Genomic DNA, 56,969 nt, shown 5'->3' with positions numbered 1-56,969 from the left:
TCGTCACACCTGAGCAGGTGCTGCCCCAGGCGCAGGTCTTGGCGAAGCAGATCGCGGAAGGGCCGACCTTTGCCAACACCATGACCAAGCGGATGCTGGCGATGGAATGGGCCATGTCGGTGGAGGAGGCGATCGAGGCGGAGGCCGTTGCCCAGGCGCTGTGCATGACCACGGCCGATTTCGAGCGCGCCTTCGAGGCGTTCGCTAACAAGGTCAAGCCGGTCTTCAGGGGCGACTAGGCCGGCCTCCATGCCTGAAGCCAGGCGCCAGCAACGGGGGCTTGCGCGAAATTATTTTAGGCTTAAAATAGTTTCATGGCCGGGTGAATTGGCGAGGCTCCCATGAAAGTCGCGATTATCGGTGGCGGACCTGCGGGTCTCTATGCTGCGATCCTGCTCAAGAAGCAGCGCCCGGGCGCCGAGATCGCGGTGTACGAGCGCAACCGGGCCGACGACACGTTCGGCTTCGGTGTGGTGTTCTCGGATGCCACGCTGGACAATTTCGAAAAGCACGATCTGCCGAGCTATCGCCGCATCACCCAGGAGTTCGCGTACTGGGACGATATCGCCGTGCATTTCCGCGGCACCGTGCACCGGGTCGGCGGCAACGGCTTCTGCGGCTGCTCCCGACGCAAGCTGCTTTTGATCCTGCAGGAGCGGGCGCGCGAGCTCGGGGTCGTCCTGCACTTCGAGGTGGACATCGAGGACGAAGCTCGCTTCGCCGATGCCGACCTGGTGCTGATCGCCGACGGCATCAACAGCCGCTTCCGCGAGAAATATGTCGATCATTTCGAGCCGGAAGTCGATCTGCGTACCAACAAGTTCGCCTGGATGGGCTCGACCAGGCCGCTCGATGCCTTCACATTCATCTTCCAGGAGACCGAGTGGGGCCCGTTCATCGCCCACGCCTATCAGTATGAGGCCGGACACTCGACCTGGATCTTCGAGACCGATCCTGAGACGTTCGAGCGGGCCGGCCTGACAGGATTGGACGAGACGCAGTCCGCCGCGCGGATGGCCGAGATCTTTGGCTGGTTCCTCGATGGGCATAAGCTGCTCACCAATCGCTCGATGTGGCGCAATTTTCCGATGATCCGCAGCAAGCGCTGGGTCAAGGACAACATGGTGCTGCTTGGCGATGCCAAGGCGAGCGCGCATTTCTCGATCGGCTCCGGCACCAAGCTCGCGATGGAAGATGCCATCGCCTTGGCCGAGGCGATGGAGAAAGCTCCGCACATCCAGGCCGCGCTTGACATTTACGAGCACGGCCGCCGCGAGGAGGTCGAGAAGACGCAGCACGCCGCTGACGTGTCGCTGGTCTGGTTCGAGCACGTCGACCGCTTCTGGGATTTCGACCCCGTGCAGTTTGCCTTCGGCGTGATGACGCGCTCCAAGGCGATCACCTACGACAATCTCAGGCTTCGCGCGCCCGATTTCGTGGCTGAGGTCGAGAAGTCGTTTGCCAGACGGGTTCGCGACAGCGGCTTTGACGTCGACACCAAAAAGCCGGCGGTGCCGTTGTTCCAGCCGTTCCGGCTGCGCGAGATGGAGATCGCCAATCGCGCCGTAATGTCGCCGATGTGCATGTACTCGGCGAAGGAGGGCGTGCCCACTGATTTCCACCTCGTCCACTACGGCTCGCGTGCGATCGGTGGCGCCGGCCTGATCTTCACGGAGATGACCTGCGTCAGCCGCGATGCCCGCATCACGCCCGGCTGCGCCGGATTGTGGAACGACGAGCAGGAAGCCGGCTGGCGGCGTATCGTGGATTTCGTCCACGCTAATTCGGCTGCAAAGATCTGCCTGCAACTCGGCCACGCCGGCCGCAAGGGCGCGACCAAGCTGATGTGGGACGGGATGGACCGTCCCCTGGAGGAGGGCGGCTGGGACGTGGTCTCGGCATCGCCGCTGCCCTATTTTCCCGATAGCCAGGTGCCGCGCGAACTCGACCGCGCCGGCATGAAGGCGGTGAGGGACACCTTCATTGCGGCGGCCGAGCGCGGCGAGCGATGCGGCTTCGACATGCTCGAGCTGCATTGCGCCCACGGCTATTTGCTCGCGAGCTTCATCTCGCCGCTGACGAACACACGCACGGACGAATATGGCGGCTCGCTGGAAAACCGCCTGCGTTTCCCGCTCGAGATCTTCGAGGCGCTCCGCGCGGTCTGGCCATCGCACAAGCCGATGTCGGTGCGCATCTCCGCGACGGACTGGGCCGATGGGGGCATCACCGGTGACGACGCCGTCGCCATCGCGCGCGCGTTCGCGGAGGCCGGCGTCGATCTCGTCGACGTCTCGACGGGGCAGACCGTGCGCGATGCGCAGCCGGTCTACGGCCGCATGTTCCAGACGCCGTTCTCGGATCAGGTCCGCAACGAGGCGCGGGTGGCGACGATGTGCGTCGGCAACATCACGACGGCGGACCAGGCCAATACGATCCTGGCTGCCGGCCGGGCGGACCTCGTCGCCCTTGGTCGGCCGCATCTGGTCGATCCGTTCTTCACCATGAAGGCGGCGGCCTGGTACGGGGCAGAGAACGCGTTCTGCCCGCCGCAATACCTGCCCGGAAAAGATCAGATTTTCCGCAACAGCGTCCGCGATCGGCAGGACCTCGAGGAGCTGCGAATTAAGGCTAAGCCCAAGACCCGGGCCGAGCTCAAGGCGGAGGCGACAAAGCCGCTTGCGGCGGAGTGACCGCCCGTGCGACGTTAACCCGTTGCCTGTGTTTCGAGTGGAGTAAGGGCGATGAAGGCGATTATCGTCGGGGGCGGTATCGGTGGTCTTACCACGGCATTGATGTTCCGCTCGCGCGGCCTGGACTGCGAGATTTTCGAGCAGGCCGACACCATCCGCGAGCTTGGGGTCGGCATCAACACGCTGCCGCATGCCATGCGCGAGCTCGCCGGTCTCGGCCTCCTTCAGAAGCTCGACGACGTCGCGATCCGCACCGACCAGCTCTATTATCTCAACCGCCATGGTCAGGAGGTGTGGCGCGAAGCCCGCGGGATCGATGCCGGCCACGACGTGCCGCAATTCTCGATCCACCGCGGCCGCCTTCAGGGCGTCATCCACCGCGCCGTCGAGGAGCGGCTTGGGGTTGATGCCATCCACACCGGCTGCCGGCTGGGAGCCTTCACCCAGGACGAGGGCGGTGTCACCGCTTACTTCTTCGATCGCGCCGGGGCACATGTCCACACCGCGCGCGGCGACATCCTGATCGGCGCCGACGGCATTCATTCCCGCGTTCGCGAGACGCTGTTCCCGAATGAAGGCCCGCCGTGCTGGAACGGCCTGATGCTGTGGCGCGGCGCGCGCGACTGGCCGCTGTTCCTGACCGGTAAATCGATGATCGTGGCTGGCGGCCTCAATGCCAAGGTGGTGATCTATCCGATCGCGGAAGGATCGAGCCCGGCGAGCCGCCTGACCAATTGGGCCGTGCTGGTGAAGGTCGGGGAGGGTAACGCCCCGCCGCCGCGCAAGGAGGACTGGTCACGACCGGGCCGCCGCGAGGAGCTGATGCCGCACGTCGCGCGCTTCTCGGTGCCTTACATCGACGTGAAGAGCCTGATCGCGGCGACGCCCGAATTCTACGAATATCCGACCTGCGACCGCGATCCCCTCCCTTACTGGTCATCAGGACGCGTCACGCTGCTGGGCGATGCCGCGCACCCCATGTATCCGGTCGGCTCCAATGGCGCCTCGCAGGCGATCCTCGATGCGCGCTGCCTTGCCGACGCGCTGGTGCGCGCGGAGCATCCGCGCCAGGCGCTGCTCGAATACGAGAAGAAGCGCCTGCCCATGACGGCCGAGATCGTTCGCTCCAACCGGCGCGGTGGCCCCGAGGGCGTCATCGACGCCGTCGAGCAGCTCGCCCCCGATGGATTCGACAATGTCGATAACGTGCTGAGCTATTCCCAGCGCGAGGCCATCGTGCGCGGTTATGCCACCAAGGCCGGTTTCGCCGCCGTGCCTGGGCTTGCGGCGGTGCGCGCCTGAAACCTGCCGCTAACCGCCGGGCGGCGGCGGCAGGAAGTGGATGTTGAACTCGGCCGCCATCGCCACCACGTCCTCCGGCTTCTGCTCCTTCATGTTGTGAAGGCCCCAGAACAGGTCGAACAGCTTGCGGCTCGGGGAGACCCAGAACAGCACCTTGGCGGTCTGCTCCGACTTGTTGAAGATGCCGTGCGGCACGCCCATGCCGAGCCGGATCAGATCGCCGGCGGTGGCCTGCGCCTCGGAATTGCCGAGCACGAAGTCGAGCTTGCCCTCGAGCATGTAGAGATACTCATCCTGGTCGGGATGGATGTGGGGCGGGACGAACGTGCCCGGCGGCAGCGTCGCATGCCAGGAGAAGCTGTTTTCTGCGTAGCTCTTCGGCACGTAGGTCTGGCCGAGAATATTCCAGGATATGCCCTGGATGCCCTCATTGGCCCGCGTAATGCCGGTGATTTCGCTCTTCATTGCAGCACTCCTCCCTTAACGCGACGCGCGGCTATTGTTCGAGCATGATTTATTCGGAAAACCGCTACGCACTTTTCCGGACCATGCTTTAGTTCGCCGCCTTGCAGTCCTTGGCATAACGGTCGCCGTAATTCTCGAAGACCTTCTGCACGATCTCGGTCTGGAACTTGCCGTCCGGACGTTTGGCGACCTTGGTCAGATAGAAGTTCTGGATCGGATAGCCGTTGGTGTTGAACTTGAAGGCGCCGCGCAGCGAGGTGAAATCGGCCTTCTTCAGCGCCGCCCGAACGGCATCCTTGTTCGACAGATCGCCCTTCACGGCCTTGACCGCGCTGTCGATCAGCATCGCGGCGTCATAGGCCTGGAAGGCGTAGGTGCCGGGTACGACGTTATAGGTGGCCTCGTAGGACGCGACGAATTTCTTGTTCTGGGGATTGTCGAGATTGGGCGCCCAGTTCGCGCCGCCGAACATGCCGACCGCCGCGTCTTGCTGCGCCGGCAAGGTCGATTCATCCACCGTGAACGCCGAGAGCACCGGAATGCTGTCGGCAAGGCCGGCCTGCCGGTATTGCTTGACGAGATTGACGCCGAGGCCGCCGGGCATGAACGTGAAGAGCGCATCGGGCTTCTGCGAGGAGATCTTGGACAGCTCCGGCTGGAAATCCAGCGTGTTCAGCGGCATGTAGGACTCCTCGACGATCTCGCCCTTGTAGTCGAGCTTGAAGCCCGCCACCGAATCCTTGCCGGCCTGATAGTTCGGCACCATCAGGTACATGCGCTTGTAGCCGCGATCCTGCGCGACCTTGCCGAGGATCTCGTGCACCTGGTCGTTCTGGTACGAGGTCACATAGAAGAACGGGCTGCAATCCTTGCCGGCGAACGTCGACGGGCCGGCATTGGGGCTGATCAGGAAGGTTTTCGATTCCGTGATGGGCCGGTGGATCGCCTGCAGGATGTTGGAGAAGATCGGGCCGATCACGAAGTCGACCTTGTCGCGCTCGAGCAGGCCCTTGACCTTGGTCACCGCCGCATCCGGCTTCAGCTCGTCATCCGCAACGATCACCTCGACATCGCGGCCGCCCATCTTGCCGCCGAGATCCTTCACCGCGAGCGCAAAGCCGTCGCGAACCTGTTGACCAAGCGCAGCGGCGGGTCCCGACAGGGTCACCACCACGCCCAGCTTGATCTTCTCCTGCGCCACGGCTGGATCGAGGGCGGTGCCGGCCAGCAAGGCTGCGGCCAAGGTCAATTGCGTCTTCATGATCTGTCCCCGTGACATCAAGGCTTGCGCTGCAAGCCGCGTACTTCAATCCAAGCTTATGCCGATGACGGCTGCCGCGGCAAGCAGCGCTCAAACTATCGCCATCCTGCGAGCAGCGGCGCATGCAAGCGGCGCGCCAATTATTTGAAGCCTAAAGAAGTTGAGCTGCGGTCGATTGTTGCAGCTTTGGACTTGCGGCCGGCTTCGATTTACTTGAAGCTCAAAATGTTGGGGAATCCGTGCCGGCGCCAATGCCCGCCGAGAGTGACTGCACCGAGATGCTCGATTCCGAGACCAAGGCCGTCGAAACGCCGGAAGACCATGCCGACGAGCTGCGGCTGTGGTTGCGCCTTTTGACCTGCACGACGCTGATCGAGGGCGAGGTCCGCGGCCGGCTGCGGCAGCGGTTCGACGTCACGCTGCCCCGGTTCGACCTGATGGCGCAGCTCGACAAGGCGCCCGACGGTATGACGCTGTCCGATGTCTCCAAGCGCATGATGGTGTCGAACGGTAACGTCACCGGACTCGTCGAGCGCCTTGTGGAGTCCGGTCATCTCGACCGCCGCACGTCCGAAACGGACCGCCGTGTCCAGGTGATCCGTCTCACAAAACTCGGTCGCGCCGAGTTCCGCCGCATGGCTGCGGAACATGAGACCTGGATCGCCGATCTGTTCGCCGAGCTCTCGCCGAAGGACGTCCGCGAATTGATGCGGCTGCTCGCCAAGACCAAGGCGTCGGCGCAGAAATCGGCCGCGCGCCGCCGGCCGTAAGCGCAGGCCGGCCGCCCAATCCCTTTTGCCGCAGGAAAAAGCACGGGATGCCCAAAATCCGCTATTGCGCCGAATTGTTTTAAGCCTAAAATGTTTTCCAGATCGTGCTGCCGGGTGCAATCCATGCTGAAAGGAGCGTGCGATGGCCAACGCCGCCAAGGTTCAAGTGACGGGCTCGCATGACGGCAACGCCGCCACGGCCCATGTCGATACGTTTGCGCAGCAGCATCTGCCGCCGCGCGAGCTCTGGCCCGAATTCATCTTCACGCGACCGGAGCTGAACTATCCGCCACGATTGAACTGCGTCAGCTACTTCCTCGACCGCTGGGTCGAGCAGGGCCATGGTGATGCCCCCTGCGTCATCAGCCCCGCCGTCAGCTACACCTATCGCGAGCTGCAGGCGCTCGTGAACCGTATCGCCAATGTGCTGGTCGGCAAGCTCGGTCTCGTCCCCGGCGGGCGGGTGCTGCTGCGCTCCGCCAACAACCCGATGATGGTTGCGACCTATCTCGCGGTGATCAAGGCCGGCGGCATAGTCGTGGCGACGATGCCTTTGCTCCGTGCCAAGGAGCTGTCCTATCCGATCCAGAAGGCGGAGATTGCGCTGGCGCTGTGCGACGGCAAGCTCGCCGAGGAAATGGAGAAGGCGAGGGCTGCGGCGCCCGCTCTCAGACGTATCGTTTATTGGGGCAACGGCGCCCCGGACTCGCTCGAAGCGCTCATCGCCGACACGAGCGCGGAGTTCAGGGCCGTCGATACCGCCTCCGACGATATCTGCCTGATCGCCTTTACCTCCGGCACGACAGGCGATCCCAAGGGCACCATGCATTTCCACCGCGACATGCTCGCGGTCTGCGACGGCTATGCGCGCAACATCTTGCGGGCCGAGCAGACGGATCGCTTCGTCGGCTCGGCGCCGCTCGCGTTCACCTTCGGCTTCGGCGGCGTGCTGTTTCCGATGCACATCGGCGCCTCTTTCGTGGTGCTGGAGAAGACGACGCCCGACGACATCCTGACGGCGATCGAGCAGTACAAGATCACGGTCTGTTTCACCGCGCCCACGGCGTATCGCGCCATGATCGGCAAGCTCGCCGGGCGCGACATTTCCTCGCTGCGCAAATGCGTCTCGGCCGGCGAGACTCTGCCCAAGCCGACCTTCGACGCCTGGCTCAAGGCCACTGGCATCAAGCTGATGGACGGGATCGGCTCGACCGAGCTGCTGCACATCTTCATCAGCGCGACCGAGAATGAGATCCGTCCCGGTGCCACCGGAAAGCCCGTGCCTGGCTACGAGGCCAAGATCGTCGATGATGATGGCCATGACGTGCCGCCGGGCACGATGGGCAAGCTTGCGGTGCGCGGGCCGACCGGTTGCCGCTATCTCGCCGACGAGCGGCAGCGCAAGTACGTCCAGAACGGCTGGAACATCACCGGCGACACCTATCTGATGGATAGCGACGGCTATTTCTGGTACCAGTCCCGCTCCGACGACATGATCGTGTCGTCCGGCTACAACATCGCAGGCACCGACGTCGAGGCGGCCCTGCTCACGCATCCGGCGGTCGCCGAGTGCGGTGTGGTCGGCGCCCCGGACGAGGCGCGCGGCATGATCGTGAAGGCCTATGTCGTCGCTGCACCCGGCGTAACGCCGGATGCTCAGCTCGTGGCCGAGTTGCAGGAGCATGTCAAACGCGAGATCGCGCCATATAAGTATCCTCGGGCGATCGAGTTCGTGACGCAACTGCCGAAGACCGAGACTGGAAAAGTGAAGCGCTTTGCCCTGCGGCAACTGGCGCAAGCTGCCGTGACGTCCTCAGGCGTCGCGGCGGAATGAGAAAAGGATGACGAATTGTCCGTGACGACGCCGAAAGGCCCGCAGCTCGCGGTGCTGCCGACAGCCGCCGAGGATGGCACCCGTTCGCGGGTGCAGGTGCTCCAGCCGTCGGGATGGCCGATGCCGAAGGGCTATGCCAACGGCATGGCCGCCGAAGGGCGCATCGTCGTCACCGGCGGGGTGATCGGCTGGGACGCTGAGGAGCGTCTCGCCGACGGCTTTGTTGCGCAGGTGCGCCAGACCTTGAGCAACATCGCGGCGATCCTGGCCGAAGCCGGCGCGCGGCCCGAGCACCTCGTGCGCCTGACCTGGTACGTCGTCGACATGGACGAGTACCTGGCCAATCTGAAGGAACTGGGCAGGGTCTATCGCGACGTCTTCGGAGCCCACTATCCTGCGATGGCGCTGGTTCAGGTGGTCCGCCTCGTGGAGAAGGCGGCGCGCGTCGAAATCGAAGCCACCGCCGTCGTTCCACGCTGAATCGCGCAGGCTCAGCTCGCCTTGTCAACTGGCCTTGTCAACTGGCCTTGGCGAGCTCGTCGTCCTCGGGCGAGTTCAGATAGATGCCCGACATGGTGTCGACCCAGCACAGATGGTCGTGCACCTTCTTCACGCCTTCGACGTTCTCGGCGGCGACGATCGCCGCCTGCCGTGTGCGCTCTTCGCTGATGACGCCGCTGAGGTGAACGATGCCGTCACGGACGATGACGTTCAGCCCGAACGGGCACCAGTCGTTCTTCTCCATGGTCTCGATGATACGGCTGCGAATGTGATCGTCGTCCGCCGTCGGATCCGGCACCTCGCGGGCGAGCCCCGCCACGGCCTGCAGCAGGTTGGCTCGCGATACGATGCCGACGACCTTGTCGCCGCGCACCACGGGCAGCCGCTTCACGTTGTTGCGTTCCATGAGGTCGACGATCTCGGCGAGCGCCATATCCTCCGTGATGGTGATGGGCGTGTCGGTCATCACTTCCGAGACCTTGCGGCCGTGCTCGTGGACGAAATCGCTGGCGGATTTGCCCGGCCCCAGGATGAACCGCAGCCAGCGTCCGCGCTTGCGCCCGGTGCCGATTTCGCTGCGGCGGATGAAATCCCCTTCGGAGACGACGCCGACCAGCTTGCCGGTCTCGTCGACCACCGTGAGGCCGCTGACATGCCGCTTCAGCATGATATTCGCCGCCTCGACGATGCTGGTGTCGGGGGTAACCGAGATGACCGACCGGGTCATGATCTGGTGGGCGCGCATGGAAGACTCCGCTGGCTTGTCAAATTTCGATGCGCGAAAACTAGCCCGGACGCCGGGCTGCGGCTTGACTCAGGTCAATGGGACGAACCCGTCCGCATCGATGAAGCAATTGTGATCCGCCCGCCGGTTTGATGCAGCTCAACGCTGTTGCGAAGACTGGCCATATCCTTCCGCCGACATCAAACCGCAGCCCTTGGGATCATTGAGCCATGAGCGTCGTGAAGATTTATCCACGGGCCGATGAGCCGGCGGTGCAGGCCCTCCCGCTCAGTCCCGCCGCTGCTCCCGGAGCTTCGACGGTGAGCGCCGAAAAGCTCGCGGAAAAGACGATTGCCGCCGATTCTCTGCCAGAATCCGAGCCATATCCATTCGATCGCGCGTTTCACGCCATGCTGGCACGGTTCACCGGCGGTATTTCGCCGCTGGCCTTGTCGCTTGCCTGGCTCGACTGGAGTTCGCATCTCGCTGCGGCGCCGCAACGCCAGATGGAGATTTCCCGAACCGTCCTGCGCGACACCGGGCGGCTGGCGGAAGCCGCCGCGCACGCGGCGTCGCCGGAGCAAAGGCCGTGGTCCGTGATCCGGCCGCAGGCGCGGGATCGCCGTTTCAGTGGACCACAATGGGAGACTGCGCCGTTCAATCTGCTGGCGCAGGGGTTCTTGCTCGCAGAACGCTGGTGGCGCGATGCCGCGACGGGCGTGCGTGGCGTGTCGCACGCCAATGAGGCCATCGTCGAGTTCTCGATGTGCCAGATGCTCGACATGCTGGCCCCCTCGAATTTCGCGGCGACCAATCCGAAGGTGCTGGAGAAGGCGTTCCAGAGCGGCGGCGAGAATTTCGTCTTTGGCTGGCAGAACTGGTGCAGCGATCTGATGCGCCTGCTCTCCAACTCGAAGCTGGCGGAGGACGGGCGGTTCGTGGTCGGCAAGACCGTGGCGGTTTCACCGGGCAAGGTCGTCTACCGCAACGAGCTGATCGAGCTGATCCAGTACCACCCGACCACCGCACAGGTGAGGCCCGAGCCGATCCTGATCGTGCCGGCCTGGATCATGAAGTACTACATTCTCGATCTCTCGCCGCAGAACTCGCTGGTCAAATATCTGACCGGTCAAGGGTTCACCGTATTCGCGATCTCCTGGCGCAATCCGGATGCGAGGGATAGGGATCTCGCCTTTGACGACTATCGCAAGCTGGGCGTCATGGCGGCGCTGGACATGATCGGCCTGATCATGCCGGGTCGAAAGACGCATGCGCTCGGCTATTGTCTGGGCGGTACGCTGCTGTCGATCGCCGCGGCGGCGATGGAACGCGACGGCGACAACCGCCTCGGCACCGTCACGCTCCTTGCGGCCCAGACCGATTTCACCGAGGCCGGGGAGCTGACGCTCTTCATCAACGAGAGCCAGGTCGCCTTTCTCGAAGACGTGATGTGGCAGCGAGGTTATCTCGACACGACGCAGATGGCCGGCGCCTTTCAGCTGCTGCGTTCCAACGAGCTGATCTGGTCGCGTCTGTCACACGACTATCTGATGGGCGAGAGCGCGCCGCCGAGCGACCTGATGGCCTGGAACGCCGACGCAACCCGGCTGCCCTATCGGATGCATTCGGAATATCTGCGCAAGCTGTTTCTCGACAACGATCTGGCCGGCGGACGCTATCAGGTCGACGGCAGGAGCGTTTCGCTGTCCGATATTCACGCGCCGATGTTCGTGGTCGGCACGCTCGCCGATCACGTGGCGCCGTGGCGATCCGTCTACAAGATCCACTATCAGGTCGATGCCGACGTGACGTTCCTGTTGACCAGCGGCGGCCACAATGCCGGTGTCGTTGCACCTCCAGAGGAGCCCGGCCACAGCTATCAGGTGCTGACCAAGCCTGCCGATGCGCCCTATGTTGGTCCGGACGAATGGCTGAAGCTGGCTCCGCACGTCGAGGGCTCGTGGTGGCCGGAATGGGCCAATTGGCTAGCGGCGCGTTCCGGCGTGCCCTGCGGTCCGCCGCAAACCGGAGTTGGAGACGCTCCGGGACTGCCCGATGCGCCGGGGGACTACGTCCACACCTAAGCCTCCGGCTCGGACCTTGGCGCGAGATCCGAGGAGCGGAAGGGTTTGGCCTTGTCCAGTTTGCGGTAGGCGGCTGACGCCTTCCGCAACAGCTTCTTCTCCCGCTTGCGGTTGAGGAAGCGAGCGCCGGCTTCTTGGCCGGCGCCATCCAATGACGCCGCCAGCGCTTGTCCCCGCGCATCGTCGTTCAATTGTCCGAGTGACCGTTGCGCCTGGCGCAATTTCTTGAGGATGGATTTCTGTTTCGTCAGTGATTCATCGGCGAACAGGTCCTGGAGCGACTCGATCGAATAGGTCATCCGCTTGTTGAGAAGCCGCAGCTTGTGGCGTTTCTCGACGTCGAGCTTGCGGAGCTTTCGCGCCTTCTTGAGCAGCGTCGTTTCCCACTCCGCCAGCCGCTGCGCTGCATGGTCAGCGAGCGTGCAGCGGCGCAACCGGATGGCCTCCTTGCTGCGCCGGGTCGACCAGGGGCCGCTCTCGATCCAGGCCGAGGTCTGCTCGACAAGGCGGCGATACCGCGGGGATTGCAGTGCACGCGCCAGCTCGCGGTGGCTCTCGGTGCGTTTTTCGTCCCAGTGCTGAAGCTCGGCGATCACGGCGAGCTCGTCGCCGCTCTCGGCGACGACCCGCTCGATCGCCACATCGAGGTCCCGCACCATGCCGAGCTGGCTGTTCAGCCATTTCAGCTCGGTCCAGATAGTCGGCCGCAGAGCGTCGTCGATCATCGGCGAGAAGAAGCGGATGGCGGTGCGCAGATGCGTCAGTGCGATCCGGATCTGATGCAGCGCGTCGGGATCGCCGCGGCAGGTGCCGTCATGTTGGGCGAGGACGGCAGCGAGGTGACGGCGCGCGATGATCCGGAACGCCGTGTCGCAGGCCATGCCTGGACTAAGGCGGCCGGGCAGGGCATTGCGACGTGCCGCCGGCGCGACGCGAGCGGCCGTCGAGGTCGTGCTAGGTCGCGCCATCTTTGCCCGCGCCAATCAGATTGCCTTGTTTGCCTTCGATCGCGTTCCGGCAGTTCTGGAGCGTCTGCTCTTGCGTCCCGGATGCATCGATGGTCGCCCAACCGACATGGCCGATATTATAGTGCTCCTGCAGCGCGGCAACCTCTTGCGTGGCGTCGGATGCGTCTCCCCGGCGGCTTCCGATCCGCGTCTGCCGGGTGGCAAGATCTGCAACCAGAAACAGGCCGTCCATCGACACGTTGCACTCGCGCGCCAGTGCGGCGATCGCGTTTCGTTCGTCCTCGCGGGCAAATACGCCGTCAATGATCGCCGAATGGCCTTGCGCCAGCACCCGCCGGGCGAGCTGAGCCAGCGTGTCGTAGACGCGGGCTGCATGCTCCGGCGTGTAGGCGGAGGGCGGCAGGCGGTGGGTGTCCTCGACCCCGAACATCTGCTTGCGGACGATGTCGCTGCGCAGCAACACGGCTCCGGGCGGCGGTGCGATGCTGGGCGCCAGCGCTTGCGCCAGAACGGTCTTGCCGGTGCCTGACAATCCGCCGACGGCAATCAGGCGCGGAGCGGCAGGATGGATCAGCATCCTGGCGAGGTCAAAATAGCGCCGTGCCTGCTCGAGAATGCCGGGGTCGTCGGAATGCGGCGGCCTCAGCCGTGTCAGGGCCACCTGGGCGCGGATCGCCGCCCTGACGGACATGAACAGCGGCAGGGCCGAGAGCGCGTCGAAATTATCGGCGGGCGTCGCGGCGAGATAGCGGTTCAGGACGATGTTGGCCGCGCGTGGCTGATCGTGGTGCAACAGGTCCATCAGCGTGAATGCGAGATCGTAGAGCACGTCGACGGTCGCCATCTGCGCATCGAACTCGATGGCGTCGAACAGCACGGGACGGTCATCGATCAGGACGATGTTTGCGAGATGCAGATCGCCATGACAGCGGCGCACGAAACCTTTCCGGCCGCGCTCCGCGAGCAGGGGGCGGAGGCGCAAATAGGCCTCGTGCGAGGCTCGGCTGAGCTTGTGGATGTCTCCCGCGTCGAGATGGCCGCCGGCCCGCAGGCCGTGACCGTTGCCGTCGATCAGGGCGGGGATGGAGGAGACCCATGCTATGGCATCCGCGCTTGTGGCTGCGCCATGGGAAGCCACGACCGCATCGGCGGCAGCCGAGGCGAGCTTTGCATCCAGCGGCCCGGCCTTTGCCAGATGATCCAGCGTTCTGCTTTCGTCGAAGCGCGACATGTCCACCGCATACTCGATCGGCCGGCCGGCGCCGCCGACTTGCACCGATCCATCCGGCTCTTCCGTGATCGCCACGACGCGATGATAGATCTGCGGCGCCAGCGGCCGGTTGATCCTGATCTCCTCCTCGCACGCCGCCTTGCGCTTATCGAGTGTCGAATAATCGAGAAAGGGATATCGGACGGCGCGCTTGATCTTCAACGCGCGCCTCCCGTCGAGGAACACCGAGGCGCCATGCGTGTCGATCCGCGTCACGCCGGGATGGTCGGTCAGCGTCCGGAAGATCCGCTCCTGGGCTGCCATGTCGTCCTTCATGGAAACGGACATCCGGAGCACCATCAGGGCGTCAGCACGGCCGCGCCGAGAATCTGGCCAGCCCGCAGCATGGTCAGAACTTCGTTGGCCTGCTCGAGTGGAAATGCCGTCGTTTCGGTGCGAATTTCGTCGAAGCGCGACATGTCCACCGCATACTCGATCGGCCGGCCGGCGCCGCCGACTTGCACCGATCCATCCGGCTCTTCCGTGATCGCCACGACGCGATGATAGATCTGCGGCGCCAGCGGCCGGTTGATCCTGATCTCCTCCTCGCACGCCGCCTTGCGCTTATCGAGTGTCGAATAATCGAGAAAGGGATATCGGACGGCGCGCTTGATCTTCAACGCGCGCCTCCCGTCGAGGAACACCGAGGCGCCATGCGTGTCGATCCGCGTCACGCCGGGATGGTCGGTCAGCGTCCGGAAGATCCGCTCCTGGGCTGCCATGTCGTCCTTCATGGAAACGGACATCCGGAGCACCATCAGGGCGTCAGCACGGCCGCGCCGAGAATCTGGCCAGCCCGCAGCATGGTCAGAACTTCGTTGGCCTGCTCGAGTGGAAATGCCGTCGTTTCGGTGCGAACGCCAGCTTGCGGCGCGATCTTGAGGAAATCGAGGCCATCCTGTCGGGTGAGATTGGCGACCGACACCAGCTGCCGTTCCTGCCAGAGCAGATCATAGGGAAAGCTTGGAATGTCGGTCATGTGGATGCCCGCGCATACGACGCGCCCGCCTTTGCGGACCGCGCGTAGCGCAGCCGGGACGAGCTCGCCTGATGGTGCGTAGATGATGGCGGCGTCGAGCGGCTCGTCTGGCACCTCGTCAGATGCTCCCGCCCAGACCGCGCCGAGACGACGTGCAAGATCTTGCGCAGCGGCGTCGCCGCGTCGCGTGAATGCATGGACGGATCGTCCCTGCCAGCGCGCGACCTGCGCAATGATGTGGCCGGCCGCGCCGAAACCATAGAGGCCGAGCCGTTCGGCAGGGCCGGCCAGCACCAGCGAGCGCCAGCCGATCAGCCCCGCGCATAGCAGAGGCGCGATCTCCTCGTCGTTGCCGTCCTCACCAAGGGGAAAGGCGTAGCGTGCGTCGGCGATGGTGTGGGTCGCATAGCCGCCATCGCGCGTATATCCGGTGAATAGCGGGGCGTCACACAGGTTTTCCGTGCCATCCCGGCAGAAGCGACAATGTCCGCAGGTAAAGCCGAGCCAGGGAATGCCGACCCGATCACCGGGCACATGGGTTGCGACATTCGGGCCCACGAGATCGACCCGACCGACGATCTCATGACCAGGCACGATCGGATAGCGAATCTCGGGCAATTCGGCGTCGACGAGGTGAAGATCGGTCCGGCAGACCCCGCAGGCGCTGATCTTCACCCGGAGCTGCCCCTCGCCGGGGATCGGGTCGGGCCGCTCCTCCATCTGGAGCCGCGTTCGTGCGGCCGGCAACACCATCGCACGCATGAGCTTCTCCAGGGCGAACCGCTCCGACCGAATTATCCATAGAATAGCAGTGCGGCCAGTCCTTGACGCCGGTCAACGCTATACGGGCCGGACTGAGTTCCCTTGGGTTGACGAGGATCAAGGGTCTCGACCAAAGCCGGCCTATTGTGGCGGCCAAGGAGAATCCCGATGCCCATCAAGGACGTCTTTCTGCCGCTTGTCGGCCAGCCGCGCGGGCCGGCCCTGGCTGCGATCGAGAAATGCGTGGCCGTTGCTGCCGATCTCGGCGCCAGGATCACCGCGCTCGCGCTCGAGGAAGAGGTTTACGAGCGGCCGAAGGTGATGCTGCCCTACGATCGCGAGTCTGCGGAGCCCGGCAGTTTGCGCGAAATGAGCGACGTGCAGCAGCTCCTGAACGCATTCACCAATGCGACATCACGCGCCGACATTCGCGCCCAGAGCCGAACCGGTAAGGTGCCGGCGGACCAGATCCCGGCCATCCTTGCCGAACACGCTCGTTTCAGCGATCTGACGCTGCTCCCCGTGAAGCCGCATGACAGTCGAACGGAGAGCATCGTTGATGCCTTGCTGTTCGGATCCGGCCGGCCGCTCTTGCTCTGTCCGGAACATCTCGCAGGAGAGCTGCGCCCAAAATTCGAGAAGGTTATGATCGCCTGGGATCACTCCGCGCGTGCGGCACGTGCGGTCGGCGACGCGTTGCCGGTCCTGCAGGCGGCGGCCTCTGTTCGCGTGGTGACCGTGGCGGATGAGAAGACCGACGCGATCGTGCAATCCGGAACCGCTCTGGTCGATCATCTGAGGGAACACGGTGTCCATGCCTCGTTCGAAGCGGCGAAGAGCCGCGGCAGCTCGATCGGCAAGGTCTTGGGAAATTGGGCGAATTCCCACGGCATGGACGCCATCGTGATGGGCGCCTATCATCATTCGCGCCTGAACGAGATCGTCTGGGGCGGTGTGACAACGACCGTCATTGGCGAGCCACCATGCTGGGTTATGATCTCGCACTAGGCTCGCCATTCGTCCAGCCTGATCGTCAACAATCGGAACCGTCGCCGACCGGGCGCATTTGCTTTCATGTCAACTTATCGTCTGAATAATCTTCTGGCGCCGCGTTCAGTTGCGCTCGTCGGCGCGAGCGCCCGTCCGGTCTCGGTGGGACGCGCCGTTCTCGAGAACATTCGCAAGGCCGAATTCAAGGGGCGATTTGGCCTCGTCAATCCACGTCATGCCGAAATCGGCGGCATCGCCGCGGTGAAGAGCATGGACGCTTTGGACTTCGTGCCCGAGCTCGTGGTCATCACCGCGCCTGCGCGTGAGATTCCAGGTATCATCGACCAAGCCGGGCGTCGCGGATCGGCGGGCGCCTTGATCGTCTCGGCCGGGCTCGGCCACGGACCGGAATCTCTGCACGAGGCTGCCAGCACCGCAGCCCGCAAATACGGCATGCGGCTGATCGGACCGAACTGTCTCGGCATCATGATGCCCGGCGTCAGCCTGAATGCCAGCTTTGCCGCGCATATGCCGGGGGCGGGCAGCCTCGCGCTGATCTCGCAATCGGGTGCGATCGCTGCCGGCATGGTCGATTGGGCCGCGCAACGCGGCGTCGGCTTCTCCGGCATCGTCTCGATCGGTGATCAGATCGACGTCGATATTGCCGATCTGCTCGACTATTTCGCGATGGACCACAAGACGCGCGCGATCCTGCTTTACATCGAGTCGATCAAGGACGCGCGCAAGTTCATGTCGGCGGCGCGCGCCGCCGCGCGCGTGAAGCCAGTCGTCGTGGTGAAGTCCGGCCGCATGGCGCAGGGCGCGAAGGCAGCTGCCACGCATACCGGCGCGCTCGCCGGCGCTGACGCGGTCTACGACGCGGCGTTCCGCCGCGCGGGCGTCCTGCGAGTCTCCGACCTGCGTGAGCTGTTCGATTGTGCCGAGACACTCGGGCGCGTCGAATCGCCGATCGGAAAGCGCCTCGCCATCCTGACCAATGGCGGCGGCATCGGCGTGCTCGCCGTCGATCGACTGGTCGAACTTGGTGGAATTCCGGCGACCATCTCGGCGGAGACGCATAAGAAGCTGGATGCTGCGTTGCCGCCGACCTGGTCCGGGGCAAATCCCGTCGACATCGTCGGCGACGCCGACGCCGCGCGCTATGCGACGGCGCTGGAGCTGCTGCTGGCTGATCGCGACAATGACGCGGTTCTGGTTCTCAATGTGCAAACTGCGATCGCCTCGGCGGCCGAGATCGCTGCGACCGTGACGGAGCTCGTCGGCAAATATCGGAAGGAGCACCGCAACTGGGCGAAGCCCGTATTGGCGGCCTGGGTCGGCGCCGATCAACACATCATTCAGGCGCTTTCCAGCGCCGGTGTGCCGAACTATCCGACCGAGGACGACGCCGTGCGCGGCTTCATGCATCTGGTCCGGCACCGGGAAGTGGTGGAGGAGCTGAGTCAGGTTCCACCCGCGATGCCCGACACATTCGTTCCGGACGCTCAAGGGGCGCGGCGGATCGTCACCGCCGCGATCGCGGACGGCCGCCAATGGCTCGAGCCGGTCGAGATCAAGCATCTGCTCGAAGCCTATGACATCGCGATGGTGCCGACTTATGCCGCAGCCGATGTCGAGCAGGCGGTAACCTATGCCAAGGAAATCTTCGCACAGGGCGGCACTGTCGTGTTGAAGATCATGTCGCGGGACATCGTCCACAAATCCGATGTCGGCGGTGTCGTGCTCAATCTGACAACGCCGGAGGCCGTGCGTGCGGCCACCTCCGATATTCTCGCCCGGGCGAGAAGGCTGCGGCCCGAGGCCCGCATCGGCGGCGTCATCGTCCAGGCCATGATCGTCAAGGCGAAGGCGCGCGAGCTGATCCTGGGCCTCGCGGACGATCCCACTTTCGGCACGGTCGTGGTGTTCGGTCGTGGCGGCACGGCGGTCGAGATCATCAACGACAAGGCGCTCGCGCTGCCGCCGCTGGATTTGCAGCTCGCCCGCGATTTGATCGACCGCACGCGCGTGTCGCGGCTGCTGAAGGCCTATCGTGATGTGCCAGCGGTGAAGCAAGACGCGGTCGCCATGGTGCTGGTCAAGCTGGCGCAGATGGCCGCCGATATTCCCGAGATCCGGGAATTCGACATCAATCCGTTGCTGGCGGACGAAACCGGCGTGACTGCGGTGGATGCCCGCGTCGCGGTCGGCCCGCCGCAACGGAAGTTCGTCGGCTCCGGCCCGGCCAATTTCGCCGTTCGCGCCTATCCGTCACAATGGGAGCGCCGCCTCAAGCTCAAGGACGACTGGCGCATCTTCGTGCGGCCCATGCGCCCGGAGGATGAGCCGACCATCCACGAATTCCTGCGCCACGTCACGCCGCACGACCTTCGCCTGCGGTTCTTCGCGCCGATGAAGGAGTTTACCCACGAGTTCATCGCGCGCCTGACCCAGCTCGACTATGCGCGCGCAATGGCCTTCATTGCATTCGACGAGGCCACCGGCGAGATGGTCGGCGTGGTCCGGCTCCATTCGGATTCGATCTACGAGAGTGGTGAATATGCGATCCTGCTGCGGTCCGACCTGAAGGGCAGGGGGCTCGGCTGGGCCCTGATGCAGCTCATCATCGACTATGCCAGGTCGGAAGGGCTGAAGGTCATTTCGGGCGACGTGCTCCAGGAGAACACCGTGATGCTCGAAATGTGCCGAAACCTCGGTTTCGAGGTCACGCCGGACCCGGCCGAACCCGACATCTGCGACGTCAAGTTGAAGCTCTGAGCGCACCCCTCAGGAGCGCGCTTCGGCCGAACCTGTGGCGGCGGATGTCTTGGCTGATGTCTTGGCCGACGTTCCGGCCGTCGACCGCAAATTCTTCACGATGATCGCGATCAGCGGCACCAGCACCGGCACGATCGTGCTGAGCGGATGATGCACCGCGCCCGACACCTGGGCCTGGAGTGCGCGCGCCTCGAGCTGAAGGGCTTCGATGGAGGCGTCGTGGATTTCGCCGGCGAGCTCAATGTCCCGGCCGGACGGAGCGCGGCCGGCGATGACGAAGATGGCAGCCGCGATGGCGAAATTGGCGGCACCGAGGATGGCTGCCGCGGCAATCGCACTCCAGATCTGGACCAGCGCGAAATAGGCCGACAGCTCCAGCATCAGAAGCCCGAACGCCGCAATCAGTGCCGCGAAGGCGCGCAGGCCGAGGCCGATCAGCAGATGACGCAGCCTGATGTCCGCGATGATCCTGTCGGTGCGCCACAGCACGCGCAGATGTTTGACCACGTTCTCGGTGTTCACCTAGTGTCTCCTCAGCATGAAGCCGACGACCACGCCGAGCGCGAAGGCGGAGGCGAGCGATGCGATAGGACGGTCCGCAATGAGGCCCCGAAGCTGCTCCTGCTCTTCCTCGACGGTCTCGCCGAGTTCGGTGAGCGCAGCCCTGATCTGATCGGCGAGCGCCTCGGCGCGATCTTTCGAGCTCTCGAACATCTCCTCGCCGGCGGTGCTCAGCAAGCGCGTCACATCAACCTTCAGCGTGCGCAATTCTTCGCTCATCCTGTCACGGTCGAACATGGACCTGATATCCCCATTGAACGGACGCAAGCCTAGGGCCCGCGTACGCGATCACGCTTGATTTGCGTCAATCGGCAGGGCAGTTCAGCTCTTGAGACAGGTCAAGCCGGCCGCCATATGCTGGCCTAGAAATGCCGTCTGAATGGGGACCGACTGTCCCGACGAGGTGGAAGCGTGAACCACGAACCGCTGTTGCTGGCGACGCCGTCCGGCGACGTGCTGAACCTGCGTCCCGAAGGGCCCTGGACCGCCGCGAATGTGGTCACGCTCGAGACATTGTCCCGGTCGGTCGGAGCCGACGTCGATCGGTCGCGCGCCGTCACCCTGGACATGTCGGGCGTCAGTGCGCTCGACACGCTCGGCGCCTGGGTCCTCGAGAAGCTGTCGCGCAGGGCCGCATCATCCGGAAGATCGGCTGAGTTCGTCGGCGTCGCCGATCATTTCAGCGGGCTGATGGATGAGGTGCGCCAGGTCAACCGCCACACGCCGGCCCCCACGGCTGCGCCCAACCCGGTGCTGGCGAGGCTCGGCGATCTCGGCAAATCCACGGTCGGTGCCCGCGAAGACGTCACGATCTTCCTCGAGATGCTCGGCGCATTGTTCATGGCGGTGATCGGTGTGCTGCGCCGGCCGCGTTCGCTGCGGCTGACCTCGCTGGTCTATCAGCTCTACCGCATCGGGTGGCAGGCGATTCCCATCGTCGCGCTCATCACCTTCCTGATCGGCGCCATCATCGCGCAGCAGGGCTTCTTCCATTTCCGCAGATTCGGCGCGGAATCGTATACTGTCGACATGGTCGGCATCCTGGTGCTGCGTGAGCTCGGCGTGCTGATCGTCGCCATCATGGTCGCCGGCCGGTCGGGAAGTGCCTACACTGCCGAGCTCGGCTCGATGAAGATGCGCGAGGAGATTGACGCGCTCTCCACCATGGGGCTCGATCCCGTGGAGGTCCTGATCCTGCCGCGCGTTGCGGCCCTGGTCATTGCCTTGCCCATTCTCACTTTCATTGGATCGATTGCCGCGCTCTATGGCGGCGGTCTCGTCGCACAATTCTATGGCGATATGGGACCGGCGATCTATATGGCGCGGCTGCACGAGGCCATCTCGGTAACGCATTTCGAGGTGGGCATCTTGAAGGCGCCGTTCATGGCGCTGGTGATCGGGATCGTGGCCTGCAGTGAGGGACTGCGGGTCAAGGGCAGCGCCGAGTCGCTCGGGCGACAGACCACGACGTCGGTGGTGAAATCGATCTTCCTGGTGATCGTGCTCGACGGCCTGTTTGCGGTCTTCTTTGCCTCGATCGGAATGTGACGATGGACGCGCCGCAAGACCAGTTCGCGATCCGCGTCCGTGACCTCGTGGTCGGCTTCGGCCGCCAGACGGTGCTCGACCATCTGTCGCTCGACGTCCGCCGCGGCGAGATCCTTGGGCTGGTCGGGGCGTCCGGCGGCGGCAAGTCGGTGCTGATGCGGACCATCATCGGCCTGATCCCGCGCCGGGGCGGGACCATCGAAGTGATGGGACAACCCACCGGGGGGCACGGTCGAGGCGCAGCCACGACATGGGGCATCCTGTTCCAGCAGGGCGCGCTGTTCTCCTCGCTCACGGTCCGCCAGAACGTCCAGTTTCCCTTGCGCGAAAATCTGGTCCTGTCGCAGGAGCTGATGGACGAAATCGCGATCGCCAAGCTCGAAATGGTCGGCTTGCGTGCCCAGGACGCCGACAAATATCCGGCGGAGCTGTCCGGCGGCATGACCAAGCGCGTGGCGCTGGCCCGCGCCCTCGCGCTCGATCCGCCGATCCTGTTCCTGGACGAGCCGACTTCCGGCCTCGATCCGATCGCCGCCGGCGATTTCGATGCGCTGATCAAGACGCTGCAAAAGACGCTGGGGCTGACCGTGTTCATGGTGACCCACGATCTTGCGAGCCTGACCACGGTCTGCGACCGCGTTGCCGCGCTCGCCGACGGCAAGATCGTGGCGATCGGCCCGATGCGCGAATTGCTGCAATCCGAGCATCCCTGGGTGCGCGCTTATTTCCACGGCAAGCGCTCGCAGATGCTGCAACACGAGATGAGATGAGACATGGAAACCCGCGCTCCCTACGTGCTGATCGGCAGTTTCGTGCTGGCCGCGATCCTTGCGGTGTTCGGCTTCGTCTATTGGCTGAGCAACACTGGCGGCATCGGACCGCGCACGAACTACCATGTGCAATTCCAGGGGCCGGTCCCAGGCCTGCTGGTCGGCGCCGGCGTGCTGTTCAACGGCATCCGCGTCGGTGAGGTGACGCAGCTCGGGCTCGCGCCGGACAATCCGCGCTTCGTCAATGCCACGATTTCGGTTGCGACCGCCACGCCGGTCCGCTCCGATACCAGGGTCGGCCTCGAATTTCAGGGCCTGACCGGCGTGCCGGTGGTGACGTTGGAGGGCGGCGCGATCGTCGCCAAATCCGGCGAGCCCGTGACCCTGATCGCCGAGGCCGGCGCCGGCCAGAGCATGACGCAGGCGGCGCGGGATGCGCTGCGGCGGGTCGATACGGTGCTTCAGGACAATTCCGGCCCGCTCAAGGACACCATCGCGAATTTCAAGACCTTCTCCGACGGGCTCGCGCGCAACACCGGCAAGGTCGACGGCATTCTGGCCGGCCTGGAGAAGATGACCGGCGGCGGCGCTCCCGCGCAGAAGGTCACCTACGACCTGCACATCCCGCAGAACCTTGGGCCCGCCGGCAAGACACTGTCGGCGTCACTGGCCATCCCCGAGCCGAGCGCGGTCGCAATGCTGCAGACCCAGCGCATGCTGTTCGCGCCCGTCGGCGACAGGCCGGGCTTTGCCGACTTCCTCTGGGCCGACAGCATTCCGAAACTGGTGCAGGCACGCCTGATCGACAGTTTCGAGAATTACGACATCGCCCACGCCCCGTTGCGCGCGAGCGATCTCGGTCAGGCGGATTACCAGCTCCTGATCGACATCCGGCGCTTTCGGATCGCCACGGAGGGCGAGGCGAGGGTCGAGATCGGACTGTCGGCGCGGATCGTCGACAAGAACGGCAAGGTGGTCGCCTCGCGCCTGGTCGAGACCAGCGAGAAGCTCGACAAGGTCGAGCCCGCCGCTTCAGTCGCCGCCTTCGACGCGGCCTTTGCCCGCATCGCCAAGGAGCTGATCGGGTGGACCGTGCAGGCGGTATAGCGCGGTCTATTCCAGCGTTTTCAGGTAGGACAGAAGGTCGTGGATCTGGCCTGGATTGAGCTCGAAGGCCGGCATGTCGGCGTGACCGGTGTAAATCCCCTCGGCCAGCGCCTCGCCCAGGGTCTCGATCGGGTAACGCCGATGCAGCATGCGCAGCGGGGGAGCGCCCTCGAGCGGGCTGCGGGAAGCGCGGTCAATGGCATGGCAGCGCGCGCAATTGGCCTTTGCAAAGGCCTTGCCACGCTGTTCGGCGGTCGGAGCCGCCAGGGCAGGCGTAATCAGAAGCAGCCCAATCAGGCTGTGACGTAGGGCGCCTTGCAGCATGGAAAAGTGATCCCGTCGAACGCTGGAGCAGAATAAGACGGGGATGCCACCCAAATTTGATCTGAGTCAATTGGCTTTGGCGCAGTGCAGTAAAATCCAAGCCGCGCGGTGGACTCGGCCTGGGGCTGGGCGCAGCCGGCGCGGGGAGCGGTGGATGAAGCCTTCCGTGGTCATGATTGAGCCGAACGGACATTATTGCAACGATTGTGCCGTACGCGGTGCGGCGGTTTGTTCGTCGCTGAATGCGGCCGAGCTCAGGGAGTTCGAGCATCTCGGGCGCCGCGTTCATTTCGACTCGGGCGAGACCGTCTTCTCCGAAGAGGACATCACGACCTCGTTCTACAACGTCCTCGAAGGCGTCATGCGGCTGTACAAGCTGCTGCCGGACGGGCGGCGGCAGATCGTCGGTTTCGCCTTGCCCGGCGATTTCCTGGGGATGAACATTTCCGGCCGGCACAATTTTTCGGCCGATGCGATCGGTGTCGTGACCGTGTGCCAGTTCGCCAAAGCCCCGTTCAGCCGTTTCATCGAAGACCGGCCGCTTCTGCTCAAGCGGATCAACGAGCTGGCCATTCGCGAGTTGAGTCAGGCGCGCGATCATATGGTGCTGCTGGGCCGCCGTTCGGCCGACGAGAAGGTGGCGACCTTCCTGCTCGGCTGGCGTGAACGGCTGGTCGCGCGCAAGGGCCTGTCCGACACGGTTCCGCTTCCGATGAGCCGTCAGGACATCGCCGACTATCTCGGCCTGACCATCGAAACCGTTAGTCGCACCTTCACCAAGCTGGAGCGTCACGGCGTGATCGAGATCATTCACGGCGGTATCAGCCTGCTCGATCCCGCGCGCGCCGAGGCGATGGCAGCAGCCTGACATTCCGCCGCAACGCCCTGACGTTTTTGATCTCGATCAATGACGCCGGCCGACTGCAGCAAAATAATGCCGCAAACTATGGGGAGGGAATAATGCCCGCTGACGCGTTGCTGGTGACCGTTGTCGTCGTCGCAATTTTCGTCGTGTTTGCCGCTGTCCTGGCTTGGGCCGATAGGCAAACCAGCTCCGTCCGGCTCGACCCGGATTCCAGGCGCTGAAGCTCCCAAGATCGTAGTCCGCTAAGGCCTGCCAACAGGCCGACGCTCGTCCGGCCGGCCCGGCTGTGCGCCAGCGCCTCAACGCAATCGCGGCTCGCGCCGCCTGCAACTCTGCATCGATTGGAATGTCCAGGCGCATCCTTCGGATGCGGGCTTTCGGCCCGACCGCGGCTTTTTCGCGGCATTTGTCTCAAACCGAGCGGGTGCTTTCCGGTTGAAAACCCTGATAACGTTGACTACGCAGGAACCTCACTGCCTCGCAGTCTTAGGAGCCCCGCGGCGTGCCTCAGGACAAGACCGGCGACCCCCGACACTCGGCGGGCAACAAGCTATCGGTCCTGCGCAAGCACCCGATCTTCGCGGATCTGGAGCCGGAAGCGCTCGATCAGCTTTGTCGCTACGCCAAGCACACCACCGTGAAGCGCGGCGCGACGATCGCCGCAAAGGGCGATCCCGGCAATAATCTGTTCGCGGTGATCTCGGGGACGGTGAAGATTTCCTCCTCCTCGCCGGACGGCCGCAACGCCATTCTCAATCTGATCGGTCCCGGGGAAATCTTCGGCGAGATCGCGGTGCTCGACGGCGCCCCGAGATCGGCCGATGCGACCGCCAACACCAATTGCGAGCTCTACGTTATTGACCGCCGGGACTTCCTGCCGTTCGTGAAGAGCCAGCCGGCGCTGGCGATGAAGTTCATCGAGCTGCTCTGCGCCCGGCTGCGCTGGACCAGCCAGCAGGTCGAGCAGGTGATCCTGCAGAATCTGCCGGGGCGGCTCGCGAGCGCGCTGCTCGGTCTCACCGAGGAGCGCAAGTTCGACTCCGGCAGCGGCACGCTCGCCATCACGCAGCAGGAGATCAGCGAGATGGTGGGCATGACGCGCGAGAGCATCAACAAGCAATTGCGCGTCTGGGCCGGCCGCAACTGGGTTCGCCTCGAGCACGGCGCTATCGTCGTGCTGGATACGGATGCGCTGCGCGAACTCGCCGAGAGCGGCCTCGACGGCGCGTGACGGCGTCTGCCTAAGTGTCGATGATGGCGACCGCGCGGCTCCACCCCGCCGAGGCGCGTTCGATCTTGACCGGAAAGCATGAGACCATGAACCCGGTCGAGGGCAATTGGTCGAGGTTGTGCAGCTTCTCGAGATGGCAATAGCCGATATGCCGTCCCGCCTTGTGGCCCTCCCAGATCAGGCCGGCGTCGTGCGTCTCGGCATATTTCTTCGCCGTGTAGACGAACGGCGCGTCCCAGCTCCAGCCGTCGGTGCCGGTCAGCCGCACGCCGCGTTCGAGCAGGTACATGGTGGCTTCATAGCCCATGCCGCAGCCGGAATTGACGTATTCGGCCTTGCCGAACTTTGCGCCGGCGCTGGTGTTGACGACGACGATCTCCAGCGGCGACAGCTTGTGCCCGATGCGCTTCAGCTCCTTCTCGACGTCGTCGGCGCTCGCCACGCAGCCGTCGGGCAGATGCCGGAAGTCGAGCTTCACGCCCGGCTGAAAGCACCATTCCAGCGGGACCTCGTCGATCGTCCATGACCGCTCACCGCGGTTCATGGTCGGATGGAAGTGCCAGGGCGCGTCGAGATGCGTGCCGTTGTGGGTCGACAGCGAGACCTGCTCGACGGCCCAGCCCTGTCCGTCGGGCAGATCCTGGGCCTTGAGGCCGTCGAAGAATTGCAGCATCCGCGGCAGGCCCTGCTGATGGTCGATATACTGGATGGTCGGATGGTTGCCCGGCGGATCGGCCGTCACGTCGTTTCTGAGCGGCACCGAGATATCGATCAGCTTCCGCGGCATGGGCATTCCTTCGAGATGGTCCGCTGTGCCGGTCATCTTGAGGGGCCCCAATTGCTGGCGTCAAGTCACGTGCCGGCGACGTCAGCCGACCCACCCGACCCACCGCAATGCGAATTGCGCCAGAAATCGATTGATGCAACTGTTGCATCGATCGATGCCGGATTTGGCTTGGACAGGGAATGCCGCGCGCCCTAGGGACGACATTGGCGCTTGACTTCATGTCTGAGGTGGAGCGACCCAAGGCCGGCCCGCAGCATCCGCCCGACAACGACATAATCAACCCAGGAGGAAAGCCCAGATGAAGACACTCACCGGTATTATCACAGCCGTTGCATTGGCGGTCTCAGCGCCCCTGGCGACCGCGCGCGATTTCCGTTCGGCCGACGTCCACCCTGCCGACTATCCGACCGTCGAGGCCGTCAAGTTCATGGGCAAGCAGCTCGCGACCGCGAGCGGTGGCAAGCTCGGCGTGAAGGTGTTTCCCAATGGAGCCCTGGGCTCCGAGAAGGACACCATCGAGCAGCTCAAGATCGGCGCACTCGACATGATGCGGATCAACGCATCGCCGCTCAACAACTTCGTGCCCGAGACCATCGCCCTGTGCCTGCCCTTCGTATTCCGCGACACGCAGCACATGCGCGCCGTGCTCGATGGGCCGATCGGCGACGAGATCCTGGCCGCCATGGAGCCTGCGGGCCTGGTCGGTCTCGCCTATTACGACAGCGGCGCCCGGTCCATCTACACCGTCAAGGCACCCGTCAAGTCGCTCGCCGACCTCAAGGGCCTGAAGATCCGCGTCCAGCAATCCGATCTCTGGGTCGGCATGATCCAGAGCCTCGGCGCCAACCCGACGCCGATGCCGTATGGCGAGGTCTACACCGCGCTGAAGACCGGCCTGGTGGATGCGGCCGAGAACAACTGGCCGTCCTACGAGTCCTCGCGCCATTTCGAGGCGGCCAAGTTCTACAACATCACCGAGCACTCCCTCGCGCCCGAAGTTCTCGTGATGTCGAAAAAGGTCTGGGACACGCTGAGCAAGGAGGATCAGGCGATGATCCGCAAGGCGGCCAAGGAATCGGTGCCCGTGATGCGCAAGCTGTGGGACGAGCGTGAGCAGGCGTCCCGCAAGACCGTCGAGGCGGCCGGCGTTCAGGTCGTCACGATCGCCAACAAGGCGGAATTCGTCGATGCGATGAAGCCGGTCTATCAGAAGTTCGCCGGCGACGAGAAGCTGCAGGGCCTCGTCAAGCGTATCCAGGGCACGAAGTAGAACGCCAGCAGCGCGGGTCCGGCGTCGCCGCAAAGGCGACCCGGGCCCGCGCAAGGAGACCCGGGATGACAGACCCACACGTCGCAGATCACGAGCATGACGCGGTCGCCGGACGCCCGTCCACCGGCTTGCTGTCGCGGATCAACGCACCTGTTGCGCGCGTGGGCATGTATCTGTCCGTGACCGGATTGCTCGTCATCGTCGCCATCGTCTTCTACCAGGTATTCGGACGTTACGTGCTCAATTCCAGCCCGACCTGGACCGAGAACCTCGCACTGGTGCTGATCCTGTATGTGACGCTGATCGGCGCCGCCGTCGGCGTGCGCGATGCCGGACATATCGGCATGGACAGTCTGCTTGTGATGCTTCCCGACCACGCGCGAGAGAAGATCGAGATCGTGATCCACGTGCTGGTCGCCGTGTTCGGCATTGCCATGGCCTATAACGGCTGGATCCTCGGGTCGTCTGTCGGCACCGTGAAGATTCCCAATCTCGGCCTTCCCGAGGTGATCCGCTACGTGCCGCTGATCGCTTCCGGCCTCCTGATCGTCTCCTTTTCCATCGAGCACATCATGGCTCTTCTGCGCGGCGAAGAGGTCGTCCCGTCATGGAATTGATCATCCTCGGCGCCACCTTCTTCGGCTTTCTGATCCTCGGCGTCCCGGTTGCCTTCGCCATCGGCCTCTCCGCGATCTGCACCATCCTCTACGAAGGACTGCCGGTCGCCGTCATCTTCCAGCAGATGATGTCGGGGATGAACATCTTCTCCTTCCTCGCGATTCCCTTCTTCGTCTTCAGCGGTGAGCTGATGCTGCATGGCGGCGTCGCCGACAAGATCGTCCAGCTCGCCAAGAATCTCGTCGGACACATCCGCGGCGGCCTCGGCATGTCGAACGTGGTCGCCTGCACGCTGTTCGGCGGCGTCTCCGGCTCGCCCGTGGCCGACGTGTCGGCGATGGGCGCGGTGATGATCCCGATGATGAAGAAGGAAGGGTTCGACACCGACTACGCCGTCAACGTCACCACCCACGCTTCGCTGGTCGGGGCCTTGATGCCGACTAGTCACAACATGATCATCTATGCGCTCGCCGCCGGCGGCAAGGTCTCGATCGGCGCGCTGATCGCCGCCGGCCTGCTGCCGGCGATCGTGCTGATGGTGTGCATGCTGGTTGCCGCCTACGCGGTCGCGGTGAGGCGCGGTTATCCGGCCGGCAAGTTCCCGGGCTGGGCCGAGGTGGTCCGCTCGCTGGCGGCCGCGCTGCCGGGGCTTCTGATCGTCGGCATCATCCTGGCCGGCATCCTGTCCGGCGTCTTCACGGCAACCGAATCGGCGGCCATCGCCGTCACCTACTCGATCCTGCTGACGTTCTTCATCTACCGCACCATGACCTGGGGCAACTTCCTGCGCGCCGCCGCCAAGGCGGTGAAGACGACCGGGGTGGTGCTGCTGCTGATCGGCGTCTCCACCATGTTCCAGTACCTGATGGGACTTTACGAGGTGGCGGATCTCGCCGGCGCGATGATGAACAAGTTGTCGACGCAGCCTTGGGTGATCTTCCTGCTCATCAACATCATCCTGTTCGTGCTCGGAACGTTCATGGACATGGCGGCGACCATCCTGATCTGCACCCCGATCTTTCTGCCGATCGCGATGAAGGCGGGCATGGACCCGGTGCAGTTCGGCATGCTGATGCTGATCAATTGCGCCCTCGGGCTCAACACGCCGCCGGTCGGAACGACGCAATTCGTCGGCTGCGCCATCGGCGGCATCTCGGTCGGTGCGGTGATGCGCACCATCCTGCCGTTCTATGCCGCGCTGATCGCAGCACTGATGTTCGTGACCTACGTCCCTGCATTCTCGCTGTGGCTGCCGCGCCTCTTGATGGGCTACAAGGGCTAGCAGCACCAGGGAGACATCGTCAGTGACGGACTATCGCAAGCTCTTCGATCTCACCGGCAAGACCGCGCTCGTTCTCGGCGCCGCATCCGGCATCGGCAAGTCGTCCGCCGAAGCACTTGCGGATCTCGGCGCCCGTGTCGTCTGCGCCGATCGTGCGCTCGATGCAGCGGAGGCGACCGCCGCCGGCATTCGCGACAAGGGCGGCTGGGCGGAAGCAGCTGGCTGCGACGCCGCGAGCGCCGCGGACGTCAATGCACTCGCGAAAACCGTGATGCAGAAGTTTCCGCGGCTCGACATCGCGGTGACGACGCCCGGGCTCAACATCCGCAAGACCATCCTCGACTACACCGAGGAGGATCTCGACCGCGTCCTGAGCCTCAACGTCAAGGGCACGGTCTTTTTCTTCCAGGCCTTCGGCCGCATCATGGTCGCGCAGAAGGGCGGAAGCATCATCGCCTGCTCCTCGGTGCGCGCGGTGACCATCGAGCCGGGGCTGGGCGTCTACGGCTCGACCAAGGCGGCGATCGGCCTGCTGGTGAAGGGCTTTGCTTCCGAGGTCGGCCATGCCGGCGTGCGCGTCAACGCCATCGCGCCCAGCATCGCCGAGACAGCGCTCACCCGTCCGTTCAAGCAGCGGCCCGACATCTACAATCTCTATGCCGGCCACACCGTATTCAACCGCTGGAGCAGTGCCGACGAGGTCGCGACCGCGGTCGCCTATCTCGCTTCGGACGCCGCAAGCTATGTCAGCGGCAGCACGCTGTTCGTCGATGGCGGCTGGACCGCCGTCGACGGTCCGCCGACCGGTCTCACCCAGCTGCACAAATAGGCCTTTGTCTATCCAACGAAGCCGATGCGCTGGCGCAGATCCTTTCGATCTGCGCCGCTCAATAGCGCGATCAGCGCGGCGGCCTGCTTCGGATGTGCGGCGCGCACGGTCACGCCGGCCGTATACATCGTCACGAGCTCGCAGCCCGGCGGCAGCGATCCCGATGGCATGATGCCGTCGGTCGCGATGATCTCGGTCGCCTGGGTGCAGCCGATCGGCCGCGTCGCGGTCGAATTCGCAAGCTCGCGCATTGCGGTCGCGCCGTTCGGAAAGATCTTGAGGCGCGAGGCGACCTCAGAGGCGATGCCGAGCTGGTCCAGCACTCTTGCGACGTGCTGCCCCGCGGTCGAGGCCTTGGTGTCGGGGACGTAGATCGCGTCGGCACCGCGCAGTACTTCGCGCAGATCGGCCTCGGTTGTCACCGTCGCCTTGGGATCGCGACTGCGGACCGCCAGCGCGGTCTCGACCCGGCCGACATCCGTGATCGAGGAGGGGACGATGAGCTTTTCCCCGGCAAGGTTCGCAAGGAGAGCCTGCGTCAGGATCACGAGATCGGCCGGCGTTCCCGCGCGCAGCTTGTCTGCCATGAGGCCGACCGCGCCGAACTCACCTTCGATGCCGAGGCCGGTCTGCGCTCTGAAAGCCTCCGTGAGGCCACGCACCAGGCCCTGTGCCGCGCCGCCGCTCAGGATGTTCAGTGTCGTCAAGACGTACGCTCCATGGCTGCAATGATCCTGTCGCGCGTGATCGGCAGGTCGCGCACGCGCACGCCGAGGCAATCGTAAACTGCATTCGCGATTGCCGCCGTCACCGGGCCGTGCGCGGCCTCGCCGGCGCCGACCGGCTCGATCTCCGGCCGCTGGATGATCTCGACGTCCACGGCCGGCACCTCGCTGAAGGTCAGGATCGGATAGTCCGTCCACGAAGTCGAGGTGATGCGGGTCCGGTCAAACCGGACGCGTTCCTTCAGCACCCAGCTCGTGGCCTGGATCGCGCCGCCCTCGATCTGGTTGATGACGCCGTCCGGATTGATGGCTTCGCCGACATCGACGGCGAGCGTCAGCCGCTTCACACGGATATCGTCGGCGCCCTCGATCTCGGCAATCGCGGCGCAATAGGCGCCCGAGTTCTTGTAGCGGGCGAAGCCGATGCCGTAACCGATGCCGGGACGCTGCTGCGGTTTCCAGGCGGCGCGCCGCGACGCGACGCGGATCACATGCTTCGCCCGCTCATCACGCAGATGGCGCAGGCGGAACGCGATCGGGTCCTCACCGCGCAGGTCGGCGATCTCGTCGAGCAGGGACTCGATGGCGAACACGTTGCCTTGCCCGCCCAGCGTCCGCAGCGCCGAGGTCCGCACCGGCATGGTCAGCAGCCGGTGGCTCGTGATCGTCCAGGCCGGAAAATCATAGAGCGGAACGGAGTTGCGGTCGGCGCCGCCGCCGTTCGCGGCCGGCGGGTTGGTCGAGATCATGCGCGGATAGGGATTGGCGATCTCGGTTGCGGCCAGCAGCGCCGGCTCTGTCGCGCGTCCGGGTCTCGCGGCGTGACCGTTGCTCCAGATCGCGTGGCGCCAGCCGACGATGTCATTGCCCGCATCGAGGTCGGCCTCGATCTCGATCGCCATCGCGGCGCCAAACGGCGCGTGCGACATCTCGTCGTGGCGTGACCACTGCACCCGGACCGGACGGCCGCCGGCGGCCGCGGCCAGCAGCACGGCGTCAAGCGCGACGTCATCGGCCGCATTGTGCCCGTAGCAGCCGGCGCCCTCCATGTGTTCGACGACAATATTCTCTGCAGGCAGCTTCAGCACGATCGCGAGATCGGCGCGGAGCAGGTAGACGCCCTGGCTGTGCGTCCAGACGTGAACACGATCACCGTCCCATTGTGCCACGGCGCAGGACGGCGCCATCGACGCATGCGCGATGTAGGGACGGGTGTATTGCCGGCGGAGCGTTTGGGCGGGCTTGCGCGCCGGCTCCGCCATCCTGGTGTCGATGATGGCGGTCTCGACCGGTTGGCTCCTGAGAAACCCTGCCAGATCGTCTTCATCGGGCAGCGTCTCGCCAGCCGACCATGTTGCGCCCTTGCGCAAGGCCCTGAGCGCTGTGTCCGCCGCCGCCTCGGTATCAGCGACCACGCCGGCAAAGCCGCCGTCGCGGACGATCGCAACGAGGCCGGGAACCGCGCGCGCGGCCTCCTCGTCGAGTGCGATCAATTTGGCACCCGATATATCCGGCCGCAGCACGCGACCGTGCACCATTCCGGGGAGCGCAAAATCGTGGATGAAGCGCGGGCGCACGAACACCTTGTCGGGAATATCGACGCGCTGGACCGAATGCCCGGCGACGTTGCGCTCGGCGGCGCCCTTCGCAGTCGCGTCCGTGGTGGCATCTTGGTCGAGTGAGACGTCGCCCTTCAATTCCCAATAGCTGGTCCTGACATTGCCGGGACCCGAGATGGTTCCGTCGTCGACATCGAGCAGCGCCGCATCGACGCCGAGACGTTCCGATGCCACGGCAAGAAAGCGCTGGCGCACCTCGGCGCAGACGTGGCGGAGCGCGCGGCCGGACTGTTGAATCGACAGGCTGCCCGAGGTGACGCCTTCATTCGGGCTGGTCGCCGTCGAGGCACGGATCATCTCGATCCTGCCGATATCGACATCGAGCTCGTCCGCCGCGATCTGCGCCAGCGCCGTGACGATGCCCTGGCCGATCTCGACCTTGCCGGGCGAGATCGTCACGCGGTCGTCATCGGTGAACCGCACCCACGACGATAGTCTTGGATTGGCCATGAGGCTGACCGGCAGCTTCGGGACCGGGGATGGCATGCTCATGACGCCGCCATCTCCGCAGCCGCACGCAGCACGGCGCGGATCATGCGGTTATGCGATCCGCAACGGCACAGATTGCGATCCAGTGCGGCTCTGACCTCCGCCTCCGTCGGCGACGGATTGCGTTTCAGCAGCGCTGCGGCGCTGACGAGGATTCCGGAGACGCAATAACCGCACTGCATCGCCTGTTCGGAGATGAAGGCGCGTTGCAGCGGGTGTGGTGCTTCTATCGTACCGAGGCCTTCCACCGTGACGACATCCTTGTCCGCTACCGACCATAACGGCATGTCGCAGGAGGCCATGGCACGATCGCCGAGCATCACATAGCAGGCGCCGCACTCGTTGGCACCACAGCCGAAATGCACCCCCGTGACGCCGAGACGGCCGCGCAGCACATCGAGCAGCATCTGATCGGGATCGGCATCGACGGCCATGGCGGCGCCGTTGAGACGGAATTGAATGATCGGCATGATCGCGCTGCGGCCTCAGGATTTGTCGAACTTCTTGACGACGTCGGCCCATTTCTCGATGTCGCCGCGCAGGAATCTGTCGAACTGTTCCGGCGTCATGGACATGGGCACGGCGCCCTGTTCCGTCCAGAGCTTGACGACGTCGGGCCGCTTCACCATGGCGTTAACGGCGGCATTGAGCTTGTCGACGACGGGCTTCGGCGTGCCGGCCGGTGCCATCAGGCCGAGCCAGATCGTCGCCTCATAGCCGGGGACGCCGGCTTCGATCGCGGTCGACACGTTCGGCAGCACGGTCGATCGCTGCTTGCCGGTGGTGGCAAGCGCGCGCACCTGGTTCTCGGCGACGTTCGGCGCCATCGCCGGTACCGCGTCGATCATCATCTGCACCTGCCCGCCGATCACGCCGCTGCGCGCTTCGCCGCTGTTGCGGTAGGGCACGTGGACGATATCGATGCCGGTCATGGCTTTGAACAGCTCGCCGGCCATATGGTAGGGCGTGCCCTGACCGGAGGAGGCGTAATTCAGCTTGCCTGGCTGCGCTTTGGCGAGGGCGATGAATTCCTGCAGCGTTTTCGCTGCAACACCCGGGTTCACCACGATGACGAGATCGGAATAGTTCACCGGCGCGATCGGCACGAGGTCGCGCATCAACTCGTATTTGCGCTTGTCCGCCGTCAGCAGCGATTCGTTCGCGGTCTGGGTGTTGGACATCATGAGCAGCGTGTAGCCGTCGGCCGGCGACTTCGCCGCCTCAATCGTGCCGATGACGCCGCCCGCGCCGGTGCGGTTCTCGATCACGAAGGGTTGGCCGAAGTTCTCCTGCAGCACGTTGCCGATCAGCCGCGCCGCGACATCGGCCGGCCCGCCGGCGCCGAACGGCACGACTATCCGGACCGCCCGGGTGGGATAATCCTGTGCGGAGGAGGGGACTGCGGAGGACGCGGCAAGCAGGCCGGCCGCCAATGCCAGCGCGAATCTTCGGGCGATCATGCCCACCTCCCTGGTGTCGTTCTTGTTGGCCGGCACTGTAGCGGCAGGAAATGCTGACTGTCGACGCCTCACAAAAGCGATTGGGCCGGGAATAGCCGGCGACTTCCGGTGTGGCCGTCTGCATTTCGCTGTTGCAGCAGGAACCGCCGGCGCGCACGGTCTGAGCAAATCGCATGGGCGCTGCCGGATAAATGCCCCTCGGCTGGCAGGTATTTTGGTGTTACGAACTGGGACATGAACCAGCACGCCAAGATCGAAATCCGCCATTCGACCTGTCCGCATGATTGCCCCTCCGCCTGCGCCCTCGATGTCGAGGTGGTCGAGGGCCGCAGCATCGGTCGTGTCCGCGGTTCGAAAAAGCAGACCTACACCGCCGGCGTCGTCTGCGCCAAGGTCGCCCGCTACGCCGAGCGCATCCATCATCCTGAGCGGCTGATGTACCCGCTCCGCCGCACTGGACCGAAGGGCTCCGGGCAATTCGCGCGGATTTCCTGGGACGAGGCGCTGGACGAGATCGGGCACCGCTTCAGCGCGGCCGAGCGCGAGTTCGGCGCGGAATCGATCTGGCCCTATTACTACGCCGGCACGATGGGGCTGGTGATGCGCGACGGTCTCAACCGCCTCACGCATGTGAAGAAATATTCGCGTTTCTATCAGACCATCTGCGCCAACGTCGCCCGCATCGGCTTTGCCATCGGCACCGGCAAGATCGCCGGCGTCGATCCGCGCGAGATGGCGCTGTCCGATCTCGTTGTGATCTGGGGCACCAATCCCGTCAACACCCAGGTCAACGTGATGACGCACGCCTCCCGTGCGCGGAAAGAGCGCGGCGCGAGGATCGCGGCGGTCGACATCTACGACAACGAGACCATGAAGCAGGCCGACATCAAGATCATCCTGCGGCCCGGTACCGACGGCGCCTTTGCCTGCGGCGTCATGCATGTCCTGTTCCGCGACGGCTATGCCGACCGCGCCTATATGGACAAATACACCGATTGCCCCGCCGAGCTCGAGGCACACCTGAAGACGCGCACGCCGGAATGGGCGTCCGCCATTTGCGGCGTGCCAGTGGCGGAGATCGAGGCCTTTGCCAAGGCCGTCGGCGAGACCAAGCGCACCTTCTTCCGCTTCGGCTACGGCTTTACACGCAGCCGCAACGGCGCCACGCAGATGCACGCGGCAAATTGCATTCCCGCGGTGACCGGCGCCTGGCAATACGAAGGCGGCGGCGCCTTCTTCAACAATTACGCGCTGTGGCACTTCAACGAATCCATCATCGAAGGTCACGACGCGATCGACAAGTCGACGCGCGCGCTCGACCAGTCGCAGATCGGCCGCATCCTCACCGGCGATGCCGAAGCCCTGCAAGACAAGGGCCCGGTCAAGGCGATGCTGATCCAGAACACCAACCCGATGACGGTGGCGCCGGAGCAGGCGCTGGTGCGGCAGGGCTTTGCGCGCGAGGATCTGTTCGTCGCGGTGCACGAGCAGTTCATGACCGAGACGGCGCAGATGGCCGACATCGTGCTGCCCGCGACCATGTTCATGGAGCACGACGACCTCTATTACGGCGGCGGCCACCAGCACATCTCGGTCGGGCCGAAGCTGATCGACCCGCCCGGCGAATGCCGCTCCAACCACGAGGTCCTGCAGGCGCTGGCACCGCGGCTCGGCGCCAGGCATCGGGGTTTCGAGATGACGCCACGCCAGTTGATCGACGCGACGCTGAAGCTCAGCGGCCACGGCGACATCGGCGGCCTCGAAGCCGATCTCTGGCGCGACCTGCAACCGGATTTCCGCACGTCCCACTATCTCGACGGCTTCGCCCATGCCGACGGCAAATTCCACTTCAGGGCCGATTGGGCGCACCCGCCATTCGGCGTGACCATGGGCGATGTCGACAGGATGCCGTCCTTGCCGGATCATTGGGCCGTGATCGAGCAAACCGATCAGGCCCATCCGTTCCGGCTCGCGACCAGCCCCTCGCGCAGCTTCCTCAACACCACTTTCAACGAGACGCCGTCCTCGCAGGCCCGCGAGGGCAAGGCGAGCGTGATGATCCATCCGCTGGATGCCGCCGCACTCGACATCGCCGACGGCGACGCGGTGACGCTCGGCAATACGCGCGGCGAGACCACGCTGATCGCAACCCTGTTCGACGGCGTGCGGCGCGGCGTCCTGATCGCGGAATCCGTTCACCCCAACAAGAACCATATCGGCGGCCATGGCATCAACATGCTGACGGGCGCCGAAACCGTCGCGCCGATCGGCGGGGCCGCATTCCATGACAACAAGATCTGGATCAGGAAGGCCGCGACGGCCTAGGGGCTGCACTCCGTGACGCCGTAGCCGGCAAACTCCTTCGCGATATCGGGGTTCATGGATTTCGCCTGCGCGATATCGGTGGCCCCGTCGCCGCCGCTCTTGCGGGTGGCGATGCCGCGGCCGAACAGCGACGATGACGAGCGCGGATTGCGCTGGATCGCGTCGGTGTAGTCCTTGATCGCTTCCGCGTTGCGGCCGAGCTTGAGGTTGACGAGCCCGCGGCTGTCGAGCGCATCGCTCAAGCCGGGATTGATCTGGAGCGCCAGATTGCAGTCGGCCAGCGCACCCTGCAGGTCGCCGGTCGCAGCGCGCACCCAGCAGCGGTTGTTGAACGCCTCGCCATCCCTCGGATTCCTGCTGATCACGAGGTCGAAATCCTGCCTGGCGAGCGCATAAGCGCGCTTGATCGCATAGACCTGGCCGCGCTTGTAGCGCGAGACGATGTCATTGGCGTTCGCCGCGATCTTGCGAGTGAGGTCGGCGATGACCGGATCCCTGGCGAGATCGTCGGCGCTCGGGGGAGGCTCTGCCTGCGGCGCCTCGCAGACCGGTCTCTGCAGCTCCGGTTTCTGAGGCTCGGGCTTCGTCGGCGTCGGGTCGCCCTTGCTGTCGGGCGGCCGGGTCACCGAGCCTGCGAACGAGAATTCCGTGGTCAGCGAGGACGACAGCCACGGCACCTGCTCCCGCTTGGTGGCGGCGATCACGCCGTTCTTGGTGTTGATCAAGGCCTGCTCGGCGCTGATGTTCGGCGCACGCATCTCGCGGAGCAGCTCGGCGACGAACAGGCCGTGATCGGTCTTGCCGCTGGCCGTGACCGCGCCGAGCGCCGCGGAGTAGAGCGCCAGCGAATTGCTCGGCGCGATCGCCGGCGCAAGGCCCGCCGAATAGCGGCGGAAGCGTCGCTCGAACGGGTTACGCCGCGAGGCGTCGATCAGCGCGACCTTAATCGCGGCACCGCGCGCGTTCATTTCGGCGAGGATGCTGTCGAGGCTGAAGCCGTCGCGCGCCACATCAGGCTCGGTCCAGATCTGCGCGTCGACCGGAAGCAGGTAGGTCTGCCGGTTGGATTGAATGGCAAAGCCGTCGAAGAAGATCAGCGCCACTGCGCCGCGTTCGATGCGGGCATAGAAGCGATCAAGCGCCTGCCGCATGGCGTCGGCCGTGAGATTGCTCTGCCGGTCGACGACGAAACCGTCGCGCTTCAACTCTTCAGCGACGTCCTGTGCGTCGTTGGCGACGTCGCTCAGCACGAACTCGTTGTCCGGATATCTGGCGTTGCCGATCACCAGCGCGATCTTCGCGACGTCGGCCGCGCGGCTTGCAGGCCCGCCGCTCAGCACCAGCAGGGCTGTAAGCAACACCATCATCGCGGCGCGCATGAAATGGCTCATGGTGATCAAAATCTCCGGACAGGATAGCGGCCGTCACTCACAATACAATCGGCAAGTGAAGTTGCGCCCACACGCTATGGTGACGGGATGGCAGATTGCCCTTGCGTGCGCGGCCCGTCCTGCCGCAAATGGCTGCAAAACGGAGCCAGGGAAGCGAGCCTACCATGACCGACACCACAGCAATCATCACCGAGAAGCGCGGGCAGGCGTTCTGGATCACCATCAACCGGCCGGAAAAGCGCAACGCATTGAACGGCGACGTCATCGCCGGCATCACCAAAGGCTATCGCGACGCGCATGACGACAAGGACGTCCGCGTCATCGTCCTGACGGGCGCGGGTGACAAGGCGTTCTGCGCGGGCGCCGATTTGCAGAATTCCGGCGCGGCTTTCGCGATGGATCATTCCAAACCAAATGTCGACTATGCCGATCTGTTACGTTTGTCACAGAACGCTACCAAACCGGCGATTGCGCGGGTCGGGGGCGTCTGCATGGCCGGCGGCATGGGCCTGCTCTGCATGACCGATATGGCAGTGGCGGCCGATCATGTCATTTTCGGCCTGCCGGAGGTGAAGGTCGGCGTGTTCCCGATGCAAGTGCTGAGCCTGCTCCAGCGCATCGCGCCGCCGCGCCTCGTCAACGAATGGGCGCTCACGGGCGAACCGTTCGACGCCAAGGCCGCGCAGGCCGCGGGCCTCCTCAATTACGTCGTGCCCACCGCCGAGCTCGACGCCAAGGTTGACTGGCTGATCGGCCGCATCGTCGACAAGTCCCCGACAGCGATCCGCCGCGGCAAATATGCCATGCGCGCGATCGCCTCGATGTCGTTCGACGAAAGCATCGCCTACACCGAAAGCCAGATCGCGCTGCTGGCGATGACCGAGGACGCCAAGGAAGGCTTGAAAGCCTTCAGCGAGAAGCGCAAACCGTCCTGGTCGGGAAGATAAATGCGTACCTTCAACTTCCGTCTCGCCTGGCGGGTTTCCGGACCGCGCATTCTGGCTATGGGCGCTAGCCGAACTGGAGACTTTGAAGTCGAACAAAAAGACGGCCCGTCAACAAACCGGCGAGTTGGCGATGAAGCTGGAAGCGGTCTCTGGAGGCTCAGAAATCCGGATCTATCTCCGAGGGAATGCATCAGCTCGCCGGAGCTCGTCTGCACCACTGATGCCAATAGCCAGCAAGATGCGCGCCTCGGACGATCAGGCGAAGTGGTCAGAACCCGCGTCAGTGTCCACGCCGATGCCAGATGGTAGTCGATGCGCGCCTCATGCGATTTGCTCAAACGGCAGAACGCGAGAGATGCGCTCGCGCGCCTTGCCGGATACATGAAAGCAAAAAAAGAGCGTCTCCGGAGAGACGCTCTTTTTGCCACCCCCATACGGGGTCAAGACATGCGATTAGACAGAAAGCACTACGTTATTGTACTTTCAACTTCCCCCGGGCCTCACGTGGCATAAGGGCTTCCACAGTCGGGTGCCTAGGTAGCACACGGGGTTAGCTCGAACAACAACATCTCAATGCCAATGGTTAACAACGCAGGAAGGTCTCGAGATGCTCATGAAACCGGAGCACAGCCCCGAGATGAGAGGCGGGGCTCTTCCAAGGTTCAAGCTGGTTGCTCCTAGGAACTCCGATCTGATGGGCAGCATTTCACGATTCACTGCCGTTTGCGGTCAAATTGGTAGGGGCGAACTGGCAAGAAGGTCTCCACCTGTCAGCTCTTTCGGCTCGAGATTGCTCGATTTAAACGGAAATGTCTGAATCAGACGGAAACTCGAGGATGGATCGTCGGTGAGATGTCCGGGAGCCTGGGCCTGCAGTACCGGCGCATATGGACCGAGTGACAGGATCTGGCAGATATCGTCCCGCCGGAAGATTTGCACCTCTCTCCCCAAGTATTCGATGCGATCTCATGCGATCCGTCTGGACATTGGTTGTATCTTCCACGGAGGATTGGTCGCTACGTTCCGTCTGAAACACCACGAGACCATCATGAAAGCGAGCCTTTCCGAAACTCTGCAACCCGTCATCGAGGCGCTCGCTCCTACAGAGTTTGGGCCGCCGAAAACTCAGACGGTGATTTCCAGGTTCCTCCGATTGCTCGAAGCGCTCCGCGCGGCAGGCTACACCCACGAGCAGATAGCCCGGGCGCTCACGGCCGGAGGCGCGCAGGGTCGGAGGGGAGCTCAATTCAGCGGGAATTCGCTTTCCAGCTATATGGTGAGAGCCAGGAAAGGCGCCAGTGATCGGGGGGCGGCCGAGATCTGCCTCAAGTCCAGCCAGGTGCTTGACGACATCAAGACAGCAAGCTCCTCGACATGGGACCAAGACCGGGCGAATTCGTCGGAGTTCAGCAAATTCAAACAAGGCATCAGGGATGCGCATTCTCATGCCGCAAAGGGCGAGGTGTTGTTTGGCAGGCCGAGGAGGAGCTAGTTCGCCATGCCGTCAGACGATTATCGTGGGAAGCTCAAGCCTCTCCTCAAGCGAATTGGTGTTCCTGCTGCGGAAATCGACATCAAGCTCATTGAGCTTGATGAGATAAAGCAATCGTTCATATGGAGGTGCGAGCATCGCGCGAAATCACCCCGGATCAGTGCGGTGGTGTCGCAGCTGCGTGCTTTGGCGGATGCGGCGCAACGAGCATGCTCAGGACGTGAGGTGTCGATCCCGGACGAAATCCATCCCGCCGCGTACGATGCTTTGACCGGACGCTATCCATTTTCGAACATCGACGTGGCTCCCGTCACCGCTGAGGCTTTAGAACATCCAGAGGTGTATGGGGACATTTATCGGACAGCGGTCGTGAATGCTCCCGTCGCGCCGCACGTCGTGAATGCCGCGATGCGTCAGCTTCCGGAGCAGCCGCATCTGGTGGCCGTCCGATCGATGCCCTTTCCGTTTGATGCTGCCAACGTGTACTTTTTCGGCGATCTGCCGGACCCGCAGCCAGCCCACATTCGGCAGCGCATTGAAAATTTCATTGTCTATGAGCCGGAGGCAGCTTCCGCCTTCCTTCAACGGGTGCAGGAAGGGGTCCGTCGGGCCACCCGGGATCCGGCGCGAGAGAATCCCGGGCGGCGAACGCTCTACGATTGGGCTGAACCGATGCCGGCGGCCCGCTTGGCATTCGATGTCCTCGATCTGCTGCTCGAGCCGGCGGCCGCGCGGCCGAAGGCCGCGGTGCAAGAGCTTGTGACGGCGATCATCGATGTGTTGATTGACGATCCAAATTCGGATTGCGTGCGGCAAGACGTGATCGGGTCGATGCTGACGATCTGGGTGTCACTCAATGAGCACTTGGTGGTTGTGCAGCGGCTTTCGGGAATGCTGGATGGGCGTCCCGGCGAGGCGGAATTGCCGGGCCAGCGGCGCCGGCGACGCCTTTGGCGGGCGTGTCACGCAGTGGTGATGGATTCGATTGCTGAACTCGTGCGTCGCGCCCGTATGGGCGACCATCACCAGGTGTGGCAACTTTGGAACAACCGAAAACCCCGCAGAACGAAGGGGAAAATGGCGATCGCACCGAAGGCGCGCGCGACCGGGCTGCCGGTAGCCACGCTCGATCTCGCGGCGGCCGCTCAAGCGGAAAGCGACGCGCAGTTTCTCTTGAAGCTGGCGCGCGCCTGCAAGCGTTGGCGGCGTGTCGGTTGAAGACGGCATCCGCCAACGAATTACGACAAAACACGACGAACGACGTCGGATTCCGGCAGTCTACGACGATCTACGACGTTTTCTTTGTTGGGTTCGTGGGAGCTTTCGATTCTCGGTTGTGACCTATTCGGCTTCTCAAGAGAAGGAGAAGCCTATGCCGAAAGTCAAAACCCCCAATCCCGCCGCCGGTTGGTACTTCATCGTTGTGCTCTCTGCCTTGGGCGGCCAGGGCAAGACCTTGTTCGCTGAACTCATCACTTTGATCCTGCGGTCGGTCGGTTACCAGGTCCGCGTCTTTTCGGCGGACGTCCAGCAGCGGCTTCGTGCCAAGCTCGGCGACGACGTCGTCACGATCGATACCGATCTCCTGGAGGCGGCCTCCGAAGACCCGCTCGCGGTGTTGCGGGCGTTCTCGCCGCTCACCAGAGCGGTCGCTTCAGCGGGGGACGGGAGCAGCCTCGTGCTGGACACTGCCGCTACTTGGGACGTGCCGGTCCTGAAGTTCCTGCGCGATGTGCGTCTCGACAAGGTTGTGACTGAGAGCGGCGGTCAATTGATCGTCGCGCTGGTGACAACGTCCAATCTGGACGCCATGCGTGCGATGACGGCATCGACTGAACTGGTGCGGGCTGCACTGCCGCTGGCGCGGCCGGTCTGGGTTCTGAACCACCGGGTGGGCACCGTTTTCCCGTCGGGTTTTGATCCCCGCCTTTTGAAGCTCGAGCCGGATCAGTTCGCCAGCATGCGTGCCGGCGTCAACGAAATCGTCCTGCCGCGCATGGACGACCGGCTGTGGCAGCCCGTTGACCGCACGCCGGGTTTGAACCTGGTGAAGTTCGTCACGGCCGATCCGGAGAAGCTCGCCAAGCTGTGGCCTGACCGTGAGGGCAATCCTTTGGACGCGTTGTCCGCGTCTGTCGCGCAGGGGCGCATCGCAAGCTGGATCGCTACCATGATGGAGGCGGCCCACCAGGCCTTGAGGTTTCCGCGCGCCGACTAGGCTCGGCGCGCGGCTGGAACGGCTCAAGCGCCGGGGTGACGAAGCGGGCGAGGAGTTAGTCCAGCGTCTCGCCTGCTCGACCAGCAGTCTCAAGCTGTTGTGCGATGTTCCTTTCAGCCTGCAACTGATCAAGCCGTCGCACCGCAAACGCCTCGCGTCGCTTCTGGATTGTGAGCACACTGGTCCGTGCGAACATGCGCTGGGCCGACTGGGGCGCTGGATGGACATGATCTGGACGAGCTGCAGATCGCGGGAGGACTCCCGCACAGAGCGGTGAGACAGCGGTGTCGAAAGAGGTGGTTCGCACGTTGATGGTGAGGCCCACGAGCCAAAATGCGCTGGCGACGAGGACCGCCGATCCGGACTCTAGAGGCGCGATGTTGAAAAGCCTATCTTCATCAAGGTGCGGTCTGATGTAGATCCGGACGCCCACCCAGGCGTCCTCTTAAGAGGAACTGCGAAGGATATGGTTGGCAATACTCCCCAGATGCAGGTCACGCACGCGTGTGGGCACTCTGCAATGCGCGTCAAATCTCAGAGCGATTCTTCAAACGAGATTAAGATTCGCGCTGCCAGAGGTACTTTGTGCGAGGCCTGCCTCACTGCGCATAAGTCAAAGCGCGATTGCATGATCTCCAATTCGGTTCAGCGAACCAAAGAGGCGGCCGCTGCGACCAAGCTGATCGGCAGCAAAAAGCAGATCGAATGGGCCAGCCGCATTCGTGAGAAGTGGCTGTATATCGTTAAGCGCGAACTACCAGCGCACGTTCTGTTCAGTTTAGACAAAGTGCGGGCGCCTGACGTATCCCCCGAGGCCATCGAGCAGGCTGTTACCGTCGTACTCGTCGTGCGCCTGGCTGCAATAGATGAGATAGCTGCTCACAGCCAAGCTGCCTGGTGGATTGACTTCCGGGACTATCTTGAATCGATGGTTAATCGGCCGACGGACATCGCCATCAAGTCCGAATGTTCGGCCCTCCTCAACAAGTAAGGCCGATCAAGCCGACGCGGCCATCCCTGCAGTCCTCGCGCAACTCTTTCCTTCGATCAGTCGATTCCGCTGCACGCTTCTTGTCCGAGGCAGCGAATGCGAAAATTTTTCGCATTCGGCGCGATGCGGTCCGCTGAGGCTGTCGCAAGGTGCCATCATTTTGATATTGTTGACAAATTCGAAAAGTTGCTCTCATTATTGGTTTAAGGTTTGCGACGAGAGATGTCATCAGGAGTACTTATCGTGACGGGCGCGGAGCAGTTCAATTACGATCAGGTTGCGCCGGACAGGGCGGAGGAGCTGCGCGAGCTTGCTGGCGTGATCCGCCTGGGTGTTAGACTGCTGACGCGGACGGCCGTGGAAATAGGCAGGTCCCTGAGCGAGGCGAAGGCCAGCCTCCCTGGCCGGGTGTTCCTGAAGTGGTGCCGTCTGGAAGCGGGCTTCGAGCCGCGCACGGCCCAGCTCTACATGAATCTGGCGGGTCTGTTCGATCGTTATGGAGAGGATGTGTATCTCGTGCCGCTCAGCGCCGCGCTGGATCTCGCCGCGCCATCGGTTGACGAGGCCACCTGTGTCGACATCCTGGCGCGTGCCCGCCGTGGCGAACGGCTGACGGTCGAGTTTGTGAAGGAATGCATTCGGCGGGCAAAGGGCAAGGCGGGCAACGCCGACCAGCTGGTGTCCGAGGGTGCTGCCGCGATGTCCAACATGCTTGCGAACGAGATCGGCATCTCCACGAAGATGGCACTGCAGAAGTATCTCGGGGCCAGCCCGGGGGCACATGATCGGCTCTTCATGAAGAGCTTTCGGGAGCGCATCGCGAAAGACCTGCGTCAGAACAGTGTGCGCGTGCGCATGCCATTGACCCGCCGGCTGCCCGCAGCCTAATCGGCGTGTCTTGCTCACCTGGTGATGCAGCTTGAGGTCACGAGGGTTGCGGGCATCTTGGGCCGCGACCTTATGTGTAGGCCTTCGGGGCAGGTGAGCTTTGCTCCGACGGCGCGGCCATGATGGCGCGGAGATCTGTCCAGCTCGTCGGCGAGCCTTTCCAATCTGTTTGTGAAAGCGCCTCTGCAGAGAGACGGATTGCTATGGATATGGCTTGGATTGCGCACTCCCGATGAACAGGGCGGTCCTTAGCGGCAATGGGTGCAATTTTCGGCTTGCAGGAACGCATGCGATGCTGGCGCATCGTCCATTATACGTTTCGAGATCAACGTGTCGCATTGCTCAATCCACACCCGCGTCCTTCAAACCAGCAAGGATGACGACGTTGCTGTGCGGTTCGCTTACCAGACGTGCTCAACCGCAGACCATCGTTTCGGGCATGTCGACTACCGCCGCTATGCCTCTTATCACGTCGGAGGAAGCGTGCTGCTGCCCATGGGGGCACCGGAGGAGTTCGCCGAGTGGGAGAATTTTTGCAAGGCCGTCATTGCTAGGGAGACGCGGCGGAACGCACAAGAAGGCAGAGTTCTCGATTTTGCCTTACCGCGCGGGGTCGCCCGTGAGCTGCTGCTGCCGCTTGCGGCGTTTGCGCTGTTGCCGTTCGTCGAGCTCGGGATGGCGGTGCGGCTCGATGTCGAGTGCGTGGACGCGAGCGACGGTGAGCCGAACCCGCATGCCCACGCCTGGCTCTCGCAACGTGAGCTGAAGCAGGGCGGTTTCGGTCTGAAGGTGCGAGCTTGGAACGCGCTGTTCCGGCGCGACGGCTGCAGGTACATACGGGCCCTTGTCGCGGCGAGGCTCACGTTGGGCTGCACGATCCTTGGCGTCGAAGCCTACGTCGATCCGCGCCGCAATGATGTGAGAGGAGCTGGCGCTCCGGAGCTGCGGCTGACGCGGGTGCTGTGGAGGATGTACAATGAAGGTAGGCATGTCGAGGCGATCGAGCAACTGAAGGCGAGCCGCCAGCCGAAGGGAGATCGCATGGCAGCGAAGCATGCCCCGAGGCCGGTGGTTGCGAGTGTAAGGGTGACGAACGCGGCCACGTACTACTGTGACGATGAGGAGGCTGCCGAACTCCTGGGGCGGTTTGCGGATGCCGCGCAGAAGGCCGGTTATGAGCTGGAGGTGGCATCGGGCTCGCCGGCGTTGGCGCTGAGCGGGACGGCTGTAGCCTTCGACGGTCGGGCCTTCACGATCGCAGACATCGGCAGCTCGGAAGATGCTTCAATCGTCGCGCGGTTTGCGCGCCGGCTCGAATGGCCGGGCCTGGTAGTCGAGGGAGGTGCACGTCTTGCCGATCTGATCGCGATCGCTGGTGCCGCTGAGGGCGTGTTCATGATCAATCGCGCCCCCAGCGCCTCTGCCCGGGATCTCATTGCGCGGGCGTTCTACAGCGAGATGAAGGACGACATTGCGCGCCACGATCCACTCGGGATCGCCGCAGCGTTCTTCGCGAGCTCTGAGGCGAACAAGGTTGCTGCGCAGCTGGCGGAGGCGCTCGATGCTGCCCTGCAGGTGGATGTGGGCTGCGATCCTCAATCACCGGCAAACCTGGTGGTGCCGAACACCTCCTCGGCGGGGCGGAGCAATGTCGCCGAGCCGGCATCCGTCGTTGCGCCGATCGCAACGTCGGACAGTGAGAAGCGCGTGGCCGCCGGTTGGGATGACGTGAGGCGAACCGCTGCTTCCTCGTCCGACGCGATCGCTCGAACGTCTGAAGATCGCAGTGAGGCTCGCCGGCCGCCCAGAGTGGGCGTGATCTCCAGCCCTCCTCGATCGCCGGCAGATCTGAGGGTACCGAGCACCGCTCCACTCGAGGCGAGCGAGGTCGGCACCCTCGCTTTAGCGGTCGCGCCCATTGCGAGCCCGGGGAATGACAGCCGGCGCGTGGCCACCGGCGGGGACGTGAGGCGAACCGCTGCTTTCTCGTCCGAGGCGATCGCTCGAACGTCTGGAGATCGCAGTGAGGCTCGCCGGCCGCCCAGAGTTGGCGTGACCTCCAACCCTCCTCGATCGCCGGCGGACCTGAGAGCGACGCGCACCGCTCCAATCGAGCCGAGCGCGGTCGCCGGCCTGGCTTCAGCGGTTGCGCCCATCGGGACGTCGGGCAACGACAGCCCACGCGGGGCTGCTGGTGCCGATGCGAGGCGAACCGCCGGCTCGTCGTCCGAACCCTTCGAAGGCCTCGAAATGCTCCCGCAGGACGATTCCTGGAAGGTCGCACCCGATCCAAGCAGGTCGGCGCGCGATGCCCTCGCACTCGAGGTCGGTTTCAGGCGGCAGCGGCAAATTGACGAGGACTTTGCCGAATTCCTGCGTCGGAAGACGCGGCAATCGTCCGGGCTTCGGCGTGAGGGCGTCGTTTCGCCTATTAGGAACGCGAAGCTTCAGCCGACGAGGCGTCCCCAGCCGATCCCGCAGTGGCCTGCCGAAATTCCCGGCCTTAATGATGAGGCGGTCGAGACGGAGGAGCCCGACTACCAAGCGCCGCGTTTTTGATGCTTGGACACTGCGGTCTTGCGCTCGTGCATCAGCTCATGCTCGGCAGGCAGAACACCGTCCTGTCTCAAAAGGCTGTTGCCTGCCGTCGTTAACCATCAATTGGCGTGCCAGCTGGAATATTTCGAGAACAGACCGCATATTCCAACTGTCTTCGCGGATCCCCGCGAGGCGGCCGCCGCCGGTGCTACCAACACCAACGACGGCCTGACCAAAACCGACTTAACAGGAGTCAGTCATGGCTAAGAGCCACTATATCGCCGATTCGGCGATCCTTCTTCCGTTCTCCCCGATGCTCTGTGTCCGGTCCGATGTGACCGGCGGTTGCGCTTTAGTGCCCGGTGTCGGGCCCACGGCGGACGGCATGTCTCTGTCCAGCATCACCCTTTCTATCGACTAGGCACGGGTCGCGAGGCTTGACGTCATGCGGCGCGACGGCGTCGCATGAATCGGTCCCGATCCGTGGCTTTGCGTTGGCGATTCCGCGAGTCGAGGACGCCAATCCTGGCGTCCGCGATGTCTGCGGATCATATCACGCAAGCTGCGACGCCTGCGCCCTGCGATATCTGGCAGGGCGTCCCGTGGCGCGTCAGCCGGTCCGATGTCGACCTCGCGATCTCTCAGAGGACAGAGAGATCGATCATGAAGTTTCCCAACGAGACCATCCCGATGGTGCAGCCCTGCACCCACACGATCTATCGCCCGTTCGGTGGCGTCGAGGACTATCGCCAGATCCACGATCCGGCCGGCCAGCTCGCGGTCACGGCGTTTCCGCTGGCGATGGCCAGGAGCCTGGCGGCCACCTGCGAGCTGTGGTCTGCGTGCTACGTCATTGTGTGGCAAGACGAAGCCTATATCGGCGAGAGCAATCGCGCGGTCTGGAGCGTCGCCGAGCATGCCGCGGACTCCTCCAACGTCTTTGGCGCGGAGGCCTACCTGCTCCACGCGCAGGAGCCACAGGCACTGCCATGGTCGGCGCGGCTCCGCCTCGCGCATCGTCTCAACGGACTCGCCAAAGAGGCGGGTCTGGTCACCCTAGCCAACACCGTTGAGCCGCGGGATCTTCCTTGCCTGGTCGAACACGCCGCAGTCCTGGAGCGGCTGGTGGCCGATGGCCGTCGCCTGCTGTTCGATGCGGGGTGCCGGATCTTCAACACCAATCTTGTGAGGCAACTGCCCGCGGAGGCCGAGTTCGATGACAATCAGGCTGCGAACGCCGTCGTCGAGATCGGCTTGCCGGTGGCGCCGCCAGCCGAAGGCGAGCTTGAATTCGACTATTGCGGCATCTGGGCGCGCGGCCACCACGATCGCGATGGGTTCGTGGTCCGGGCCGGATCGGAGGTGCGCGACATCGAGACCCCGAGCCTCAGGAAAAACATCAAGAAGCTCCGCGCAGATCTCCTCGCCTTAGGTGTGGTGGTGCCGATCGCCGGCATCAAGGATCGCCTGCGCTTCCAGGTCGACTGGCGCTTCTTTTCTGCCGCGGTCGCGGCCAAGTTCGTCGCGGGAGCGCATGTCGCTGGCACCAAGTGGGTGCGCCCGCGCACTCCTGGGCCGATCTCGCACGCGAAGTATTAGCGGCCGGATGTCCAATTCCACGACGATGCCGGGGCACGAGCCCCGGCAAGACGGCGAGGCCCGTCTTGGCGGCCATCATGGTGAAGGCGGCGCGCTGATCGAGAGCACCGAGCCGCCCGGAGGGGCGGCGACGCATCCGCGTGCGGATCACGATGGCAGGATGCTTGACGTCTCATCGCCGATCGTCCATGCGCTCGTCGAGATCTGCCCTCTGCGCTGGTGGCGGTCGATGCCGGCTGACGCCTTTCGGGTGGCGGAGTACCTCACGGTCCGGTCCGCCCTCGAAGAGGTCGCAAGGCTGATCGAAGGCGCCGTGGTCGAGGCGGCGCTGACGGGCGATGCGAATGCCGCCATCGCGCTGGTGCGCTCGTTGATGCCGATCACGCGCTTGGGCGGGATCAAGACCGACATTGCGATGACTGCCTTGTTGTCCCTCGCGCTCGAGGGGGAGCCCAGGTGCGCGCTCGTGCTCGCTCACGTGATCGATCGCGCCGAGCACGATGCCCAAAAAGCAGATCAGCTGTGCGGCTCCTGGTTTGAGTTCCGCCTCCGGTGCGGCGGCTTTACCCCGGCCGAGACAGCCTTGCTGAAGACGCTCCGGGCCTTCGACGCCGTGTGCCCGCGCAGGGAAGGCCGCGCATGAGCTTTCTGTCGTCTTTCAAAACCAACACACTACCCATCGGACTCGCCGCGCGTAAACATGCCGAGCCTGGCGCGGATGCATGCTGCGCAAAGGAGGCCCGCGGGGATCGAACTCGCGAGGGTGCGCTCCAAGTCGCACAAGCGCGATCGCGCCCTCGCTGCCGACCCACCAGCAAGGCTAGCGCTTTGGCGCTTTCTTACGCCGCTCGAGCCAGTCTCTCGCAGCCTCCTCAAGAATCTCCGAGGCACTGGTGTCGTCCTCGAGAGCGACGCGCTTGATCGATTTGATCAGCTCGGCGTCCAGAGTTGCGAAGAAGTTGCGTCTTGGCTGCGGGACTGCCGTCTTGCCTGCTCTTGCGGGTTTTCCTTGCTCGGCCATGGGCTCTCCGTGGGTGATGAGGGGCAAGGATTCGCCGGTAGGCGAATCCTTGAAGCCGTGCCGAATGTAGGCCGGGCTCGGCCAAATGGCCATAGGTAACTTGCCGGACATGGATATAGCCTATCCTACTATGTATATAGATGAACGTTGACATGTGTGATCGTTTATGGTTCGTTCCCGGTCACAGCGGTGGTTGCGAGGGATTGTGATGGCGCGTGACGAGAGGGATTGGCGGGGGGAGCTCGTAATGGCCTACCCGGATTTATTTCACCCGGCGGGCGATCCGCCGCCAGCGCGGACCTTGCCGGACGTCGCCGACGGTTGGCGCGATCTGCTGGAGCGCATCTGCGCGCGTATGCAAGCGGCGCTGCAGCCGGGCGAGACGATCCGGGTCATCCAGATCGACAAGAAATCCGGCAGCCTGCGGGTCTACTGGCGTGGTGACGTGACGCCGCAGACCGCCGCCAGGCTGCACGAAGCGATTGCGCTTGCCAAGGCACGCTCCGCCTGCACCTGCGAGTCGTGCGGCGAGGAGGGACAGCTTTGTTTTGTGGGCAGTGTCTACATGATCCGTTGCGCCGCCCACGTCCAAGGCGAGCTGGTTCCAACCCCGTCTGGCCGGGAGAACGTCCATCTTGTCCGTGTGTCGACGGCGGACGGCTACCGGATAGTGGCGCGGCGCTACGACCGCCTGGCCGACCGCTTCGCTGACGAGGACCCGGCAGTTCGGGAAACAGGGAGGCCTGAGACGGCTGTCACCGCGGATTGGCGCATCGATCTCATGCAAGCTCATCCGAAGCTGTTCGCGAACGTGCAGGCCAAGCCTCGAGCATCGTTCGGCTATCCATCCTGCCGGTCAGGGTGGCGTGATGTTCTCGACCAGCTTTGCCGGAAAATTGAAGCCGCATTGGCGCATAACGAAACCTTCAAGTTCGTCAGTATCGGCACCAAACTGGGCCTGCTCTGGATCAAGTGGGAGGGCGAGGTCTCGGGCGAGAGTCGCGCGAAGATCGAAGACGCCATCAGCCTCGCCCTCCAGCGCGCGAGCTGGACCTGTGACATCTGCGGGCTGGAGGGATCGGCCGCAGCAGCATGCTGACGCCATCAACAGGGTGCTTTCCGCCATGGGCATTGCCAGAAGGCCAAGCCAGGAGCGGAGCGAGCACATCCGTCGACCGCAGGGGCCTTGCTTCGCGTGCCCCCGGAAGGGGTAGCCCGCCAGCGCGCGGAATGGAGCGATAGGATGGCTCGATTCCGGTGCGGGGCCTGTGAGCGCGAGGGCGAATGCGAATATGAGCCGCACCGCCATGAATGTCCGCTCTGCGGAGCAGCGAACGTCGTGTTCGCGCTTGGCATCGATGAGCTGCCGGAAGAGCTCGTGGCGACGCTGCTTGATGCCGAGCCTCTTGATGATCACGAAAATGATGAGGACTGACGTGCGGCTATGGGTTGTGTCGGATCTGCAAGTAGAACTAACGCGCGGCTGGGACCTGCCGGCTCCGGATGCGCGGCCGCGGTTCGACGTCCTGGTGGTCGCCGGCGATCTGATCCCGCGCATGGAGCGGGGCGTGAGGTGGCTGCTCGAACGCATCCCCAATCGGCCGGTGATCTACGTACCCGGCAACCACGAATTCTATGGTGCCGATATCGATCGGACGGTCGAGAAGGCGAGAGCGGCGGCAGTCGGCACGAACATTCATGTGCTGCAGCACGACTGCGTCCGGATCGGCAATGTCACTTTCGCCGGCGCAACAACGTGGACGGATTTCGATCTGTTCGGCGACGCGGATCGCGCCATGTTTCTCGCGGGCGAGCGGATGAATGATTTCCGGAAGATCCGGATCGGGGGCTATGCCAGGCGATTCCGACCGCTCCACGCGCTGATCCGGCACCAGCAGGCTCGTGCGTTCTTCGAATCGCAGATGCGCGGACCCCGTCCGGGCAGGCTTGTCGTGATCTCCCATCATGCCCCTCATCCCGGCGCGACTTCGCTGCCGTCCGATCCCCCGCGGCCGGACGAGATGCTCAGCGCCGCCTATCGCCGCGACCTGACCGCTCTCATGCGCCCGGCGGCCAATGATGGACGCGGCGCACTGAAGCCCGCTGACCTCTGGATCTACGGCCATACCCACGAGTCCGACGATACCGTGGTCGGCGCAACGCGCGTGGTTTCGAACGCAAAAGGCAACGGACCCTGGCCGCCACAGCAGCGCGCCTGGGACAACCGGAGCTTCGATCCAAAACTGACTATCGAGATCTGAAGGGGCAGCGAGATGCCATGACGGATAGCGAAGACGACCGGACGCAGGCGGACGTGCTTACGTCCTTTCCATGACGGTAAAACAAGGTGCAAGAGTATGTGTGACACGACAGACGCCCATAGCCCCAACGATTCTTTTATCTCGGCCAAGACCACGACGGCGATCCCTGTGCGACACCCGGCACTCCGGGATGCACTGATTCAGGCGTCCCTCGATCCGCAGGTGCGTTCCATCGATTACGTCGCCAGCGCTCAGGTTGCCTCCGCGCAGGTCGCGCTCGATGCCGTCGTCCTCCAGCGCGATGATGGTCGTTATGTCCTCGACATCGTGCCGGCGCGACGCATCGTCGACCTCGACGAGGGAGGTCTCGTGCTGATCGCATGGGATGAGCTCAAGCTCGAGCCGCTTGAGCTGACCCTTGAAGAAATCCGGCGCGAGCCGCGCCGTTCCAACGCGAACCTGGTCTGGGCGTATAGCGGCGCGGCAGTTCCGGTCGGCTTGCGCCTGCGCATCCAGCAAGTCCTGCTCGATGAGGGGCCGATGGCGCTCGGCCAGCTCCTGAAGTCTTTGGACGGAGAAGGTGATCCCGCGGTGGCAGTGATGGCGCTCGCCTGCGCCAATCTCGTCTGTCTCGATCTCTTCTCCCAACCGCTGAGCCCGACCACGCTTGTCCGGCTCTGCGTGCAGGCAGAGCACGCATGAGCTCTGAGGATGAGACAGCCGATCTTCCGGCTGTCGTGGAAGACGCCGTCTCGACAGGCGCGGCGGCGGATTCCGCCGACCGTGACGAGCGCCTGAAGGGACTACCGCGCCTTCTGCGCTACGCCATGCTGATCGCCGATGGGAGCCAGCACGTCATCGAGCGGCTGATCGCAGAGATCCATGAGCTGTGCCCGCAACTGCCGCACACCGTCGCTTGGGCGGTCGCGCGCACGCTTGACAGCGCATTGGCGCTCGCGGCCGAGCTCGACCATCGTGCGGTCGCTCAGGACCAGCCGAACATCAGGAGCCTGGCCGATTGCGTCCGGCTGCTGTCGCTGCCGACGCCGCACGGGTCCGACTATATCGAGGAGCACCAAAGGGTCGGCAAGGCGCTGGTCCAGGCCTTTTATGCGAGCGCCAGGCACGTGGAGCAGGAGCTCTGCTGCGATCTCGAGGGATTCACGTTCGGCTGGGCAGCGCTACCGGCCTGCACCAGCATGCTGTCCAGAAGCGCGTCGGCGGCGACGAATGCGGCCTATCTTGGCGCCCGCATGACGGAGCACCGTGTCACTGCCGCGAAGACAGCAGTCCGGCGGAAGCTAACGGAAGAGCACCGGAAACAACGGGAGGCCGAGGAGCAGGAAAGGGCAGCCACCTTGCAAGTGACGCCGGCGGCGACCGCGGAAGCCATGCCCGCCGGCCACGTCATGGTGGCTCGCCTCGAGAAGGGCGAGATGATGAATCCCAAGTTGAAGGAAATCCTCAAACCACTCGCGCACGTCATCAATACGCCCCTGCCGCTGGTCGAGGTGCCGCCACTGCACAGGGGCCGCAACGCGCTTGCATTCGAGTTTCCTTATGCGCTTAACGTGATCGACTTCACGCTGGCCGACCTCGTCGGCCGCGCGACAGTTCGCCTGCGGCCGCTGTTGCTCGTTGGTGATCCCGGCGCCGGCAAAAGCAGATTCGCCCGTCGGCTCGGCGAAATCCTCGGCGTCAGCGTGTGGCGGGAGGACGCGTCGCGCTCCGATGGCGCGGTGTTTGGCGGCACCGATCGGCGCTGGTATTCGGTCGAACCCTGCCATCCCTTTCTCGCAATTGCGCGAGGTAAAATTGGAAACCCGCTGGTGCTAATCGACGAATTGGAAAAGGCGGGCACGCGGTCGGACTACGGCCGCTTGTGGGATTGCCTGCTCGGCTTCTTGGAGCCTGAAACCAGCGCCCGCTATCCTGATCCCGCACTTCAGACGACCCTCGATGTCTCGCAGGTCTCCTACATCGCGACTGCCAATAGCATCGAGCCGTTGCCCTCGCCGATCCGCGACCGCTTTCGCGTCGTGATGTTCCCAAAGCCGTCAGCCGAAGACCTCGACGCGCTGCTGCCGGCTGTGCTGGATGACCTTGCACGGGAGCGTGGTCTCGATGCGGCCTGGGTGCCGCCGCTGGACGGCGTCGAGCGCGCCGCGATCGGCCAGAGCTGGCGCGGCGGCTCGATGCGGCGGCTGCGCCGCATGGTGGAGGCGATCCTGCGCGAGCGCGATCAGCGGGCAGCGCGAAATTGAAATGGCCGTCGTCAACTTCTATCTCGTCAACGCGCCCGCGGACCGCTCTCCGCGTCGCAGACCTTCGGCATCAGCAATGGTCCGCAGAGGGCGGTGCGATGGCCAGCGTCAGCAAGCTGACGATTATTTGGATAGTTATTTATGCGAGGTAGTGTCAAGAGATTGCTGGATGCGGAGGTGTACGATGGCGAATTGCTGCTCGTCCTCCGCGGAAATCCCGCCGAGATGTTAGCCGCCAAGGCGGCGATGGCCGATATTCTTGGATGCGGGGTTCACCTCGTCTCGCCGGGAATGATGCGCCGCATCAGGGGCGGCCAGAGCAAGGTCGACGAATCCACCCTCGAGTTCCTCGCTCGGATCGCTCTCATTGATACCATCGCCGGCAACCTCTCGGCGGACGAGCCCGTCATCGTGCGGCACTCCGGCATTATGGGTGGCGATCCGGTCTTTCGGGACACGCGCGTGCTGCCGGGGCCGGTCTTCGCCATGCTGGCCGACACGTCGGTCGACGAGATCGTGCGTGCGAAGTACCCGTCGCTAGAACGAGACGAGATCAAAACCGCCCTGCAGCAGGCCTGCCGTCTGCTGGAGCGCAATGCGCCATGGGTAGAGCAAGGATATGGGTTCAGGGGGGATGCGGCCATTGAGGACGAGTAGAGCCTTCGCAAGTATCTGTCTTGACTCGCAGAATTCCGATCGCACTCTGTTATGCCTGTATTATGCGGGTATTATGCCTCCGCGATGCGTGGCTAACCGGTTTTACAAAGCGGCTAACATCTGTTCCGCGTCATCTAACATCTGTTTTTGTTGGCCGGCGCGACTGGACAAGGCGGCGGCCCAGATTCCGGCTTCACCATCGCCCGTACGAAGCCAGGTTGACGGGCGGTATCCTTCGGCTCAGGCCGAAACGAGCGTCGCCATCGCAGCAGCAAGGAGTGCGAAACGCCATACCGCCGCGCTGTTGCCGCGACCTGGCGCGGTGCCTGTAAGCTCTCCAGGACGATCTTGAGCTTCTCATCCTCGGACCAGCGCCGCCGCCGGCCCGTGTCCACCACCTCAAGCCGTTCGACTTGGGCACTGCGCCTATCACTGTCCATAAGGACAGTTCTCAACAACACGCCTCATTCGGCAAGGCGGCCTTCACCGGACGGATACCGTAGAGCTGCGCCAGGTCGGCATCCAGCATCACGCGCTGCTCGCGCAGCGACAGGATGCGGCTCTGGATGAAGGGCTGCAGCGCCGTCATCGAGTGGCCACCTGGGCGAGTACCGCCTCGATCTGTTGCTGCCACTGCGGCACTGGGCCACGCTTGCCGCGAAGGTCGTTCAGGTCTGGCGGCGCGCGCTATTTCTGCCAGTTGGCGATATCTGCAGCTTGTTCAGTGCCACCCTCGCGGCCGTCGGCTCCAAGAGACGCGAGATCATAGGCCAGCCCGCGTGTCCCGGAAATGCATACGTATATGGTTTGCCCCACGGGTCGTTGGGAACCGCATTGCCTTTCAAATATGGGCCGTTCCAGCGTTCTGCGCTGCTTGGTTTCTGCACAAGGGCAGCCAAGCCGACACTCGTTAGCGGATATGAGCCATTGTCGAGATAATACAGGTCAAGCGCCTGAGCTAACCCCTCGATCTGGATCTTGGCCGCCTTGGTCTTTGAATCCGAAAGATGGTTGAGGACTCGCGGGCCGACGAGACCGACGACGAGGCCAATGATGGTGATCACGACGAGCATCTCAACGAGTGTGAACCCGTCCTGGTGCGACAAGCGGCGGCGAAGGTGGCGTTTAGATCGATTCAAACGTTCCTGATGCTTGCGCATTGCTCAACCTGACATTGCTTTAGCAGCCGTATCCGCAAATCGGAGAGCGGCGCTTTAGGTTGCGGAAACTCGTCCCGCGTGCTTGTACCAGGTGTTTCTGGAGGGTTTAATGCCCGGGCAACGAACTATTCACAGAGCCAAATTTATCGGCAACAACTCGCAGCGGAATAGGCGATTGACGCTCCGTTTCCATCGCAAATTGGTGGTTACACCAGACATGGCCTTGAGCTGGCCCCGGTTGTCTGAACAGAATATCCGCGTCGATAAGTGGAGCCTCTGCCGGGGTTAGGCTGCCGTGCGGAGCGGCAGCGGGGTGAAGTAGGCTTGATCCGGTGTGCTGCCGTCAAGGCT

General features: G+C 63.9%; 52 protein-coding genes and 2 pseudogenes (1 of these 54 running past the window's edge). 34 read left to right on the top strand and 20 right to left on the bottom strand.

Annotated elements, in window-relative coordinates; all coding sequences use genetic code 11:
* The 3 genes from AC066S_RS33755 to AC066S_RS33745 all read left to right on the top strand — a co-directional run.
* On the top strand, nt 1-239 hold the final stretch of the coding sequence (locus AC066S_RS33755) for an enoyl-CoA hydratase family protein (RefSeq protein ID WP_135171467.1). Its footprint begins 598 nt before the window's first position; 239 of the gene's 837 nt are visible here — the last part of the coding sequence; its start codon lies beyond the left edge, outside the window; its stop codon occupies nt 237-239.
* A 102-nt stretch (nt 240-341) separates the two neighbouring features.
* Nucleotides 342-2,693, top strand: coding sequence for a bifunctional salicylyl-CoA 5-hydroxylase/oxidoreductase (locus tag AC066S_RS33750; RefSeq protein WP_478271683.1), 2,352 nt, complete (start codon nt 342-344; stop codon nt 2,691-2,693).
* A gap of 51 nt (nt 2,694-2,744) precedes the next feature.
* Complete coding sequence (locus tag AC066S_RS33745) at nt 2,745-3,995, top strand: flavin-dependent oxidoreductase (protein WP_478271682.1); 1,251 nt, start codon at nt 2,745-2,747, stop codon at nt 3,993-3,995.
* 9 nt (nt 3,996-4,004) lie between these two features.
* On the opposite strand, the gene AC066S_RS33740 is transcribed toward AC066S_RS33745, so the two are convergent.
* Nucleotides 4,005-4,460, bottom strand: a complete 456-nt coding sequence (locus AC066S_RS33740) for a cupin domain-containing protein (RefSeq protein WP_018643141.1) — start codon at nt 4,458-4,460, stop codon at nt 4,005-4,007.
* A gap of 88 nt (nt 4,461-4,548) precedes the next feature.
* Nucleotides 4,549-5,721 (bottom strand): ABC transporter substrate-binding protein, encoded by a 1,173-nt coding sequence (locus AC066S_RS33735; protein WP_135171469.1) that lies wholly within the window; start codon nt 5,719-5,721, stop codon nt 4,549-4,551.
* A 251-nt stretch (nt 5,722-5,972) separates the two neighbouring features.
* Between AC066S_RS33735 and AC066S_RS33730 the strand changes: the two genes are divergently transcribed.
* The 3 genes from AC066S_RS33730 (at nt 5,973) to AC066S_RS33720 (ending at nt 8,805) form a co-directional block, all read left to right on the top strand.
* The gene (locus tag AC066S_RS33730) at nt 5,973-6,491 is read left to right on the top strand and encodes a MarR family winged helix-turn-helix transcriptional regulator (RefSeq protein ID WP_167767778.1); all 519 of its coding nucleotides are present in this window, start codon (nt 5,973-5,975) and stop codon (nt 6,489-6,491) included.
* Between the two features lie 142 nt (nt 6,492-6,633).
* Complete coding sequence (locus AC066S_RS33725) at nt 6,634-8,325, top strand: benzoate-CoA ligase family protein (protein WP_135171470.1); 1,692 nt, start codon at nt 6,634-6,636, stop codon at nt 8,323-8,325.
* Nucleotides 8,326-8,346: 21 nt separating this feature from the next.
* Nucleotides 8,347-8,805 (top strand): RidA family protein, encoded by a 459-nt coding sequence (locus AC066S_RS33720; protein WP_126255679.1) that lies wholly within the window; start codon nt 8,347-8,349, stop codon nt 8,803-8,805.
* 37 nt (nt 8,806-8,842) lie between these two features.
* Here the strand turns inward: AC066S_RS33720 and AC066S_RS33715 are convergent, their stop codons facing one another.
* Nucleotides 8,843-9,571: a CBS domain-containing protein gene (locus tag AC066S_RS33715; protein ID WP_126255680.1), complete on the bottom strand. Its 729-nt coding sequence runs from the start codon at nt 9,569-9,571 to the stop codon at nt 8,843-8,845.
* A 209-nt stretch (nt 9,572-9,780) separates the two neighbouring features.
* Between AC066S_RS33715 and AC066S_RS33710 the strand changes: the two genes are divergently transcribed.
* A complete protein-coding gene (locus tag AC066S_RS33710) occupies nt 9,781-11,634 on the top strand; it encodes a PHA/PHB synthase family protein (protein WP_478271681.1) in 1,854 nt (617 codons plus the stop codon).
* On the opposite strand, the gene AC066S_RS33705 is transcribed toward AC066S_RS33710, so the two are convergent.
* The 4 genes and pseudogenes from AC066S_RS33705 to AC066S_RS33690 all read right to left on the bottom strand — a co-directional run bounded on the left by AC066S_RS33705 (nt 11,631) and on the right by AC066S_RS33690 (nt 15,613).
* A complete protein-coding gene (locus tag AC066S_RS33705; protein ID WP_478271680.1) occupies nt 11,631-12,602 on the bottom strand; it encodes a CHAD domain-containing protein in 972 nt (323 codons plus the stop codon). The genes AC066S_RS33710 and AC066S_RS33705 overlap by 4 nt on opposite strands.
* Nucleotides 12,589-14,148, bottom strand: a complete 1,560-nt coding sequence (locus tag AC066S_RS33700) for a bifunctional aminoglycoside phosphotransferase/ATP-binding protein (protein ID WP_135171492.1) — start codon at nt 14,146-14,148, stop codon at nt 12,589-12,591. The genes AC066S_RS33705 and AC066S_RS33700 overlap by 14 nt, the downstream gene beginning before the upstream one ends.
* A gap of 116 nt (nt 14,149-14,264) precedes the next feature.
* Nucleotides 14,265-14,606, bottom strand: a pseudogene (locus tag AC066S_RS33695) (bifunctional aminoglycoside phosphotransferase/ATP-binding protein); the annotation flags it as partial.
* A gap of 23 nt (nt 14,607-14,629) precedes the next feature.
* Nucleotides 14,630-15,613 (bottom strand): zinc-dependent alcohol dehydrogenase family protein, encoded by a 984-nt coding sequence (locus AC066S_RS33690; RefSeq protein ID WP_126255683.1) that lies wholly within the window; start codon nt 15,611-15,613, stop codon nt 14,630-14,632.
* Nucleotides 15,614-15,781: 168 nt separating this feature from the next.
* Here AC066S_RS33690 and AC066S_RS33685 point away from each other — a divergent pair, with 168 nt between their 5' ends.
* Together AC066S_RS33685 and AC066S_RS33680 are read left to right on the top strand one after the other, a co-directional pair.
* Nucleotides 15,782-16,621 carry a universal stress protein gene (locus AC066S_RS33685; RefSeq protein ID WP_126255684.1) on the top strand — a complete coding sequence of 280 codons (840 nt, stop codon included), beginning with the start codon at nt 15,782-15,784 and terminating at the stop codon, nt 16,619-16,621.
* A gap of 66 nt (nt 16,622-16,687) precedes the next feature.
* Complete coding sequence (locus tag AC066S_RS33680) at nt 16,688-19,381, top strand: bifunctional acetate--CoA ligase family protein/GNAT family N-acetyltransferase (RefSeq protein WP_478271679.1); 2,694 nt, start codon at nt 16,688-16,690, stop codon at nt 19,379-19,381.
* Nucleotides 19,382-19,390: 9 nt separating this feature from the next.
* Here AC066S_RS33680 and AC066S_RS33675 read toward each other — a convergent pair whose 3' ends face one another.
* Entirely contained in the window at nt 19,391-19,903 is a 513-nt protein-coding gene (locus tag AC066S_RS33675; protein ID WP_478271678.1) for a phage holin family protein, read from the bottom strand.
* Nucleotides 19,904-20,179 (bottom strand): hypothetical protein, encoded by a 276-nt coding sequence (locus AC066S_RS33670; RefSeq protein WP_135161938.1) that lies wholly within the window; start codon nt 20,177-20,179, stop codon nt 19,904-19,906.
* 174 nt (nt 20,180-20,353) lie between these two features.
* On the opposite strand from AC066S_RS33670, the gene AC066S_RS33665 reads away from it, so the two are divergent.
* From AC066S_RS33665 to AC066S_RS33655, 3 genes are read left to right on the top strand one after another with little or no spacing between them, the layout of a single operon-like run.
* A complete protein-coding gene (locus AC066S_RS33665; RefSeq protein WP_135171475.1) occupies nt 20,354-21,490 on the top strand; it encodes an ABC transporter permease in 1,137 nt (378 codons plus the stop codon).
* 2 nt (nt 21,491-21,492) lie between these two features.
* Entirely contained in the window at nt 21,493-22,260 is a 768-nt protein-coding gene (locus AC066S_RS33660) for an ABC transporter ATP-binding protein (protein ID WP_164718375.1), read from the top strand.
* A gap of 3 nt (nt 22,261-22,263) precedes the next feature.
* Complete coding sequence (locus tag AC066S_RS33655) at nt 22,264-23,367, top strand: ABC-type transport auxiliary lipoprotein family protein (protein WP_478271677.1); 1,104 nt, start codon at nt 22,264-22,266, stop codon at nt 23,365-23,367.
* A 6-nt stretch (nt 23,368-23,373) separates the two neighbouring features.
* Here AC066S_RS33655 and AC066S_RS33650 read toward each other — a convergent pair whose 3' ends face one another.
* Nucleotides 23,374-23,691 carry a c-type cytochrome gene (locus AC066S_RS33650; protein WP_126255691.1) on the bottom strand — a complete coding sequence of 106 codons (318 nt, stop codon included), beginning with the start codon at nt 23,689-23,691 and terminating at the stop codon, nt 23,374-23,376.
* A 154-nt stretch (nt 23,692-23,845) separates the two neighbouring features.
* Here AC066S_RS33650 and AC066S_RS33645 point away from each other — a divergent pair, with 154 nt between their 5' ends.
* The gene (locus AC066S_RS33645) at nt 23,846-24,559 is read left to right on the top strand and encodes a helix-turn-helix domain-containing protein (protein WP_126255898.1); all 714 of its coding nucleotides are present in this window, start codon (nt 23,846-23,848) and stop codon (nt 24,557-24,559) included.
* Nucleotides 24,560-25,058: 499 nt separating this feature from the next.
* Entirely contained in the window at nt 25,059-25,787 is a 729-nt protein-coding gene (locus tag AC066S_RS33640) for a Crp/Fnr family transcriptional regulator (RefSeq protein WP_126255692.1), read from the top strand.
* 10 nt (nt 25,788-25,797) lie between these two features.
* On the opposite strand, the gene AC066S_RS33635 is transcribed toward AC066S_RS33640, so the two are convergent.
* Nucleotides 25,798-26,574: a cyclase family protein gene (locus tag AC066S_RS33635; RefSeq protein ID WP_478271676.1), complete on the bottom strand. Its 777-nt coding sequence runs from the start codon at nt 26,572-26,574 to the stop codon at nt 25,798-25,800.
* A 298-nt stretch (nt 26,575-26,872) separates the two neighbouring features.
* Here AC066S_RS33635 and AC066S_RS33630 point away from each other — a divergent pair, with 298 nt between their 5' ends.
* The 4 genes from AC066S_RS33630 to AC066S_RS33615 all read left to right on the top strand — a co-directional run bounded on the left by AC066S_RS33630 (nt 26,873) and on the right by AC066S_RS33615 (nt 30,573).
* On the top strand, nt 26,873-27,844 hold the full coding sequence (locus AC066S_RS33630; protein WP_126255694.1) for a TRAP transporter substrate-binding protein: 972 nt from the start codon (nt 26,873-26,875) through the stop codon (nt 27,842-27,844).
* Nucleotides 27,845-27,909: 65 nt separating this feature from the next.
* Nucleotides 27,910-28,461: a TRAP transporter small permease gene (locus AC066S_RS33625; RefSeq protein ID WP_135171477.1), complete on the top strand. Its 552-nt coding sequence runs from the start codon at nt 27,910-27,912 to the stop codon at nt 28,459-28,461.
* Nucleotides 28,452-29,744, top strand: a complete 1,293-nt coding sequence (locus AC066S_RS33620; RefSeq protein ID WP_135171478.1) for a TRAP transporter large permease — start codon at nt 28,452-28,454, stop codon at nt 29,742-29,744. Before AC066S_RS33625 ends, AC066S_RS33620 begins: the two co-directional genes overlap by 10 nt.
* A gap of 22 nt (nt 29,745-29,766) precedes the next feature.
* Nucleotides 29,767-30,573, top strand: coding sequence for an SDR family NAD(P)-dependent oxidoreductase (locus AC066S_RS33615; RefSeq protein WP_135171479.1), 807 nt, complete (start codon nt 29,767-29,769; stop codon nt 30,571-30,573).
* A gap of 8 nt (nt 30,574-30,581) precedes the next feature.
* Here the strand turns inward: AC066S_RS33615 and AC066S_RS33610 are convergent, their stop codons facing one another.
* From AC066S_RS33610 to AC066S_RS33595, 4 genes are read right to left on the bottom strand one after another with little or no spacing between them, the layout of a single operon-like run.
* Complete coding sequence (locus AC066S_RS33610; RefSeq protein ID WP_135171480.1) at nt 30,582-31,280, bottom strand: molybdate ABC transporter substrate-binding protein; 699 nt, start codon at nt 31,278-31,280, stop codon at nt 30,582-30,584.
* Entirely contained in the window at nt 31,277-33,403 is a 2,127-nt protein-coding gene (locus AC066S_RS33605) for a xanthine dehydrogenase family protein molybdopterin-binding subunit (protein ID WP_478271691.1), read from the bottom strand. Before AC066S_RS33605 ends, AC066S_RS33610 begins: the two co-directional genes overlap by 4 nt.
* Before the next feature lie 2 nt (nt 33,404-33,405).
* Complete coding sequence (locus tag AC066S_RS33600) at nt 33,406-33,876, bottom strand: (2Fe-2S)-binding protein (protein ID WP_478271675.1); 471 nt, start codon at nt 33,874-33,876, stop codon at nt 33,406-33,408.
* 15 nt (nt 33,877-33,891) lie between these two features.
* Entirely contained in the window at nt 33,892-34,866 is a 975-nt protein-coding gene (locus AC066S_RS33595) for a tripartite tricarboxylate transporter substrate binding protein (protein ID WP_478271674.1), read from the bottom strand.
* A 234-nt stretch (nt 34,867-35,100) separates the two neighbouring features.
* On the opposite strand from AC066S_RS33595, the gene AC066S_RS33590 reads away from it, so the two are divergent.
* Nucleotides 35,101-37,191, top strand: coding sequence for a molybdopterin oxidoreductase family protein (locus AC066S_RS33590; protein ID WP_478271673.1), 2,091 nt, complete (start codon nt 35,101-35,103; stop codon nt 37,189-37,191).
* Here the strand turns inward: AC066S_RS33590 and AC066S_RS33585 are convergent.
* Complete coding sequence (locus tag AC066S_RS33585; RefSeq protein WP_478271672.1) at nt 37,188-38,582, bottom strand: caspase family protein; 1,395 nt, start codon at nt 38,580-38,582, stop codon at nt 37,188-37,190. The genes AC066S_RS33590 and AC066S_RS33585 overlap by 4 nt on opposite strands.
* 164 nt (nt 38,583-38,746) lie before the next feature.
* Between AC066S_RS33585 and AC066S_RS33580 the strand changes: the two genes are divergently transcribed.
* From AC066S_RS33580 to AC066S_RS33535, 10 genes are all read left to right on the top strand, one after another.
* Entirely contained in the window at nt 38,747-39,529 is a 783-nt protein-coding gene (locus AC066S_RS33580; RefSeq protein WP_478271671.1) for an enoyl-CoA hydratase/isomerase family protein, read from the top strand.
* Nucleotides 39,530-40,577: 1,048 nt separating this feature from the next.
* Nucleotides 40,578-41,021 (top strand): hypothetical protein, encoded by a 444-nt coding sequence (locus tag AC066S_RS33575; protein WP_478271670.1) that lies wholly within the window; start codon nt 40,578-40,580, stop codon nt 41,019-41,021.
* 6 nt (nt 41,022-41,027) lie between these two features.
* A complete protein-coding gene (locus AC066S_RS33570; RefSeq protein WP_478271669.1) occupies nt 41,028-42,239 on the top strand; it encodes a hypothetical protein in 1,212 nt (403 codons plus the stop codon).
* 154 nt (nt 42,240-42,393) lie between these two features.
* Nucleotides 42,394-43,239 carry a hypothetical protein gene (locus AC066S_RS33565; RefSeq protein WP_478271668.1) on the top strand — a complete coding sequence of 282 codons (846 nt, stop codon included), beginning with the start codon at nt 42,394-42,396 and terminating at the stop codon, nt 43,237-43,239.
* A 628-nt stretch (nt 43,240-43,867) separates the two neighbouring features.
* On the top strand, nt 43,868-44,230 hold the full coding sequence (locus AC066S_RS33560; protein ID WP_478271667.1) for a hypothetical protein: 363 nt from the start codon (nt 43,868-43,870) through the stop codon (nt 44,228-44,230).
* 243 nt (nt 44,231-44,473) lie between these two features.
* Nucleotides 44,474-45,118, top strand: a complete 645-nt coding sequence (locus AC066S_RS33555; protein ID WP_478271666.1) for a DUF3102 domain-containing protein — start codon at nt 44,474-44,476, stop codon at nt 45,116-45,118.
* 261 nt (nt 45,119-45,379) lie between these two features.
* A complete protein-coding gene (locus AC066S_RS33550) occupies nt 45,380-47,677 on the top strand; it encodes a MobA/MobL family protein (RefSeq protein WP_478271665.1) in 2,298 nt (765 codons plus the stop codon).
* Between the two features lie 238 nt (nt 47,678-47,915).
* On the top strand, nt 47,916-48,077 hold the full coding sequence (locus AC066S_RS33545) for a hypothetical protein (RefSeq protein ID WP_478271664.1): 162 nt from the start codon (nt 47,916-47,918) through the stop codon (nt 48,075-48,077).
* Nucleotides 48,078-48,346: 269 nt separating this feature from the next.
* Nucleotides 48,347-49,255 (top strand): hypothetical protein, encoded by a 909-nt coding sequence (locus AC066S_RS33540; RefSeq protein ID WP_478271663.1) that lies wholly within the window; start codon nt 48,347-48,349, stop codon nt 49,253-49,255.
* Nucleotides 49,256-49,262: 7 nt separating this feature from the next.
* Nucleotides 49,263-49,898: a hypothetical protein gene (locus AC066S_RS33535; protein ID WP_478271662.1), complete on the top strand. Its 636-nt coding sequence runs from the start codon at nt 49,263-49,265 to the stop codon at nt 49,896-49,898.
* Nucleotides 49,899-50,075: 177 nt separating this feature from the next.
* On the opposite strand, the gene AC066S_RS33530 is transcribed toward AC066S_RS33535, so the two are convergent.
* Nucleotides 50,076-50,387: a ribbon-helix-helix domain-containing protein gene (locus AC066S_RS33530; protein ID WP_478271661.1), complete on the bottom strand. Its 312-nt coding sequence runs from the start codon at nt 50,385-50,387 to the stop codon at nt 50,076-50,078.
* A gap of 136 nt (nt 50,388-50,523) precedes the next feature.
* Between AC066S_RS33530 and AC066S_RS33525 the strand changes: the two genes are divergently transcribed.
* The 5 genes from AC066S_RS33525 (at nt 50,524) to AC066S_RS33505 (ending at nt 55,458) form a co-directional block, all read left to right on the top strand.
* A complete protein-coding gene (locus AC066S_RS33525) occupies nt 50,524-51,375 on the top strand; it encodes a hypothetical protein (protein ID WP_478271660.1) in 852 nt (283 codons plus the stop codon).
* A gap of 193 nt (nt 51,376-51,568) precedes the next feature.
* On the top strand, nt 51,569-52,537 hold the full coding sequence (locus AC066S_RS33520) for a metallophosphoesterase (RefSeq protein ID WP_478271659.1): 969 nt from the start codon (nt 51,569-51,571) through the stop codon (nt 52,535-52,537).
* A gap of 96 nt (nt 52,538-52,633) precedes the next feature.
* Entirely contained in the window at nt 52,634-53,239 is a 606-nt protein-coding gene (locus AC066S_RS33515; RefSeq protein WP_478271658.1) for a hypothetical protein, read from the top strand.
* A complete protein-coding gene (locus AC066S_RS33510; protein ID WP_478271657.1) occupies nt 53,236-54,801 on the top strand; it encodes an AAA family ATPase in 1,566 nt (521 codons plus the stop codon). The genes AC066S_RS33515 and AC066S_RS33510 overlap by 4 nt, the downstream gene beginning before the upstream one ends.
* 177 nt (nt 54,802-54,978) lie before the next feature.
* Complete coding sequence (locus tag AC066S_RS33505) at nt 54,979-55,458, top strand: DUF433 domain-containing protein (RefSeq protein ID WP_478271656.1); 480 nt, start codon at nt 54,979-54,981, stop codon at nt 55,456-55,458.
* A gap of 134 nt (nt 55,459-55,592) precedes the next feature.
* Here AC066S_RS33505 and tnpA read toward each other — a convergent pair whose 3' ends face one another.
* The 3 genes and pseudogenes from tnpA to gspG form a co-directional block, all read right to left on the bottom strand.
* Nucleotides 55,593-55,898: an IS66-like element accessory protein TnpA gene (gene tnpA / locus AC066S_RS33500; protein WP_478271655.1), complete on the bottom strand. Its 306-nt coding sequence runs from the start codon at nt 55,896-55,898 to the stop codon at nt 55,593-55,595.
* An 11-nt stretch (nt 55,899-55,909) separates the two neighbouring features.
* A complete protein-coding gene (locus AC066S_RS33495; protein ID WP_478271654.1) occupies nt 55,910-56,047 on the bottom strand; it encodes an ORF6N domain-containing protein in 138 nt (45 codons plus the stop codon).
* Between the two features lie 98 nt (nt 56,048-56,145).
* Nucleotides 56,146-56,618, bottom strand: a pseudogene (gene gspG / locus AC066S_RS33490) (type II secretion system major pseudopilin GspG).
* Between the last annotated feature and the right edge of the window lie 351 nt (nt 56,619-56,969).

This window comes from Bradyrhizobium sp. CFUWI, assembly GCF_056429085.1.
This window is presented reverse-complemented; position numbering and strand designations above follow the sequence as displayed.

Bases quoted from the DNA above. Each gene is read 5' to 3' on its own strand.
- AC066S_RS33605 (WP_478271691.1), bottom strand. From the start codon at position 33,403: ATGCCATCCCCGGTCCCGAAGCTGCCGGTCAGCCTCATGGCCAATCCA.
- AC066S_RS33620 (WP_135171478.1), top strand. From the start codon at position 28,452: ATGGAATTGATCATCCTCGGCGCCACCTTCTTCGGCTTTCTGATCCTC.
- AC066S_RS33600 (WP_478271675.1), bottom strand. From the start codon at position 33,876: ATGCCGATCATTCAATTCCGTCTCAACGGCGCCGCCATGGCCGTCGAT.
- AC066S_RS33715 (WP_126255680.1), bottom strand. From the start codon at position 9,571: ATGCGCGCCCACCAGATCATGACCCGGTCGGTCATCTCGGTTACCCCC.
- AC066S_RS33560 (WP_478271667.1), top strand. From the start codon at position 43,868: ATGATCTCCAATTCGGTTCAGCGAACCAAAGAGGCGGCCGCTGCGACC.
- AC066S_RS33660 (WP_164718375.1), top strand. From the start codon at position 21,493: ATGGACGCGCCGCAAGACCAGTTCGCGATCCGCGTCCGTGACCTCGTG.
- AC066S_RS33655 (WP_478271677.1), top strand. From the start codon at position 22,264: ATGGAAACCCGCGCTCCCTACGTGCTGATCGGCAGTTTCGTGCTGGCC.
- AC066S_RS33520 (WP_478271659.1), top strand. From the start codon at position 51,569: ATGAGCCGCACCGCCATGAATGTCCGCTCTGCGGAGCAGCGAACGTCG.
- AC066S_RS33585 (WP_478271672.1), bottom strand. From the start codon at position 38,582: ATGAGCCATTTCATGCGCGCCGCGATGATGGTGTTGCTTACAGCCCTG.
- AC066S_RS33515 (WP_478271658.1), top strand. From the start codon at position 52,634: ATGTGTGACACGACAGACGCCCATAGCCCCAACGATTCTTTTATCTCG.
- AC066S_RS33705 (WP_478271680.1), bottom strand. From the start codon at position 12,602: ATGGCGCGACCTAGCACGACCTCGACGGCCGCTCGCGTCGCGCCGGCG.
- AC066S_RS33625 (WP_135171477.1), top strand. From the start codon at position 27,910: ATGACAGACCCACACGTCGCAGATCACGAGCATGACGCGGTCGCCGGA.
- AC066S_RS33530 (WP_478271661.1), bottom strand. From the start codon at position 50,387: ATGTCCGGCAAGTTACCTATGGCCATTTGGCCGAGCCCGGCCTACATT.
- AC066S_RS33735 (WP_135171469.1), bottom strand. From the start codon at position 5,721: ATGAAGACGCAATTGACCTTGGCCGCAGCCTTGCTGGCCGGCACCGCC.
- AC066S_RS33575 (WP_478271670.1), top strand. From the start codon at position 40,578: ATGAAAGCGAGCCTTTCCGAAACTCTGCAACCCGTCATCGAGGCGCTC.
- AC066S_RS33510 (WP_478271657.1), top strand. From the start codon at position 53,236: ATGAGCTCTGAGGATGAGACAGCCGATCTTCCGGCTGTCGTGGAAGAC.
- AC066S_RS33495 (WP_478271654.1), bottom strand. From the start codon at position 56,047: ATGACGGCGCTGCAGCCCTTCATCCAGAGCCGCATCCTGTCGCTGCGC.
- AC066S_RS33535 (WP_478271662.1), top strand. From the start codon at position 49,263: ATGTCCAATTCCACGACGATGCCGGGGCACGAGCCCCGGCAAGACGGC.
- AC066S_RS33630 (WP_126255694.1), top strand. From the start codon at position 26,873: ATGAAGACACTCACCGGTATTATCACAGCCGTTGCATTGGCGGTCTCA.
- AC066S_RS33670 (WP_135161938.1), bottom strand. From the start codon at position 20,179: ATGTTCGACCGTGACAGGATGAGCGAAGAATTGCGCACGCTGAAGGTT.
- AC066S_RS33540 (WP_478271663.1), top strand. From the start codon at position 48,347: ATGGTGCAGCCCTGCACCCACACGATCTATCGCCCGTTCGGTGGCGTC.
- AC066S_RS33570 (WP_478271669.1), top strand. From the start codon at position 41,028: ATGCCGTCAGACGATTATCGTGGGAAGCTCAAGCCTCTCCTCAAGCGA.
- AC066S_RS33710 (WP_478271681.1), top strand. From the start codon at position 9,781: ATGAGCGTCGTGAAGATTTATCCACGGGCCGATGAGCCGGCGGTGCAG.
- AC066S_RS33595 (WP_478271674.1), bottom strand. From the start codon at position 34,866: ATGATCGCCCGAAGATTCGCGCTGGCATTGGCGGCCGGCCTGCTTGCC.
- AC066S_RS33725 (WP_135171470.1), top strand. From the start codon at position 6,634: ATGGCCAACGCCGCCAAGGTTCAAGTGACGGGCTCGCATGACGGCAAC.
- AC066S_RS33700 (WP_135171492.1), bottom strand. From the start codon at position 14,148: ATGAAGGACGACATGGCAGCCCAGGAGCGGATCTTCCGGACGCTGACC.
- AC066S_RS33650 (WP_126255691.1), bottom strand. From the start codon at position 23,691: ATGCTGCAAGGCGCCCTACGTCACAGCCTGATTGGGCTGCTTCTGATT.
- AC066S_RS33580 (WP_478271671.1), top strand. From the start codon at position 38,747: ATGACCGACACCACAGCAATCATCACCGAGAAGCGCGGGCAGGCGTTC.
- AC066S_RS33740 (WP_018643141.1), bottom strand. From the start codon at position 4,460: ATGAAGAGCGAAATCACCGGCATTACGCGGGCCAATGAGGGCATCCAG.
- AC066S_RS33645 (WP_126255898.1), top strand. From the start codon at position 23,846: ATGAAGCCTTCCGTGGTCATGATTGAGCCGAACGGACATTATTGCAAC.
- AC066S_RS33745 (WP_478271682.1), top strand. From the start codon at position 2,745: ATGAAGGCGATTATCGTCGGGGGCGGTATCGGTGGTCTTACCACGGCA.
- tnpA (WP_478271655.1), bottom strand. From the start codon at position 55,898: ATGGACAGTGATAGGCGCAGTGCCCAAGTCGAACGGCTTGAGGTGGTG.
- AC066S_RS33635 (WP_478271676.1), bottom strand. From the start codon at position 26,574: ATGCCGCGGAAGCTGATCGATATCTCGGTGCCGCTCAGAAACGACGTG.
- AC066S_RS33750 (WP_478271683.1), top strand. From the start codon at position 342: ATGAAAGTCGCGATTATCGGTGGCGGACCTGCGGGTCTCTATGCTGCG.
- AC066S_RS33565 (WP_478271668.1), top strand. From the start codon at position 42,394: ATGCCGAAAGTCAAAACCCCCAATCCCGCCGCCGGTTGGTACTTCATC.
- AC066S_RS33545 (WP_478271664.1), top strand. From the start codon at position 47,916: ATGGCTAAGAGCCACTATATCGCCGATTCGGCGATCCTTCTTCCGTTC.
- AC066S_RS33730 (WP_167767778.1), top strand. From the start codon at position 5,973: ATGCCCGCCGAGAGTGACTGCACCGAGATGCTCGATTCCGAGACCAAG.
- AC066S_RS33685 (WP_126255684.1), top strand. From the start codon at position 15,782: ATGCCCATCAAGGACGTCTTTCTGCCGCTTGTCGGCCAGCCGCGCGGG.
- AC066S_RS33590 (WP_478271673.1), top strand. From the start codon at position 35,101: ATGAACCAGCACGCCAAGATCGAAATCCGCCATTCGACCTGTCCGCAT.
- AC066S_RS33525 (WP_478271660.1), top strand. From the start codon at position 50,524: ATGGCCTACCCGGATTTATTTCACCCGGCGGGCGATCCGCCGCCAGCG.
- AC066S_RS33690 (WP_126255683.1), bottom strand. From the start codon at position 15,613: ATGCGTGCGATGGTGTTGCCGGCCGCACGAACGCGGCTCCAGATGGAG.
- AC066S_RS33680 (WP_478271679.1), top strand. From the start codon at position 16,688: ATGTCAACTTATCGTCTGAATAATCTTCTGGCGCCGCGTTCAGTTGCG.